This is a genomic window from Vibrio sp. KUL80 (assembly GCF_059725495.1).
The window spans coordinates 749,729-807,399 of sequence record NZ_AP045842.1 but is presented as its reverse complement, the minus strand read 5'-3'; the positions used below and the strand labels follow the sequence as shown (position 1 = coordinate 807,399).

At 45.0% G+C, this 57,671-nt stretch carries 49 protein-coding genes and 1 pseudogene (1 of these 50 cut by a window edge); 29 read left to right on the top strand and 21 right to left on the bottom strand.

Annotated features, from left to right (window positions below; translation table 11 throughout):
- The 5 genes from AC6I8U_RS20270 to AC6I8U_RS20250 all read left to right on the top strand — a co-directional run.
- Nucleotides 1-731: the 3' portion of a LysR family transcriptional regulator gene (locus tag AC6I8U_RS20270; protein WP_498019486.1), read on the top strand. Its footprint begins 187 nt before the window's first position; the window shows 731 of its 918 coding nt (coding positions 188-918); the start codon falls outside the window, past its left edge; it ends in the stop codon at nt 729-731.
- 97 nt (nt 732-828) lie between these two features.
- Nucleotides 829-1,767, top strand: coding sequence for a LysR family transcriptional regulator (locus AC6I8U_RS20265; protein WP_498019485.1), 939 nt, complete (start codon nt 829-831; stop codon nt 1,765-1,767).
- Between the two features lie 73 nt (nt 1,768-1,840).
- Nucleotides 1,841-2,872 carry an IS630 family transposase gene (locus AC6I8U_RS20260; protein WP_498016718.1) on the top strand — a complete coding sequence of 344 codons (1,032 nt, stop codon included), beginning with the start codon at nt 1,841-1,843 and terminating at the stop codon, nt 2,870-2,872.
- A 123-nt stretch (nt 2,873-2,995) separates the two neighbouring features.
- On the top strand, nt 2,996-4,906 hold the full coding sequence (locus tag AC6I8U_RS20255) for a TonB-dependent receptor domain-containing protein (protein ID WP_498019484.1): 1,911 nt from the start codon (nt 2,996-2,998) through the stop codon (nt 4,904-4,906).
- A gap of 64 nt (nt 4,907-4,970) precedes the next feature.
- Nucleotides 4,971-5,831, top strand: coding sequence for an alpha/beta hydrolase fold domain-containing protein (locus AC6I8U_RS20250; RefSeq protein ID WP_498019483.1), 861 nt, complete (start codon nt 4,971-4,973; stop codon nt 5,829-5,831).
- Between the two features lie 50 nt (nt 5,832-5,881).
- Here AC6I8U_RS20250 and AC6I8U_RS20245 read toward each other — a convergent pair whose 3' ends face one another.
- A complete protein-coding gene (locus tag AC6I8U_RS20245; RefSeq protein WP_498019482.1) occupies nt 5,882-6,787 on the bottom strand; it encodes an aspartate/glutamate racemase family protein in 906 nt (301 codons plus the stop codon).
- A 227-nt stretch (nt 6,788-7,014) separates the two neighbouring features.
- Here AC6I8U_RS20245 and AC6I8U_RS20240 point away from each other — a divergent pair, with 227 nt between their 5' ends.
- The 4 genes from AC6I8U_RS20240 (at nt 7,015) to AC6I8U_RS20225 (ending at nt 11,037) form a co-directional block, all read left to right on the top strand.
- Entirely contained in the window at nt 7,015-7,650 is a 636-nt protein-coding gene (locus tag AC6I8U_RS20240) for a LysE family translocator (RefSeq protein ID WP_498019481.1), read from the top strand.
- Nucleotides 7,651-7,819: 169 nt separating this feature from the next.
- Nucleotides 7,820-9,028 (top strand): IS4 family transposase, encoded by a 1,209-nt coding sequence (locus AC6I8U_RS20235; protein ID WP_498019480.1) that lies wholly within the window; start codon nt 7,820-7,822, stop codon nt 9,026-9,028.
- A gap of 324 nt (nt 9,029-9,352) precedes the next feature.
- Complete coding sequence (locus AC6I8U_RS20230; protein ID WP_498019479.1) at nt 9,353-10,015, top strand: hypothetical protein; 663 nt, start codon at nt 9,353-9,355, stop codon at nt 10,013-10,015.
- 140 nt (nt 10,016-10,155) lie between these two features.
- Nucleotides 10,156-11,037 (top strand): IS30 family transposase, encoded by an 882-nt coding sequence (locus tag AC6I8U_RS20225; RefSeq protein WP_498019478.1) that lies wholly within the window; start codon nt 10,156-10,158, stop codon nt 11,035-11,037.
- On the opposite strand, the gene AC6I8U_RS20220 is transcribed toward AC6I8U_RS20225, so the two are convergent.
- The gene (locus tag AC6I8U_RS20220) at nt 11,002-12,123 is read right to left on the bottom strand and encodes an ISAs1 family transposase (protein WP_498016714.1); all 1,122 of its coding nucleotides are present in this window, start codon (nt 12,121-12,123) and stop codon (nt 11,002-11,004) included. The two genes, AC6I8U_RS20225 and AC6I8U_RS20220, sit on opposite strands and share 36 nt — an antisense overlap.
- 96 nt (nt 12,124-12,219) lie before the next feature.
- Between AC6I8U_RS20220 and AC6I8U_RS20215 the strand changes: the two are divergent.
- Nucleotides 12,220-12,351, top strand: a pseudogene (locus tag AC6I8U_RS20215) (IS30 family transposase); the annotation flags it as partial.
- 104 nt (nt 12,352-12,455) lie between these two features.
- Here the strand turns inward: AC6I8U_RS20215 and AC6I8U_RS20210 are convergent.
- Genes AC6I8U_RS20210 through AC6I8U_RS20200 form a run of 3 tightly spaced genes read right to left on the bottom strand, consistent with a single transcriptional unit; the run spans nt 12,456 to nt 14,309 of the window.
- Entirely contained in the window at nt 12,456-12,776 is a 321-nt protein-coding gene (locus tag AC6I8U_RS20210; protein WP_042474678.1) for a cupin domain-containing protein, read from the bottom strand.
- 21 nt (nt 12,777-12,797) lie between these two features.
- Entirely contained in the window at nt 12,798-13,514 is a 717-nt protein-coding gene (locus tag AC6I8U_RS20205) for a FadR/GntR family transcriptional regulator (RefSeq protein WP_042474675.1), read from the bottom strand.
- An 18-nt stretch (nt 13,515-13,532) separates the two neighbouring features.
- The gene (locus tag AC6I8U_RS20200) at nt 13,533-14,309 is read right to left on the bottom strand and encodes an SDR family NAD(P)-dependent oxidoreductase (RefSeq protein WP_498019477.1); all 777 of its coding nucleotides are present in this window, start codon (nt 14,307-14,309) and stop codon (nt 13,533-13,535) included.
- Nucleotides 14,310-14,603: 294 nt separating this feature from the next.
- Between AC6I8U_RS20200 and AC6I8U_RS20195 the strand changes: the two genes are divergently transcribed.
- From AC6I8U_RS20195 to AC6I8U_RS20185, 3 genes are all read left to right on the top strand, one after another.
- A complete protein-coding gene (locus AC6I8U_RS20195; protein ID WP_042474672.1) occupies nt 14,604-15,323 on the top strand; it encodes a FadR/GntR family transcriptional regulator in 720 nt (239 codons plus the stop codon).
- 132 nt (nt 15,324-15,455) lie between these two features.
- On the top strand, nt 15,456-17,372 hold the full coding sequence (locus AC6I8U_RS20190; protein WP_498019476.1) for a DUF294 nucleotidyltransferase-like domain-containing protein: 1,917 nt from the start codon (nt 15,456-15,458) through the stop codon (nt 17,370-17,372).
- Between the two features lie 3 nt (nt 17,373-17,375).
- Entirely contained in the window at nt 17,376-18,104 is a 729-nt protein-coding gene (locus tag AC6I8U_RS20185) for a 3'-5' exonuclease (protein ID WP_498019475.1), read from the top strand.
- A gap of 60 nt (nt 18,105-18,164) precedes the next feature.
- On the opposite strand, the gene AC6I8U_RS20180 is transcribed toward AC6I8U_RS20185, so the two are convergent.
- The gene (locus AC6I8U_RS20180; protein WP_498019474.1) at nt 18,165-18,851 is read right to left on the bottom strand and encodes an oligogalacturonate-specific porin KdgM family protein; all 687 of its coding nucleotides are present in this window, start codon (nt 18,849-18,851) and stop codon (nt 18,165-18,167) included.
- 708 nt (nt 18,852-19,559) lie between these two features.
- Here AC6I8U_RS20180 and AC6I8U_RS20175 point away from each other — a divergent pair.
- Nucleotides 19,560-21,119 (top strand): chondroitinase-B domain-containing protein, encoded by a 1,560-nt coding sequence (locus AC6I8U_RS20175; protein ID WP_498019473.1) that lies wholly within the window; start codon nt 19,560-19,562, stop codon nt 21,117-21,119.
- Nucleotides 21,120-21,184: 65 nt separating this feature from the next.
- Nucleotides 21,185-22,906, top strand: coding sequence for a hypothetical protein (locus tag AC6I8U_RS20170; RefSeq protein WP_498019472.1), 1,722 nt, complete (start codon nt 21,185-21,187; stop codon nt 22,904-22,906).
- A gap of 32 nt (nt 22,907-22,938) precedes the next feature.
- Here AC6I8U_RS20170 and AC6I8U_RS20165 read toward each other — a convergent pair whose 3' ends face one another.
- A complete protein-coding gene (locus AC6I8U_RS20165; protein ID WP_498016649.1) occupies nt 22,939-23,970 on the bottom strand; it encodes an IS630 family transposase in 1,032 nt (343 codons plus the stop codon).
- Between the two features lie 69 nt (nt 23,971-24,039).
- Here AC6I8U_RS20165 and AC6I8U_RS20160 point away from each other — a divergent pair, with 69 nt between their 5' ends.
- Entirely contained in the window at nt 24,040-24,855 is an 816-nt protein-coding gene (locus tag AC6I8U_RS20160; protein ID WP_394149965.1) for a hypothetical protein, read from the top strand.
- A 74-nt stretch (nt 24,856-24,929) separates the two neighbouring features.
- Complete coding sequence (locus AC6I8U_RS20155) at nt 24,930-25,958, top strand: polysaccharide lyase family 7 protein (RefSeq protein ID WP_498019471.1); 1,029 nt, start codon at nt 24,930-24,932, stop codon at nt 25,956-25,958.
- A gap of 52 nt (nt 25,959-26,010) precedes the next feature.
- Here AC6I8U_RS20155 and AC6I8U_RS20150 read toward each other — a convergent pair whose 3' ends face one another.
- The 4 genes from AC6I8U_RS20150 to AC6I8U_RS20135 all read right to left on the bottom strand — a co-directional run bounded on the left by AC6I8U_RS20150 (nt 26,011) and on the right by AC6I8U_RS20135 (nt 29,652).
- Nucleotides 26,011-26,595 carry a TfoX/Sxy family DNA transformation protein gene (locus tag AC6I8U_RS20150; protein ID WP_498019470.1) on the bottom strand — a complete coding sequence of 195 codons (585 nt, stop codon included), beginning with the start codon at nt 26,593-26,595 and terminating at the stop codon, nt 26,011-26,013.
- 113 nt (nt 26,596-26,708) lie between these two features.
- Nucleotides 26,709-27,584, bottom strand: a complete 876-nt coding sequence (locus AC6I8U_RS20145) for a DMT family transporter (RefSeq protein WP_498019469.1) — start codon at nt 27,582-27,584, stop codon at nt 26,709-26,711.
- A gap of 151 nt (nt 27,585-27,735) precedes the next feature.
- Complete coding sequence (locus tag AC6I8U_RS20140; RefSeq protein ID WP_498019468.1) at nt 27,736-27,975, bottom strand: hypothetical protein; 240 nt, start codon at nt 27,973-27,975, stop codon at nt 27,736-27,738.
- Nucleotides 27,976-28,023: 48 nt separating this feature from the next.
- A complete protein-coding gene (locus AC6I8U_RS20135; protein ID WP_498019467.1) occupies nt 28,024-29,652 on the bottom strand; it encodes a methyl-accepting chemotaxis protein in 1,629 nt (542 codons plus the stop codon).
- 972 nt (nt 29,653-30,624) lie between these two features.
- Between AC6I8U_RS20135 and AC6I8U_RS20130 the strand changes: the two genes are divergently transcribed.
- Both AC6I8U_RS20130 and AC6I8U_RS20125 read left to right on the top strand, forming a co-directional pair.
- Nucleotides 30,625-32,409 carry a sodium:solute symporter family protein gene (locus tag AC6I8U_RS20130; RefSeq protein ID WP_234497425.1) on the top strand — a complete coding sequence of 595 codons (1,785 nt, stop codon included), beginning with the start codon at nt 30,625-30,627 and terminating at the stop codon, nt 32,407-32,409.
- 82 nt (nt 32,410-32,491) lie between these two features.
- Nucleotides 32,492-34,123 (top strand): polysaccharide lyase 6 family protein, encoded by a 1,632-nt coding sequence (locus AC6I8U_RS20125; protein WP_498019466.1) that lies wholly within the window; start codon nt 32,492-32,494, stop codon nt 34,121-34,123.
- A 68-nt stretch (nt 34,124-34,191) separates the two neighbouring features.
- Here AC6I8U_RS20125 and AC6I8U_RS20120 read toward each other — a convergent pair whose 3' ends face one another.
- The 3 genes from AC6I8U_RS20120 to AC6I8U_RS20110 all read right to left on the bottom strand — a co-directional run bounded on the left by AC6I8U_RS20120 (nt 34,192) and on the right by AC6I8U_RS20110 (nt 38,551).
- Nucleotides 34,192-36,978, bottom strand: a complete 2,787-nt coding sequence (locus AC6I8U_RS20120) for a hybrid sensor histidine kinase/response regulator (RefSeq protein WP_498019465.1) — start codon at nt 36,976-36,978, stop codon at nt 34,192-34,194.
- A gap of 97 nt (nt 36,979-37,075) precedes the next feature.
- A complete protein-coding gene (locus AC6I8U_RS20115; protein WP_498019464.1) occupies nt 37,076-37,981 on the bottom strand; it encodes a sensor domain-containing diguanylate cyclase in 906 nt (301 codons plus the stop codon).
- 174 nt (nt 37,982-38,155) lie between these two features.
- Nucleotides 38,156-38,551, bottom strand: a complete 396-nt coding sequence (locus tag AC6I8U_RS20110; RefSeq protein ID WP_498019463.1) for a MaoP family protein — start codon at nt 38,549-38,551, stop codon at nt 38,156-38,158.
- A gap of 245 nt (nt 38,552-38,796) precedes the next feature.
- On the opposite strand from AC6I8U_RS20110, the gene AC6I8U_RS20105 reads away from it, so the two are divergent.
- Complete coding sequence (locus tag AC6I8U_RS20105; RefSeq protein WP_498019609.1) at nt 38,797-40,176, top strand: DNA-3-methyladenine glycosylase 2 family protein; 1,380 nt, start codon at nt 38,797-38,799, stop codon at nt 40,174-40,176.
- Nucleotides 40,176-40,652 carry a methylated-DNA--[protein]-cysteine S-methyltransferase gene (locus AC6I8U_RS20100; protein WP_498019462.1) on the top strand — a complete coding sequence of 159 codons (477 nt, stop codon included), beginning with the start codon at nt 40,176-40,178 and terminating at the stop codon, nt 40,650-40,652. Before AC6I8U_RS20105 ends, AC6I8U_RS20100 begins: the two co-directional genes overlap by 1 nt.
- Before the next feature lie 441 nt (nt 40,653-41,093).
- Here the strand turns inward: AC6I8U_RS20100 and AC6I8U_RS20095 are convergent, their stop codons facing one another.
- The gene (locus AC6I8U_RS20095) at nt 41,094-42,641 is read right to left on the bottom strand and encodes a DUF3612 domain-containing protein (protein ID WP_234497415.1); all 1,548 of its coding nucleotides are present in this window, start codon (nt 42,639-42,641) and stop codon (nt 41,094-41,096) included.
- A gap of 156 nt (nt 42,642-42,797) precedes the next feature.
- On the opposite strand from AC6I8U_RS20095, the gene AC6I8U_RS20090 reads away from it, so the two are divergent.
- Both AC6I8U_RS20090 and AC6I8U_RS20085 read left to right on the top strand, forming a co-directional pair.
- Nucleotides 42,798-43,370 (top strand): aldolase/citrate lyase/malate synthase family protein, encoded by a 573-nt coding sequence (locus AC6I8U_RS20090; protein ID WP_042474638.1) that lies wholly within the window; start codon nt 42,798-42,800, stop codon nt 43,368-43,370.
- 154 nt (nt 43,371-43,524) lie between these two features.
- Nucleotides 43,525-46,407 (top strand): HD domain-containing phosphohydrolase, encoded by a 2,883-nt coding sequence (locus AC6I8U_RS20085; protein ID WP_498019461.1) that lies wholly within the window; start codon nt 43,525-43,527, stop codon nt 46,405-46,407.
- Between the two features lie 34 nt (nt 46,408-46,441).
- Here the strand turns inward: AC6I8U_RS20085 and AC6I8U_RS20080 are convergent, their stop codons facing one another.
- Both AC6I8U_RS20080 and AC6I8U_RS20075 read right to left on the bottom strand, forming a co-directional pair.
- Nucleotides 46,442-47,464 carry a GGDEF domain-containing protein gene (locus tag AC6I8U_RS20080; RefSeq protein WP_498019460.1) on the bottom strand — a complete coding sequence of 341 codons (1,023 nt, stop codon included), beginning with the start codon at nt 47,462-47,464 and terminating at the stop codon, nt 46,442-46,444.
- Between the two features lie 209 nt (nt 47,465-47,673).
- On the bottom strand, nt 47,674-48,924 hold the full coding sequence (locus tag AC6I8U_RS20075; RefSeq protein WP_498019459.1) for an NADH:ubiquinone reductase (Na(+)-transporting) subunit B: 1,251 nt from the start codon (nt 48,922-48,924) through the stop codon (nt 47,674-47,676).
- A 140-nt stretch (nt 48,925-49,064) separates the two neighbouring features.
- Between AC6I8U_RS20075 and AC6I8U_RS20070 the strand changes: the two genes are divergently transcribed.
- Genes AC6I8U_RS20070 through AC6I8U_RS20060 form a run of 3 tightly spaced genes read left to right on the top strand, consistent with a single transcriptional unit; the run spans nt 49,065 to nt 52,742 of the window.
- Nucleotides 49,065-50,411, top strand: a complete 1,347-nt coding sequence (locus AC6I8U_RS20070; protein WP_498019458.1) for a DASH family cryptochrome — start codon at nt 49,065-49,067, stop codon at nt 50,409-50,411.
- Between the two features lie 45 nt (nt 50,412-50,456).
- Nucleotides 50,457-52,007, top strand: coding sequence for a cryptochrome/photolyase family protein (locus AC6I8U_RS20065; protein ID WP_498019457.1), 1,551 nt, complete (start codon nt 50,457-50,459; stop codon nt 52,005-52,007).
- Between the two features lie 9 nt (nt 52,008-52,016).
- Nucleotides 52,017-52,742 carry an SDR family NAD(P)-dependent oxidoreductase gene (locus AC6I8U_RS20060; RefSeq protein ID WP_498019456.1) on the top strand — a complete coding sequence of 242 codons (726 nt, stop codon included), beginning with the start codon at nt 52,017-52,019 and terminating at the stop codon, nt 52,740-52,742.
- On the opposite strand, the gene AC6I8U_RS20055 is transcribed toward AC6I8U_RS20060, so the two are convergent.
- Nucleotides 52,725-52,877 (bottom strand): DUF2256 domain-containing protein, encoded by a 153-nt coding sequence (locus AC6I8U_RS20055; RefSeq protein ID WP_498019455.1) that lies wholly within the window; start codon nt 52,875-52,877, stop codon nt 52,725-52,727. The genes AC6I8U_RS20060 and AC6I8U_RS20055 overlap by 18 nt on opposite strands.
- 160 nt (nt 52,878-53,037) lie before the next feature.
- Between AC6I8U_RS20055 and AC6I8U_RS20050 the strand changes: the two genes are divergently transcribed.
- On the top strand, nt 53,038-53,838 hold the full coding sequence (locus AC6I8U_RS20050) for a PhzF family phenazine biosynthesis protein (protein ID WP_498019454.1): 801 nt from the start codon (nt 53,038-53,040) through the stop codon (nt 53,836-53,838).
- Between the two features lie 73 nt (nt 53,839-53,911).
- On the top strand, nt 53,912-54,148 hold the full coding sequence (locus AC6I8U_RS20045; protein WP_498019453.1) for a GNAT family N-acetyltransferase: 237 nt from the start codon (nt 53,912-53,914) through the stop codon (nt 54,146-54,148).
- A 391-nt stretch (nt 54,149-54,539) separates the two neighbouring features.
- Here AC6I8U_RS20045 and AC6I8U_RS20040 read toward each other — a convergent pair whose 3' ends face one another.
- A complete protein-coding gene (locus tag AC6I8U_RS20040) occupies nt 54,540-55,340 on the bottom strand; it encodes an SDR family NAD(P)-dependent oxidoreductase (RefSeq protein WP_498019452.1) in 801 nt (266 codons plus the stop codon).
- A 190-nt stretch (nt 55,341-55,530) separates the two neighbouring features.
- Complete coding sequence (locus AC6I8U_RS20035) at nt 55,531-55,671, bottom strand: hypothetical protein (protein ID WP_498019451.1); 141 nt, start codon at nt 55,669-55,671, stop codon at nt 55,531-55,533.
- Nucleotides 55,672-55,793: 122 nt separating this feature from the next.
- On the opposite strand from AC6I8U_RS20035, the gene AC6I8U_RS20030 reads away from it, so the two are divergent.
- The gene (locus AC6I8U_RS20030; RefSeq protein ID WP_498019450.1) at nt 55,794-56,567 is read left to right on the top strand and encodes an alpha/beta fold hydrolase; all 774 of its coding nucleotides are present in this window, start codon (nt 55,794-55,796) and stop codon (nt 56,565-56,567) included.
- A 4-nt stretch (nt 56,568-56,571) separates the two neighbouring features.
- Here the strand turns inward: AC6I8U_RS20030 and AC6I8U_RS20025 are convergent, their stop codons facing one another.
- Nucleotides 56,572-57,660 (bottom strand): DUF3541 domain-containing protein, encoded by a 1,089-nt coding sequence (locus AC6I8U_RS20025; protein WP_498019449.1) that lies wholly within the window; start codon nt 57,658-57,660, stop codon nt 56,572-56,574.
- Nucleotides 57,661-57,671 lie beyond the last annotated feature (11 nt).

The window sequence follows — 57,671 nt, the reverse complement described above, 5'->3', positions numbered from 1 at the left end:
GTGGGTTTGATTTAACAAGTGAAGGACACACTGTGTATGGTTATGCAAATGAACTGAGTAATGTGCTTAGTGATTTTGCCTTTAAATTGAAGGGAGTACAGTCAAAGCTGACGGGGCAAGTGCGTGTTGGTATTCTCGATAATACTATTACGCTTCCTAGTAATCCGGTTCCGGCCGCCATCGAAAATTTCTATAAGCTGAGCGACAGTGTGGAGCTCACGCTCGAAGTCGGCGATTACACCTTGCTTAATGAAAAGTTGGCGAAGGGGCAACTGGACATGATGATCGTCGTTCTCGCCGAACATCAACTTGATGCCTTTAGTCATGCTGAGTTTCTGTTCACTGAAAAGAGTTATCTCTTTGCCCGCGAAGACGTTGCAAAGGAAATTGAAACTCGCAATCACTCGCTTGAAGGACGACGCATTAATATTGGTGGCTACGCTTCTGAGATAATGCGTAAGCTTTTGAATGTTGAGCAGTACCAACAACTAAAGCTCATCGATGGCTGGAATGTTGAATCTGGCGCTTTGCTAGCGATGGCCGGGACGCATTTGAGCTTTCTCCCTAGTCACCTTATTGAAAGCAACCGCGCTCAACAGGCACTGGTGGCTGTTAATCCGAAGGAATGGTGGTTTACGAGTGATTTTTCGGTTGTATTGAAGGGAGCAAAGACCGCATTATCTCCTGCTGCAAATGCATTTTATGAGTGTTTAATTAGCCATAAACGTTAGCCAAGCAGAAATGACGGTTATACAAGCTATATATTTACGTTTGTTTGCGATTACTTGTACTATTTACGCAACAAGACATACAAAGATGCCAAAGCTCATGAACTTATCTCAATTTGATATTAACTCTCTGACGATTCTAAAAACCTTGTTGGATGAAAAGCATGTCTCGAATACCGCTTTGGCAATGAACATTAGTCAATCTTCGGTAAGTCGCGCGCTGCAGAAAATGAGACTTTTGTTTTCAGATGAGCTACTTGTTCGAACTCATGCCGGTTATGAGCTCACCCCAAAAGCGGTCAGTATCAAGGCGGACATCAACACCGTAATCAACAGCCTTGAGGTTTTGGTTCACAAACAGGCTTTTGAGCCAAAACAAGACTCCAGTGTTGTCAGGTTTTTTGGCCTTTTTCCCCAGGTCAATACTTTAATGCCGAGAATTGTCTCAGAGCTTCGTGAGCAAGCTCCTAATATGGTGGTGAGTATCGATACGACCGCACAACGCCACTTTGATGCGCTGGTGGCCGGAGATATACATTTTGTGTTGTCATCCCATCAACCCCCAACATCGGAACAAAACCTTTACCGAATGTTAGTGGCTAAGCGTGAATTTCAATTACTGATGAACCGAGACCATCCGTTGGCAGAAGAAACGCTTAGTGCCAAAAATTTGCTGCCTTGTCACTTTGGGCAAATATCTTTGCAGGGAGAACAAACTCTCTCTTTTGAGCATAAGTTTATAGAGTTGGGGTTGGTTGATCGCAAGAATCGCCTTTCGATACCGGTCAGACTTAGCCATTTCAGTTCTGCGGCAAGTATTGCTGCTGAGTCGGATGTTATCTTCCACCTTCCCACGCCCTTCGCACAAGAGGCCGCGAGAGACGATAGACTGATCGTTCGTGACGTACCTGAAGAGCTGAAATTGGACTTTCAATCGGTCTACCTCTACTGGCACAAGCGATTTCATGAGGATTCAATGTGTGAGTGGATTCGAGATATCTTTAAAAAACAATATGGTGATGGGCAAGCAATAGCATAAATGTGGCGGGTACTATACCCGTGATCATTGAAGACGCTTGATTTTTTCTGAATAGAGGATCATGCTAGCAACTATGAAAATTACTCTGACCAATGAACAAAAGCAGGAACTAAAAATCCAGCACAGCACAACGCGTGACGGACGAGTTCGTGACCGTATAAAAGCGGTTATTCATGCGAGTAATGGTTGGTGCCCCGAAGAAATTGCAGACGCACTTCTTATTCATGAATCCACTGTTCGACAACATATCAAAGATTACCTAGAGTCGAACAAGCTCAAGCCTGAAAATGGCGGTTCACAAAGCTATCTATCGGCTCGGCAAACCCAAGAGTTGGTTCAGCATCTAACTGAAAATACATACCACCATTCGTCCGAGATTATTGCGTACGTGTTTGAAAGGTTTCAGATTCACTATAGTGTTCCTGGCATGAACAAATGGCTTCATCACAATGGTTTCAGCTACAAGCAGCCGAAAGGCGTTCCACATAAGTTCGATGAGGAAAAACAGCAAGCGTTCATAGAGGCTTATGAAGCACTGAAAGCAAGCTGTGGCGAGGATGAATCGATAGTGTTTATCGATGCCGTTCACCCCACACTGTCAACCAAACTCTCCCATGGTTGGATACGTACAGGTCAAAGTAAAGTTCTGGACACAACAGGTAATCGTAGCCGATTGAACATTGTTGGTGCTCTGAACCTATCAGATATTGGAGCGACCATTGTTAGCGAATACGACAGCATTAACAGTGAAAACATGGTTCGATTTTTCTGCAAACTCAGAGAGAGCTACCCGCTAAATCACAAGCTCCATGTCATCTTAGATGGAGCTGGATATCACCGCAGTGATTTAGTCAGAGATGCGGCATTTGTCCTTAATATTGAACTGCATTATCTCCCACCTTACAGCCCGAATCTTAACCCAATAGAGCGGCTTTGGAAGGTTATGAACGAGAAGTCAAGGAATAACGTTTACTTCAAAAGTAAACGGGATTTCAAGGAAGCCATTACCCAATTCTTTACGGTGACTCTTCCAGAGATTGCAGGCTCGCTGACGTCTCGAATCAATGATAATTTTCAGGTGTTCAAGCCTGCATCTTCAAGTTGATTGGGTATATGCACAATGCGGATAGCCACATTCGATGTTCTAGATACTGTAATGGTTGTGGTGAAACTGTTTTGATTGTTTAATTGATAACGATTATCAATAGCAAAAAAAGTTTGCCAACCCATGCCGTCTATTCAACACCTTAAAGTTCCTACCTATGCTGGTGCCGCTTGTATCAGTTTGTGTGCCTTGTCTTTTCCTGTTATTTCTGATGAGAAGGCTTCAGAAGCTATGGAAACCATGGTTGTCACAGCTTCAGGTCATGAACAATTCGTCACACAGGCTCCGGCATCGATCAGCGTGATTGACCGAGAACAGATTGAAAACCGTTCATATCGTGACCTAACTGATGCGATTAGAGACCTCCCAGGGGTTGTTGTCACGGGTGGAGGCTCTCGACAGGAAATTTCTCTTCGAGGTATGCCTTCCGATTACACGGCTATTCTAGTGGATGGAAGAAAGCAATCTGGTCGTCAGACACAGGTAAGTAGTGGCGGCGGCTTTGAGCAAGATTGGCTTCCACCTCTCAGTGCAATTGAGCGTATTGAGGTTGTGAGAGGTCCCATGTCTACCCTTTACGGTTCAGATGCGATAGGCGGCGTTATCAATGTAATTACTAGAAAGGATTACCAGCAGTGGCATGGTAATCTTCGTGCTGAAGCGACCGTTCAGGAAAACCCTAAATCAGGCAATGAGTATCAGGGTGAAATTCATTTAGCAGGTCCGGTTATCAAAGACTTGCTTAGTGCTTCGCTAACGGGTCTCTATCAAGAGCGTGTAGAAGATGAGATTCTTTATGCCAATGGTGGAAAAGATCTAGAAAACTATCGAGCTGCTCTCTACCTTACCCCAAATGATGCAAATACGTTTACCCTTGACTACGCCTACCATGATCAAAAGCGTGTTAACACAGACGGCAAGACTCGAACATCGACATCTGAAACCAATAATAATCGTAACGCAATTGGGCTTGCTCATAGCGGGAACTATCTTTGGGGTAATGGGAATTCCTACCTAAGTCGTGAGCGTGTGGAAAATGTGGGTAGGGAACTAGAAGTAGAAAATACCAATGCTAATACTCAATGGTCGCTACCGTTCAGTGAGCATTTAGTTACGCTTGGTGCTGCATTTGAACAACAACAGTTGGATAATCAAGACTACGTGTTCAAAAACTCACAATGGTCTTTATTTGCTGAAGATGAATGGTATTTGTCGGATAGCTTTACGCTAACGGCAGGTCTACGTTATGACAATAACCAACAGTTCAGTTCTCAGTTCAGCCCACGTGTTTATGGTGTGTGGAATGTAGCGGATGCATGGACGTTAAAAGGCGGTGTATCAACGGGTTACAAAGCGCCAAGTTTAACAGAGATGGAGGGTGATTGGGTTCAAGAGAGCTGTAATGGTCGTTGCGATGTGTATGGAAACCCAGATTTAGAACCTGAAACTTCGATCAATACGGAAATGGGTGTGTACTTTGTGGGTGATAGCTCCCTTACTTCAAATGTGACGCTATTTTACAATGATTTCAATGACAAAATCGATAAGGTGAATCTAGACAGTAATTGCTCGGGCCGTGCATGTGACGCAACTTACGTGAACATTGAAGATGCGATCACCTATGGTACTGAAGCCGCAATTTCAAAGCAGATCACAGCAAGTATCAAGCTAGCTGCAACCTATACATTTACCCACAGTGAGAAAAAATCTGGAGACGACAAGGGTCAACCTCTAACTCAGATGCCTCGCCATTTAGCTAACCTGAATGCGGACTGGGAAATTCAGTCAGACATTCGATCTTGGTTGCGTGTTTCTTATCGAGATAAAGAAGCAGATACCATTGCAAGAGATTCGAGCAACTCGTTGGCTCCGGCTGTGACTTATGTCGATGTGGGTGGTAATTGGCAGGTAACAAACAATGTTCGTTTGATGGCGGGGATATACAACCTGCTGGATAAGCAGACGACCTATGAAGAGTACGGTTACGTCGAAGATGGGCGTCGCTACTGGCTTGCAATTAATACGAGTTTCTAAACCTGATTATCCGTAAGGCGCTTACTTGAGTGAGTAGTATGCGCCACTGAATTTGAGAATACGCATGAAAGCATTCTATTTACTTCTTCTAATTTTATTACCAATAGGCGTGGCTAATGCCAATTACACAGTAGAGAAAGACATTGTTTTCAAAACACTTGAAGACAGCAATTTGGCGCTGGATCTGTATAGGCCAACAACGGTAACTGACAAGCCAGTGCCTTTGTTAATTTGGGTTCATGGTGGTGCTTGGAAACGAGGATCAAAAGATGCCATCCCAACTAAAAACCCACTTTTGCTCAATTCGTTTTTGGAACAGGGGTATGCGTTGGCAGCGGTCAATTATCGTTTGAGTGGTGATGCGAGTTTCCCTGCCCCCGTTCAAGATATAAATGATGCGGTTAATTACCTCTATGACAATGCTGACAAGTATCAAATCAAAGCTGATAAAGTAGTGATGATGGGGCGCTCAGCTGGTGGGCATCTTGCTGGGCTAATAGGAGCAGTAAATGCACACGAAAATCTGGAGTTTATATCACGGCCCAAGTATCAAGTTGAGGCAGTCGTGAGTTTCTTTGGCCCTACTGACTTGTTGGCGCTTGGCAATAAAGGTAGCAGAAAAGCGTCACCAAAGTCTTCGGTTTCTCGTTTTTTAGGAGGAGTGCCTAGCGAGATACCAGAGATAGCGAAACAAGCCTCTACGACAACGTATATTACGAAAAACTCGCCGCCTTATATACTTCTTCATGGTGACGAAGATAAGCCAGTTCCTCACTCTCAGAGTGAGTTGCTAAAAGCAAAGTTGGATAGGTTTGGTGTGGCAAATGAACTATACATTGAGAAAGGGGTGGGACACAGCGCGAACATATTTGACTCTCCTAAGTACGTGCCATCCGTAGTGAAGTTTGTTGAGAACTATCTTTAACGTAAAGCTCATGAATCTGATTCATGAGCTTTGTTTTTCCTGAACTGTACTCAAGAAGCTTTAAGTAGTGCCTCTCTTCTTGCCTGACGAGCTTTTCCCACAACATAAGTCACCATGTCATCTTCATTGACGATATCGGCAATGTTGATTGGTGTGGTGTCTGTGATGGGTGTGCTATTAAGGATCTTATCTGCGCGTCGATAGATGTGAACAACACGCTCTGCAACCGCTTCCATTGGATCGATGAAGTAGATCTCTGGGAAGTTTTTCTCAAGCGCTGGGCGTACTAATGGCAGTTCAGTGCAGCCAAGGATCACAGTATTCACACCTTGAGTTTTTAGAGACTCAATGGCTTTGCTAAGAAGTTCAGCGTTTTTGCCCAGTTCGCCCGCTTTGATACCGCATTTTTCGCGAATGTCTTGGCCACTTGGGGTTTTCTCACCGGTTTTGTGTCCGTAGATTGCGCTGTGAACGTAGTTCTCTTGCTCTTCAGTGTTAGGCTTGAAGTAGGTGATCTTGTCTTCAGTCAAATAGCGATCGTAGATCCCAGAGTTGTAGGTGCCAGTAGTGCAAAGCACACCAACCACGGCTTGCGGGTTTTGCGCTTGGATCTTTTCAGTAGTTGCTTTAAGCATGTCCACTAAATAGACGCTGGTCTGTTTTTGAACGTCTGGGCGGAAGTGGTGCGCCGTATTGCAAGGCATTACTGCAAACTCAACGTGGTTCAACTCCATGATCTGTGCTGAGCGAACCATTTCAGGGACAGGATCGGGTCCACCTTCGTTGATGGCTTCAGAGCGATCTGGAATATCTGAGTTGTTGATCACAACCAAGCTCATGTGCTCTTGGTCGCTTTGCGCACCTTGTTTGTTTTCTTCACGTGCGATGATGTCTTGAAATAGCGCATCGGCTTGCGGTCCCATGTTTCCCATGATGCCAAAAATTACATCTTTCATAGCTAGTCCTCGAAAGTAGATTCAATAAGCGGTGAGGAAAAACTACGGGAGAATGGTTTCGGAGACGAATCGCTTTTGATGGGTGGAATCCTCCTCTGTAGATTAGCTTATTCAATAGTATGTATATTTTTTGTTCGACTTAGAGTGGCGACAGCGGTAAGGTTGGGGGATATGTGTGCTTCAGAGCATACGTTTGAACAACAGGTTACACGCAAGGAGGACAAAAAATGGAATGGAGCTTATGGTTGGCGTATGTGGGCGTGATTACGGTGTTAATCTCATCACCGGGTCCTTCAGCGATGCTGTGCATTGCACACGGTGTTAAATATGGGAAATCCAGTGCCCTTGCGACTGTGTTTGGCGGGACGTTCGCGTCGCTAACCTTGATGTTCCTATCTGCTGTTGGTTTGGGCGCTATTTTGGCGGCATCGTCAGAAGTCTTTTTGTTATTGAAAATCTTTGGCGCGCTCTATCTTGTTTATCTTGGATACCAGACTTGGAGAGACACAGGGACTGAGTCCGTGTTGAGTGCAGATACCGGACAAGAGAAAGTCGCGTTTACCCAGCGTGGAATTCTCAAGAAAGCCTATATGGTGGGTATCAGCAATCCTAAAGACCTGCTGTTTTTTACCGCACTGTTTCCCAACTTTATTAACGTGAATGCGCCTCAGCTTAGCCAGTTTGTTGTGCTCGCTCTGACATGGGTTGTGATCGATACCTTGATCATGTTGGTGTATGCAAGGCTTGGCGCTAAGGTGAACCCTTGGCTATCGAGTAAGAAAAACATCAAGCGCTTTAACAAGGTGATGGGGGGCTTCTTTATGTCTGCTGGTGGTGCGTTGTTTGCTTCGAGCACAAAATAGTTATAGCAAGTTTGCATTTATACTTGGTGCAAATTTCGTTGATGTTTAGCGCTGAGGAATCCCCTGATGATTTAGATAAAAATCATCAAGTTAAGGTAGATGCGCATCTTGTCATGTGATCAAATGGTTTCGCCAAAAAACAACAATCAAACAACAATCAAACAACAAGATGCGCGAACTCAATATCTTACATGACTCTCTCTACCAATGCTGCCCTGAACTGCACTTAAAGCGACTTAATAGCCTGATGCTCGCTTGCCAAGCATTGCTTGATAGCAAAACTCTTACGCTCACCGAGCTCGGTCGCAACTTACCTTGCCAAGCGAGAACTAAGCACAACATAAAGCGGATGGATCGTCTTTTAGGTAACCATCACCTGCACCAAGAGAGACTCGCCGTTTACCGTTGGCACGCTAGCTTTATCTGTGCAGGCAATCCCATGCCAGTGGTTCTCGTCGATTGGTCTGATATCCGTGAGCACAAGAGACTTATGGTGCTTCGAGCATCGGTGGCGCTGCAAGGACGTTCGATCACTTTATATGAAAAGGCCTTTCCACTTTCACAACAGTGTTCTAAGTCTGCTCATGACCAGTTTTTATCTGACCTAGCAAGTATTTTACCTTCCTCAGTGAGCCCTCTCATTATCAGTGATGCTGGATTTAAAGTGCCATGGTACAAATCTGTTGAAGAACAAGGGTGGTATTGGCTGAGTCGAGTAAGAGGTAAAGTACAATTTGCTGAACTCGGTGCCGAAGATTGGCAGCCAATTAGTAGCTTGCATAGCAAAGCCTCCAGCCGAGCCAAAAGTCTTGGCTATCAAAGACTGACCAAAACTAATGCCATCAACTGCCAAATAACGCTGTATAGAGCCTTGCATAAAGGCCGCAAGAATCAACGTTCTACCCGAACAAACTGTCACCATCCATCGCCTAAGGTGTACTCTAAATCAGCAAAGGAGCCATGGGTCTTGGCTACTAACTTACCGCCGACGACTCGTACTCCCAAGCAGCTAGTGAGGCTTTACGCAAAGCGCATGCAGATAGAAGAAACCTTCCGAGACTTAAAGAGTCCCGCTTACGGATTAGGCCTACGTCAAAGTCGCACTAGTTGCCCCAGAAGGTTCGATATTATTTTGTTGATAGCTTTAATGCTGCAACTCATGTTTTGGCTGGCAGGAATCCATGCACAGCAACAAGGATGGGACAGGCACTTCCAGGCGAATACTGTCAGAAATCGAAACGTGCTGTCTACCATTCGATTAGGAACGGAAGTCCTCAGGCGACCAGACTACGAGATCACGACTCAACAGCTCCTAGCTGCTGCGGTGGATTTAGCTAAGCAACTCTTACAAGATGGCTATGCACTGGCGGATTTATGAGGGGATCCCTCAGTGTTTAGCGAGCGTATGGAAAATACGCTCGTACTGACATATTTGTTTTTTAAAAGAGGGTAAATTAGTCGACATATATTTTCTCTTATTCCCATATCAAATAAAAAACACCTGGCATTATATTAGTATGTTATTAAACATCCGAGTTATTTCTTTTAAGTTTGCACATTATGTGACGAATATTCCCATCAATCCCCTACCAAACGTGAGGGTAACTAAAAAACGTTAATTTCAATAAGCAACTGATTTTAATATTTGGAATAATTACCACGAATTTATAAAAATATATCAGTGATTTACATGGAATTAACAATGAAAAAGATAATTGTACTATTTGGTGTTTTGGGTGTGCTTTATGGCTGTGGTTCTGGTGACGGGGATGGTGTTGATGGTAACGGCACGAGCAGTGTATGTGCCAATAACTCGAAAGTTGTTCGTGTTGTAGATGAAAATGAGAAAAGGGATAGTTACCACTTTTTCAGTAATACTTGTAATAACCTCATGTATACAGGAAGTATTGATACGACATCGATTTGGGGCTACGGTAAAGGTCTTCCAGACACTGGATACTGGAATCATAATTCAGAGACCTTTACCCTGACCCGTGATTCAGATCAGTTTTATATGTTTGCGGGTGTACCTCGACTACCATCTACTGATGAAAAAAATCAGGGAGCGCTGGTGTGTAAGTTAGAAGCTTTCGTTGATGGTGAATATAGTAATGATACGATAACGGTCTTTAACTATACGTTAAACGAGTACTGTTTTGAGAATGGTACACAAGATCCTATTATCAGCAACTATGGTCTTGACTATAGTGTGCTAAGCCAAGCTCAGATTAATCAGTTTGAAGATGTTGTTATTAACGGCAATCCTACGGCCAAAGACTTAAATCAAGCTCTAAATAACGGTACTGCAAAAGTATGTACCGTTTCCAGTGATGCAGAAATTAATAATAGCGAGTGTGCAAAGTAAGCTAATAAACGTCAATCTTGCTTAAAGTAATAACCCCCGATTTCAGATAATAAGTGCGACATTCATGGGAAAGCGTAGAAGAGGAAGCCAACTGCTGAAAGTGGTACGCTCTTCTCGCCAAAGAAACAAGCAGTACTACCATGAATTATCAGCAGTTGACCGAGGGCAGAAGATACCAGATTTCTGCTCTTTTGGAACGGGGAATTTCGATTTCTGAAATAGCTAGAACAGTTCAGTGCCATCGCTCTACGGTATATCGGGAGCTTAAACGCGGCAGTAAGGGCAGCCATTATTGCCCACGAGAAGCCCAGAGGTTAGTAATCAAAAAACGCACATCAGCGCGTAAATACCGTATCCCTCAGGAGCGTGTTGATTTTATCTGCCTCCTTTTAGAAGCAGATTGGAGTCCAGAGCAGATTTCCAGTGTATTAACGAAAGCCGGGGCCGCTGTCAGCCATGAGTGGATTTACCGATTTGTCGCGCAGGATAAACGCTTGGGCGGTAAGTTATATCGTCACTTGAGACAAGGACACAAGCGATATCGTCGCGGTAAAAAAGAGAAAGCGCCAGCGATCAAGAATGCCGTTTCGATCGATGATAGACCAAGCATCGTTGACCGTAAGGAGCGATTTGGTGATTGGGAAATCGACACCGTATTAGGCAAGCACGGCACTGGAGCTATGGTGACTATTTTAGAGCGTAAAACACGATTTTACGTGGTAAAGAAAGTGCCATCCAAGTCAGCGGATGATGTCACCAAAGCAACAATAGAGCTGCTCATGCCTTATAAAGAGCATGTGCATACCATAACAGCTGATAACGGAAGAGAGTTTGCAGGTCATGAAACCATCGCAAAGGAGCTGGAAGCTGAGGTTTACTTTGCTCACCCTTATAGCTCTTGGGAGCGTGGAGCTAATGAGAATGCCAACGGTCTTTTGAGACAATATGTGAAGAAAGGAGCCGACCCAGGGCGACCGCATGAGTGTCTAGTTTTTCGCCATTTGACTAAAACCAGCACTTAATACTGCCTCTAGCATGGACGTATTCATCATACATCGCTTTTGTTTCCCTACTATGCTTAGCTTGGTTGGCTCTTCTCGGAGCATGTTCAAGCTCATATGACGTAGACATGATAGGTTCTCTGCACCGTGCTCTTTGTATATCTGGCACGCATCTTCATTCATGGTGACATCAAGTACCCAGTGCATTGATTCTATGCCCCAATGTTCTCTGACTGCCATAGCTGCTTGCTCTGCACTAAGCTCTTTAGAGCTGATGTAATAACGGTACTCTAGGTCGACAGATTTACCTTTCTCTAGGCGAAAATTTTCAACCATTACAATGCTCTTCAAGCCTTTCCAGCGAGAGAAGTTACCTTCAAGTTCGGTACTGTCAAAAACATAGCATTGGCGAGACTCTATGCGGCCGTGTCCTTGCTCAAGAGAGATGTCATCAGCCATATTAACTCGCTGCGAAGAGAATGCCTTTTCGATTGCTTGTCGGAGTTTTCCTTGGTTGCTTTTTACAGCAAGCAAGTAGTCTCCACCTTGATTTACAATGGCTTTAGCAATCTTGGTTTGACAGGCCATAGCATCAATAGTTACTAGGGCTCCCTTGATATCGAGCATCTTTATCAGTTCAGGGATCGCTGTAATTTCATTGCTTTTTTGTTCAGTCTTTAGCTGTCCTAGTACGAGCTTGTTTGACGACGCATAGGCGCTGATCATATGAATGGTGCTGGTCCTGTCTTCACGATTATATGAGCCGCGAAGTGTTTTGCCGTCAATCGCAATCACTTGACCTTCGGTAAGAGTATGTATTGATGACATCCAGTTAACGAAGCACTCATGAAATTGCTCTGGCTCAACGGTAGAGATGATACGAGCAATAGTGTCATCCGCAGGAATGCCATTCAAAAACAAGTCATTACGCTTAAACCAATCATGATGACCCAGAATGTATTCACGAATATCAAACCAGCCTTTCGCGCCTGCAATTACCGCACATAGTGAGCCAAAAAGGACTTCAAACAGGCAATAAGTGACCTTTGCACCTTGGCGATGGTCGATAATCGTTTGAAAATGTTCTTTGAAGTGGTCAATGTGCATGATGCTCTCCCTTAAAAGGGAGTATATGATCACAGCTAAATGTGATCGTCAAATCGATCGTAATTTTGATTAAAAAACGTTCACGATCTCACCCTGGGAGCCGACCTAACAACGGTAACAGACAGTGATATTGAATTCGCTCTATCGCGGATAAATTATCGACCAAGAAAGTGTTTAGACTTCAAGCAGCCAGCGATTGTATTTCAAGAAATGACATTGGCTGCTTGATATAGGCGAGTGTCGCACTTCGCAGTTGAATTCGGGTGTAAATAAAAAAAGGAACGGTTATATGAAACCATTCCTTTATAATATTTGTATTAATAGCTCAACTATTATACGAAGTCTTTACGCATAGGAGTAAAGTTATCGATTAGGATGCCTTCTTTAAGGCACTTACAACCGTGCATGATGTTTGGCACTTTATAGACAGTGTCACCAGCTTTAACGATCTTAGTCTCGTCACCTACAGTGAACTCGAACTCACCAGAAACCACGTAAGTGATTTGCTCGTGTGGGTGGTTGTGCATTGGTGCAACTGTACCTGTTTCGAAGTGAACTTCTACAGTCATCATGTTTTCGCAGTATGCTAGAACCTTACGACGTAGACCGCCACCCTGATCTTCAAGTACTGAGTCTTTGTTGTATACAAACATTGTCTTTCCTCTAGGTATTCGTTAGACCGCTTCCAGTAGGGCAAGCCTCTGGTTGTGATCATTAAGTAATAGTTGAGATGCCGCTTTTGCTCGCTCAGCGTCACCCATCATAATCGCGTCGTAGATAGCCCCGTGTTCATCAAGACAGAATCGTCCGCCGACCGCGGCTTCATCAATAAAGGTCTTGAACAGCGACTCCAAAATATTGGAGAACGGGATATAAAACGGATTTGCGGTCGCTAAAAAAATGGTTTTGTGAAACTCGTGGTCGTTCAACGTCCACGAAGAATAGTTGTGAGTAAACGCCGCATGTTTCATGTTCTGGAAACATACCGACAGTGCTTTACGATGTTCGATTGAAGCATTTCTTGCTGCTAGTGAGCACGCCTCTGGCTCGATCGCTTTTCTTAAACCAAGGAACTGGGTTAAGAATCGCTGAACGTTGTCTGTGTCTTTTACCCAATCTAAAAACTGAGGGTCTAAGAAGTGCCAATGCTGACGAGACATTACATTGGTACCGACTTTAGGCTTTGATGTAATAAGTCCCTTTGCCGATAAAAGCTTGGTTGACTCGCGAAGCGCTGTACGGCTGATACCGAACTTTTCGCAGAGTTCTAACTCGCTCGGGAGTTTTTCACCTGGTTTCAGCTCACCAGTTAGGATCTTAATGGCGATCTCTTTAGCAACCTGAACATGAATTCGACGACTTGAATCTGCTACTGTATGGAACGTGGCCATGTATACACCTTGGGTTGATTAGGGCGCGATTTGTCCGCCGTTAACATCAAGAATCTGACCTGTGATGTAACCAGAGCAGGCATGAGAGGCAAAAAAGGCAAACGTTGGTGCCACTTCTTCAATGGTGCCAAAGCGGCCCATTGGAATACTGTTCGCAATATTGCCTTTTAGGTCGTCGCTTTTATCATCGTGGAAGGCTGTATCAATGGTACCAGGAGAAACGATGTTGAAGCGGATGCCATCTTTAGTGAACTCTTTCACCCAGTTGCGGTGAATATCGTGCAACCAAGCCTTTGATGCAGCGTACATACCTGCGCCGATGCCACCACCTTCTCGACCCGCGATTGAGCCAGTACTGATCACACTTGCAGTTTGACCAGATTCCTTTGCTGATTGGCGTAGGTGAGGGATGGCATACTTAGTGACCATAAGAGCGCTGCGCGCATTTAGGTTCATTACGTGGTCAAATAATGCGTCGTCGATGCTTTCTAGCCCCTTACGACCACCAAGACCACCTGCGTTGTTAACGAGAACATCCAATCCACCAAAGTGAGAGGTATAGGCGTCGATTAAACGTTCGCATTCATCGCTCTTGGTTAAGTCAGCCTGAAAAAAAGCGGCTTCACCACCAAGCTTGTTAAGCTCATCAACTGCTGCCTGTGATTCTGGGGTAACTCGTCGTCCATTGAGACCAACTTTTGCTCCATGTTGTGCAAAAAGTCGAGCTGCCGCTAATCCCATCCCTGCGGTGGAACCGGTGATTAGAACGCGTTTTCCTCTGAGATCTTCAAACATCAGTTTAAGCCTTATCATTGGTTTGATTTATTAATCATACAATAGCACTTTAATGCGTCAATAGGGAATTGGTAGAAATGACAATTCCCATCAATAATTCTAGGAAGATATTGAGAAAAATGTGACATAGAACCCACTAATTAGGTGGTTTTACTCGTAGAAGTGATAGGAAATCACGAAGCAAAAGGCGACTTATATCGAATAAATGCGCTTTGTCACATCTATTCAAACGTGAATGGTGGTAGAATCACTGCTAAAATAATACATAAACACCTTTTTGTAAGCGATAATACTATGTCAGGTAAGTTCAGTTCTATTACGGGCTCAAAACGAAGCATCCATGTTCAGGTTGCTCGTGAGATTGCACGTGGCATCCTCTCTGGTGAGTTACCAGAAGGATCTATCATCCCAGGCGAGATGGCGCTATGTGAACAGTTTGGCATTAGCCGAACTGCACTTCGCGAAGCCGTTAAGCTACTAACATCGAAAGGTCTACTAGAGTCTCGACCGAAGATCGGTACGCGTGTCGTTGATCGTGCATACTGGAACTTCCTCGACCCACAGCTTATTGAGTGGATGGACGGCCTTAACGATGTTGAGCAGTTCTGCGGTCAATTTCTTGGCCTTCGCCGAGCGATTGAGCCAGAAGCGTGTGCACTAGCCGCTAAGTTTGCCACAGCAGAGCAACGTATTGAACTGTCGTCAACCTTCCAAGAAATGGTAGAAGTATCGAAAGAAGAAAACTTCGACCAAGCGAAATGGTTGGACGTTGATACTCGCTTCCATAGCCTTGTTTTCAATGCGACGGGTAACGACTTTTACCTTCCGTTCGGTAACATCTTGACTACGATGTTCTTTAACTTTATTCAGTACTCTTCAGACGGCGGTTCTACCTGTATCAATGAACACCGTGCGATTTATGAAGCGATTATGGCTGGTGACGCAGACAAAGCTCGTGAGGCATCAGCAAGCCACCTACGTGAAGAAAATCACCGTCTTCCGGTAGCAAGTTAACCAGTAACTTTATGTTCTAGATAACATTTTGAGTAAAAAGGCAGCGGCGAAGCTGCCTTTTTTTGTTTTCACTAGGTCAAACACCAAAATGTGTTGATATAATAATACAAAATAAATCCATTGGAGCCCGTTATGCCGAACGCCTTGCTACCCAATATTACCCAGTTTCTCTGTAATATTGATCCCTTTGATAAGCTTCCGAAAGAGTTAGTTCGGGAAGTCGCCTCAGAGATCAAAATTACCTATTTGGGTAAAGGTGATACGATCGATCCCTGCGGTGAACAGGTAGGCCCGGTGGATGACTCACAGCCTCACATTGAGGGTGAAGGCAAAAAGCATAAATACCTCTATGTAATTCGTACTGGATCCATGGAGCAGAGACAAGCTGACGGTGTTCTGCGTGCACGCCTAGGTTCAGAAGACCTATTTGGCTTCACCTTTCTTGACGATAACGTAACGTCTGAGAGTGGCTATCATGCCGTGGCGATGGAAAACACTCTTCTGTACCTTATTCCACACGCAACGCTTGAGAGAATTTTCAAAACCAATCCTGAGTATGCAGAATATTTTGCTTCTCAGGCTCAGATCCGCTTAAAGTCGGCACTGGATGTTGTATGGTCGAACAAAGAGAAAGGGTTGTTCATCAAAAAGGTGTCGGATGTTGCCAGTGGTGTGATTGCCATTGTTGATGCGTCGACATCCATTAAGGCTGTCGCCCATGAGATGCGGATTGTAAAACGTTCATCGACAGCGGTGATCTGTGATGACGGCAAACTGGTGGGGATCATTACCGATCGAGACATGACTAAACGAGTGATCGCTGAAGGGTATGATCCAAGCGCGCCGATCAAAGAGGTAATGACGACGGCGCCTCTAACCGTCAGCCCAGATGATCTGGTGTTACACGCGGCTTCGCTTATGATGCAGCACAATGTCCGTGGTCTGCCTGTTGTATCAGATGGCAAGGTAGTGGGGCTGCTTACCACCTCTCATTTGGTTCAAAATCACCGAATGCAGGCTATTTTCCTGATTGAGAAGATAAAGTACGCAAATAGTGTTCGCTTATTGGCGAGCTTCACCACCGAACGCCAAGCAATCTTTGAGGCGTTAGTTGAAGGTAATGTTGCGCCTGACATCATCGGGCGAGTGATGTCGATGATTATGGACGCGTATAATCGTCGCCTTATTCAGATTGCTATTGATAAGTTAGGTGAGCTGCCATGTAAATTCTCTTGGATTGTCGCGGGATCGCATGCGCGAAATGAAGTTCACATGCTATCAGACCAAGATAATGCTTTGGTACTAAGTGATGATGCAACGGAAAGCGATAAAGTCTATTTCCGTCACCTGTCGCAGTATGTTGCTAATGGTCTCGCTGCTTGCGGCTACCCTCTCTGTCCGGGTAAGTTTATGGCTGCCACGCCAAAGTGGTGCCAACCGCTATCGACTTGGAAACACTACTACAAAAAATGGGTAGCCAACCCAGAATATGAGCGCCTTCTTAACATCAGTGTATTCTTAGAAATCCGTTGTGTTTACGGAGAAGCGAGCTACGCTGAAATCTTGCGCGATGAGTTGCACGCTAATATTAGAGAGAATCGTGAATTCCTAGGTATTTTGACTCGTGATGCGATTAATACGCAGCCTCCTTTGGGGGTTTTCAATAACTTGGTACTTGAGAAGACTGGTGAGAATACAAAAACTCTTGATATCAAAAAGTATGCAATTAACTTGATTATAGATTTAGCCCGAATCTACGGACTAGCCGTTGAGTGTGACTCATCGAACACTGAAGAACGTTTTACCCGCTCCAATGAACGCGGCATGTTAAGTGACGACTCATACAAAAACATCCTCAATACTTATCAGTACATTTTGATGTTTAGACAACATCATCAGCTTGAAGCGCTTAAGCGAGGTGAAGAGCCTGACAACCGCATTAACCCAGACTCATTTGGTAGTTTTGAACGAGGTAATCTAAAAGATGCATTTAGAATTATCTCGTCATTGCAAGAGGCTGCAAAAGTTCGATTTGCTGGGAGAATGTAATCGATGGTAGGCATACTTAAACAGGTGATGAACCAGTTTCATGTATATAACCATTACCTGAAAGAGCGGGAAAAGTATCTCAGTGATAACTCGATATCGAGTGAGGTGTTATCCATTCTCAGTGATTCAGCACCAGATATGGATACTGAGGCGAGTCAGCTTCGATATCTGGTTGTAGACTTTGAAACTACGGGGATAGATGCCGTTGGTAACAGCATTTTGAGTATGGGGTGGGTTGAGGTAAGCAACCTTACTATCAACGTACACACCGCTCGACAGCTATTTATTGAAACGCCAGACAAGGTAAAAGCTGAGACAGCTATTATCAACCATATCGTCCCCGAGATGCTGCAAAACGGTGTCTCACTTGATAGTGCAATGTGGCAGTTGTTCGAAGCGGCGAAAGACAAGGTGTTGATTGCTCATGGAGCTATGATTGAGTCCGAGTTTGTTAATCAGTATTTGGTTGATAAATATGGCATTGATGGGTTACCAGTAATGTGGCTGGATACTCTAGCCATGGAGAAGGCGATGGCGGTCGCGGTGAACAAAGAAGCGGATATCGATGTTCGATTGTCGGAAACTCGTGAGCGATATGGACTTCCTGAATACAACGGTCACGAGGCATTAATAGATGCTATCGCCACAGCTGAACTTTTCTTGGCGCAATCCAACCGACTGTACAACAAAGGGCACCCTAGCATCGGTAAGCTCTATCGCTTGAGTCAGTAATGAAACAAAAAAAGAGGCGCTGATGTCAGCGCCTCTTTCGATCTGTTCCCAAAGTGCTTCTTAGAAGCTGTACGTTACACCTACACGGCTACGTAGTTCACGACGATCTGTCGTTGAATCGACATTCACGTCACCAAACTCAACGTAAGGCGCCCACTGACCAAAGTGACGGCGCGCTGTAGCGTTTAGCTCATAATTAGTGTCTTTGTTGTTGTAAAGGATGTAGCCGTCAGTATCTGCTTTGTAGTAGTTACCTTCAAGACCGAAGCGCCACTCGTTAAGAGAGTAGTTAAGGTTTGCCGTGATACGGTGGCGACGTTCGTTCTGTGCTTCTTCGCCGTTGTTTTGGCGAATGTCATAGCGGTAACGACCACTTAGGCTTAAGCCTTCTACGCTGTCTAGTGCGTACGTTACACGTAGTTGCGGTTTATAAGTCATACCTTTAGAACGAGCTTCAATAGGCATGCCTGGTTGGATAGTCCAATTGTCGTTAAGCTTGAAGCGGTAACCAAGGTCTAGTTCCCACCCGTTATTTTGAAGGTCTTTAAGAAAAGCGCCTTCCTCGCCTTTGAACTTTAGCTCACCGCTGTAGTAGAAGTTACCGATGCTATCGCCCATCTTTACACGCGTTGCGTGCTCTTTAGATGTGTGCTTGTACTCAGTACGTACATCAAATGAAGCTGCGCTCACCGCTGCAGTTGCGAACACAGAAACTAATGCCACTGTTACTTTGTTTAGAGTGCTCATCTATAGCCCTTAAGGTTTATTGTTTGTGATAATGTATGATAAATATATTACTGTTATAAACGCCGATTTTATGTGACTTAGATCGCCCGGAATGGTGGGTTTTAGGTCTATTTAGAATGAAAACGAAAACGGCCTTTACGTAACTTTATGACTTAAAACAGTATTATTGTTAGGTAGTGATGAGCTGGCTGATTGTCTATTATGAATAGAAATGTGATGTACCTAATGAAGGTTTTAGGACTATTTATACTACAAAACCAAATTCGTGTGCCAGTGGCTGTCTCCTAACTTCCGAGGCAATCGAATAGAGACTTGGCACATAAGTGATAATAGTTTTCAATCAAGCTCAATTAGGCCAATTATCATTAACGTCACACGTACAGTAAATGCTAATGCCTGATAGCATCAATTTAACAATTTCATAAATATGTAGGACAAAAAATTCTAAGTAGCACGAACTTATCATTCTAGTCCCACTGCACTTCATGTGATCTAATTCAACGTTCCCAAAAAAATTATAAAATGTGATCTATTTTCCATTTTTCCTTGTTTGATGCAATTAAATCAATAGCTTAGAATTTCTAGCGCATCACTCTAAATGATGCACATGGATGTAAATATATATTTCATAAATGGAATTATGTCTGATGTCACAGTCGTAGCTAAAAAAATAATAAAAAATAAAATAATACAAATAAGGAATTTTAGATGAAAAAGAATCTTGTGGCATTGATGATAGCAGCGGCAACTATGGCTGGATGTAGCTCGACTGGGTCAAGTGAAGTGACTTCAGCTGCAGAGCGTGGCTTAGATACCGAAACGCTGCTTGCAACCAATACTAAACCTTTTATTGCAGCCAGCGAGATCCCACAAGGCGATGCAGAAGGCTTAAAGAGTCAGCTACTCAATCTGAAAGATGGCGATGAACTGATCATCCCTGTTGGACAATATGAGGACCTTGGCCAGTTCGACATCACTGCCAGCAACGTGACGATTAAAGCCGAAGAAGCGGGTAAAGCCTGGCTAACAGGTCTGGTTCAGATCAATCTACGTGGCAACAATATCAAGTTGGAAGGCGTAGTCTTTACCGATGGTGGCCCGGCAGAGCGTATGGGTGGCATTATCTTCCGTGGTAATGACAACCAATTGGTGAACTCAACGTTCTACTACTTCAATGACCGCTATGCGTATGAGCCAGACGATAGACGTTCTGAGTATCCAAAAACACTTTGGATTGCTATGTATGGTAAGAACAACCAGCTTGTGAACAATACCTTTGAAGGTAAACAAAAGCGCGGCACCTTGATTGGTGTGCAGAAAGCTAAAGGCGATGAAACCGCCGATCACCACTTAATCAAAGGCAATTTGTTCTACAACCAGAAACATAACCAATATAACGAGTTCGATATAGCAGAAGCGAAACGCTATAACTCAAATAGCTGGGAAGCAATTCGTCTGGGTGACTCAAAGAGTTCAATTTACCCATCAGAGACGACCATCGAAGGCAATCTATTCTTGCAAAGTGATGGTGAGACGGAACTGATTTCACTTAAGTCAGCGGGCAACGTGGTACGTAACAATACACTTATTGATAACGCATCCATGATCTCTTTGCGTCACGGTGTAAATAACACGGTTGAGAACAACGTTATCCTTGGTAACGGCAAGCGCTTCAGCGGTGGTATTCGTCTCTACGACGCTGGTCACGTGATTCGTAACAACTACATCGAGCGCGTAATGGGTACCGGTGATGTACGTGGTGGCATTGCGATTAACACAGGTATCACAGATGTTGTTAACGGTGAGACACTATCGCAAGACGTCAAAGGCAAAGAGCTTAATAAACAAGCTACTCCATACAATGTGACGATTGAGAATAACTCAATCATCGATTCGCGTCAGAACTTCCTTTACTCAGATAAGCGTCACCGCGTGAGCCTTTACGATAACTCAAAAGTGACTACGGTTTTTGCCGGCACAGACGTGACCTTTAGAAACAACATCTCTTACGCAGGCGTATCAAATAGCCTTGCGCTGAAAGGTAACGACTCTATTGCCGCGCTTGTGAATCCAACTTACGACAATGACATCTACTTTGGTCCAGTGACAGGTACTGAACTTCCATGGGAAGGTGTGTTGTATCGCGACCCTAAGTTTGCCCCAGCAGAGAATGGCTTGCTAGAAGCAACCAACTTTGAAGGCGGCGCTCGTAACCTGACTGTACTCACCATGAATGACACTGGTGCTAGCTACCGTATCACCAAATAACTCTCAGTAATCCCTACTATTTTAGAGGCTCGCCTTGGGCCTCTTAACCCAAGAGAATTTACAATATGAAGCTTAAGACTTTATCTACGCTAATTGCAGTGGCGTTAACTGCAGGGACCCTTTCTGGCTGTAACTTTTATGATGAGCCTCCTGGTGGTGAAACTCCAGAAGAGCCAGGTGGTGGCAATCCACCGATTGAAGGTGTTGATGTTATTGTTGAAAACGCTGCTGAGCTTGTTACTGCAATTGCTGCAGCGAAAGAGGGCGAAATCATCGGCCTTAAAGAAGGCGGTGACTATGCCTCAATGGGGACAGTGGTTCTTGAAAAGCCTCTCACGCTAACATCGGTCAATGTTGATGGTGATCTCAGCGAAGATGGTGAGAATCAAGCGGTGATCAGCGGTGCAACTTGTATCGATGTTCCGTCAAGCGCTGACCAAATTCTAAAAGGTACCGCGGGTATTACACTGCATAACATTAAGTTCCAGGGTGTAGAGCTTTCCACTTGTGGTACGGAAGATACATCTCGCTCTATCATTAATATTGGTAAAGTCGGCGATGGCAACACGCCGGTTTACTTGAAAAACCTAACGTTCGATGGAGCAAGCTTTGCAGAGTCGACAAGCGCACCGACAGCATGGATCTACTCTCGCGGTTTGGTCAACGTATCGGAAAGCGAGTTTAGCAATAAGACCGTAGCCAATACCGCAACAGGTATCCTCTATCTGAACTGTGGTAGTAACAAAATCAATGGTGGCAGTGCGAGACTTGGAAACCCGACCTTTGAAAACAATACGGTCGCTCTGGTTGATGATTCGGCAAACATCCCAGGGGTAGTCGCAGGACAATTTGACGGTAAGCAGTGTGCCGCGAAGATCACTAACAACAGCTTCGCTGGCTTTGCTATTGAAGAAACAGTGCTGGAAGATACTATCGCTGCCGTTATCGATGGTGATACAACAGGTGCCAACATCATTTCAGATAACACCTATACCGATGTAGGTTCGCCTCCTCCAACGGATCCAGATAACGACGTTGAGGCGCTCAATGAGGCGATTGAGGCGGCGAGTGTGGGTGATGTGATTACTCTTAAAGCGGATGGCGATTACTCAAGCGGCATTATTGCCTTAAACAAAGCAGTGACGTTGGATGGTGGCGATGCTGCGACGATAAGCGGTAGTACTTGTATTACAGTCACGGCGCCAGGTGCTTCTGTCATTGGCCTTAACTTTAATAACAGCGCGATTGGTGCGGAGTGTAGTACTGAAGACAGCGATGGTCGCCGTGGAGCTATCACTATCGAGGAAGCATCATCTGACGAAAATGCGCCAGTTATCCTAGATAGCCTGTACTTTGATTCAAGTGCGATTACCGAAGATGGTCTTTACAAAAAATCTAGCTGGGTATATTCAGCTGGTCATGTCCATCTTTCGAATAGTGATTTTGTAAACCTTAAATCTAATATTCAGAATAACGCCTTTTATTCACCGTGTAATAAAGCTGCAAATAGACGTGGAATCCGTTTAGAGAATAATAACTTCACTATTGATGATAGCGGCGATAAAGAAACTGCAGCAATTAAAATAGGTAATTCCTCAGGCGGGAATCAAACAGCAGATAACTGCAATGTATATATTCAAGGTAACCATTTCGAAGGCTATTATCAGGACTTGTCTGCAGCAGCAGGGTCAGGTAAACAGCGCGTCGTTTCTATTTTTGCTACCGATGATGCGGTAACCAGTGAGAATGGCGATGTAAGAACGGATAATACGTTCAACTTAAGATAATTCGAAAATAACAAGAATCTATATATACCCAATCAACTTGAAGATGCAGGCTTGAACACCTGAAAATTATCATTAATTCGAGACGTCAGCGAGCCTGCAATCTCTGGAAGAGTCACAGTAAAGAATTGGGTAATGGCTTCCTTGAAATCCCGTTTACTTTTGAAGTAAACGTTATTCCTTGACTTCTCATTCATAACCTTCCAAAGCCGCTCTATTGGGTTAAGATTCGGGCTGTAAGGTGGGAGATAATGCAGTTCAATATTAAGGACAAATGCCGCATCTCTGACTAAATCACTGCGGTGATATCCAGCTCCATCTAAGATGACATGGAGCTTGTGATTTAACGGGTAGCTCTCTCTGAGTTTACAGAAAAATCGAACCATGTTTTCACTGTTAATGCTGTCGTATTCGCTAACAATGGTCGCTCCAATATCTGATAGGTTCAAAGCACCAACAATGTTCAATCGGCTACGATTACCTGTTGTTTCCAGAACTTTACTTTGACCTGTACGTATCCAACCATGGGAGAGTTTGGTTGACAGTGTGGGGTGAACGGCATCGATAAACACTATCGATTCATCCTCGCCACAGCTTGCTTTCAGTGCTTCATAAGCCTCTATGAACGCTTGCTGTTTTTCCTCATCGAACTTATGTGGAACGCCTTTCGGCTGTTTGTAGCTGAAACCATTGTGATGAAGCCATTTGTTCATGCCAGGAACACTATAGTGAATCTGAAACCTTTCAAATACGTACGCAATAATCTCGGACGAATGGTGGTATGTATTTTCAGTTAGATGCTGAACCAACTCTTGGGTTTGCTGAGCCGATAGATAGCTTTGTGAACCGCCATTTTCAGGCTTGAGCTTGTTCGACTCTAGGTAATCTTTGATATGTTGACGAACAGTGGATTCATGAATAAGAAGTGCGTCTGCAATTTCTTCGGGGCACCAACCATTACTCGCATGAATAACCGCTTTTATACGGTCACGAACTCGTCCGTCACGCGTTGTGCTGTGCTGGATTTTTAGTTCCTGCTTCTGTTCATTGGTCAGAGTAATTTTCATAGTTGCTAGCATGATCCTCTATTCAGGAAAAATCAAGCGTCTTCAATGATCACTGGTATAGAGAATATTATGATGAAGAAATTAGCCCTAGCAGCTGGTGTATTTGCGATGTCTTCTGGCGCTGCATTCGCAGCCGACAGCACCATTACCGTTAAATGGGAACATAAATTACTAGATGGCCGTACCGACCGTCCTAAGTTTGAGTTTGGCCACCGTATGGATAACGGCTTTAAATTTGGCTTTGAGCAAGTTTGGCAGTATGACCGCAGTAAAGATAAGTACGAGACAGGCTACGCGCCAGAGCAGTATGAGCTCACCTTCAAAACCGACTATCGTCATCGTTGGGGGGATCGTAATGAGCACCAAGCTGGTCCGGTACTGGATTATCAGTTGAAAGATACAGCAAGAAACGTACGTGTCGGTGCTTTCTATGGCTACCGCTTTACACGTAACTTCGATGCGAAAGTACGTGCTCGTTACTCACAAAACATCGATCGCTTGCGTCTAGATAGCTATGACAGTAGTGGTAACCTTAAGCCAGGCAGCGACCGTGAAGACTTCAACAAGGAGATGCGTTACGACTTGTGGTTGACCTATCGTTGGAACAGCTGGACCTTCGTTTGGGATGCGATTTTCCTACAAAAAGTCTCTTCGTTCGAGAATAGCAGTGGTGTCGAGCAACACGTTTACGACAACAATGAACGCTTTGCGATGGAAAACGAGTTTAGCGCCGAGTACCGCCTACCAGAAGCGCGCGCCCATGCATTTTATGGCAAGTTTAAGCTAAAGCAAAAACTGCTTAAAGATAGCCATGCAAACAGCGCGTACGATTGGTATGGCAAACGCGATAACGCCATCGAGTTTGGCTACAAATATCGTTTCTAATAATTAGGTAAATAAGATGGGAGCGCAGCGAGGAACTAGACCTACTCGTTGCGCTCTTTTTTGTGAATAGAAGTATGGAAAATAGAACAAAATTATTAAGCTTAATGCTGGGCTCTTTGCTGATGTCTGGCTGTAATAGTGATTCCTCATCAGGCGGTACCATTCCACCAGAAGAGGGCTCTCCACCAAATGAAGGTGAATACGCCTGGGATATCGACCAATGGAAAATAACCATTCCTGCTAGTAAAGATGATTGGTACGGCAGTGGCGGTACGAGTGCGGCTGAACTAGAACCTCAACACTGTGTTTCGAGCAAAGACGTCCTGAGTAACGGTTCGGTGATCTACCACAAACCGCATGACGTCACTTTCTTTGAAGTTGAAGACGAGAGAATGGTGTTTCGGGCCAACATGGGATTTGGAACCACAACGGCTAATTCCAATTACATACGCTCTGAGTTAAGAGAGCTATTTAACGCCCAACGTATGGAAACGTGCAGTACCAGCTCAAGTAACACAAGCTGGTTTATCGATGATACGGCGACTAATACTCAACACCACACCTTAAAGTCTATGGTAAGCGTTGAAGAGTACCCAAATATCTCCGGACAAGAGCCTAAAGTCATCGTTGGGCAGGTTCACGGATGGAAGATTAAGCAGGCGTTAGTAAAGCTTCAATGGGATGGTCCATCAAAACCGGTTCGAGCGATACTCAACAAAGACTTCTATAAGAATAATCAAAGCTGCGAAGAGGGCACGTCGAAGTATCCGGAATGTAAGGATTGGTCGTTTAGTGTTAACCTTGGTACCTATCCTGCCAACATGGATTGGAACTACGAGATAACAGTGGATGGTAACGGCATTGTGATGAGAACTTCAGATACAGACGGTAGCAATGTTAAGCAACACGCACTTGCTTGGGGAGAGGAGTACCAAGACACCAATAATGGCACTGTCACTCTAGCTGAGGGCTGGGCAGACGCAGACGTGGCGTATTACTTTAAGGCGGGGATCTACCCTCAATTTAGACCAGATGAAAAGTATGCGGGTGAGCTGTTCGAAGTAAGCTTCTCTGAGGTGGAAATCAGCCACACATCTCACTAACACCGCAAATAAAGAAGGTCGATACATGTAATTACATCGACCTTCTTTTTAACTAGCGCCTCACTTTTGCGAGCAGCTCTTTCTTACGCTTATCTGGAATAACCATCCAATGCATGCCCGTCAGTGCCCCTTCAATCTGCCAAAGTAATTGCTCACTAACATTTTTATGGCACTTGGCTAGTGCACGGTATGCGCCCACTGCGCCTCGAACGCGCAGCAGACCAATGGTCTTGATACCAGCTTTGGCAAGCATCCGTTCTGTGGTGTATTTCATGTTCGGCAGGTCTTTTATGCGAACGACATCATTGTTTTGCTGCTGCTCTTTTTCTTGCATTGCCTGATCTAAAGCTGTGCGGCAATCTGTTACAAGCTGCTCGTCACTATCAGGTTCAAAGCTCTGATAGCGTGTAGTGACGATTTGCCCTTGTTTCTCATAGCTGAATCTCTGCTCTATTAGAGTCTCAGCAACGTTAGTTTCTGGAATACGTAGAAATACTTTGCCTTTACTAATTAAAGCAAAGATATTCCCATCAGAGAAAATACCAAAACCACCAAACATAGATTTTGATGTAAGTTCTCCAAATAAATTGGAATGTTTTAATTTTGGTAGGATAGAAGAGATTGTATATTGTGACATCTATCATTCTTCCATGAGTTATTACTTTCGGTGATGATTATATCAATAATAACCCATGGAGAGATGATAAATATTGAGAGTGGCGAAGTTATATCACCACTCTGTGATCTGAATTAATTCGAAATGTTAATGGCTTCTTTCGAGGTGCTGAAGCGCTTTTTCCAGTTGATTGGCATCATAGGCAATACGATTAATAGAATCCCAATAAATGTTAGAACGTCAGGTATTTCATCAAACCACATCACGCCAAATAGAGTGACAAACACAAGACCTGAATATTCAGCAAGTGCGATCTGATTGGCTGGTGCCTTTTTATAGGCGACAACGATCAACGCATGATAACCCAATACAAACAGGTTGATCGCCATTATCCATCCGAGCTGGACGAGGTTGAGTGGTTGCCACTGTTGCACTGCTAAAATGAGGGCAACTGGAAGGGTCATCACCCCGGTCCAAAACAGCGTCGAGACGATATGCTGCTCAGCGGGCAGTCTTTTCACCAGTATGTTGCTTACACCCATCGCTAGTGCGCTTCCCAGACCGGCGATGGCTGCCCAATGGAAATGCTCAGGTCTAAGTACCACCACGACGCCGCTAAAGCCGATCAACGTCGCGATGACCTTATCCTTGGTTGGTCTCTCTTTTAGCAGCGTCATGGCAAGTGGAATCATAAGAATAGGGCCCACGTAAAACATCGCATTTGCTGTCGCAAGCGTTAGGTGAGTGATGGCTACCATCGCACACGCACTACCACCAAGGATAAACTGAGCGCGTAAAAAAGCGATAGAACCGCAACCATCCATACGAGTTTGACGAGGCAAACGTATCCAAACGGGAAATAGCAAAAGCACGCTAAGTACTTGCCTAATAAACACATATTGAAACGTAGGTACCTCACCGTTGAGCACTTTTAGCGATACGTCTGAAAAGGAGGCAAGTAGGTTGGCAAGCACCAAAAGTAGAATAGCTTGGTTCGCGTGTTTGGACATTGATAATATTTGTAATACAAAACTGGGGCGCGGATAATAACCTAGGTTTTGTCGAAAAGCTTGCTTTTTTTATAGGCAAAAAAGTGCCCTCTATTGTTGTCAAAAAACAGAGGGCAGATAGGTTGTTCTAGGGGCAATGTAGAGAGCGCTATTAGACTTTGAAGCGTCCTACTAGCTCTACGACATTGCTGTTAAGTGCAATCACCTCTTGAGACTCTCCAACTTGCTTGTCGCTGAGCTGATTGAGCTCGTTGACGATGTCGTTGATTCGGTGAATGTTACGATTCACGCTTTGAATCACTGTGTTTTGCTCACTGGAGGAGGTGGAGATTTCGTCGTTAAAGCGGCTGATGGTCTCGATTTGCTGATCGAGAGTTTCTAGCATTTCCATCGACTGGTCGACTTGCTGACGTGTTCCTTCACAGTTGTGTTTGGTTTGCTAGATCGACTGAACCAAGCTGTCTGATTGCTCTTGAAGTTTAGTCAGTGCCGCTTCTATCTCTGAAGTGCTGACTTGAGTTCGGTTAGCGAGTGCGCGAACCTCATCTGCAACGACAGCAAATCCTCGACCATGTTCTCCGGCACGTGCCGCTTCGATAGAAGCATTGAGTGCCAACAGGTTGGTTTGTTCAGCGATCCCACCAATCACATTGACGATAGATTGGATACTCTGTGTTTCAAGGGCCATCTGAGAAATATCACTAGAGGTTGCCGTGATTTGCTGTTCCAAATCGGCAATGTGCTGCTGAGTGGAGGTGTTGATGACTTTGGTCTCGTTGCTCAGGCCAGACGCTGTTTGTGCGGCATCTGCTGCACTTCGCGAGTGTTTTTCTACTTCAACCGATGAGTGAGATAGCTCATCAATGGCAGTGACTATCTGAGTTGTCTCATTAGTATGAGTATCGAGTGTTGTGTGGGTATCTTGGCAGCTAGACTCGATGAGTTGCGTTTTTGTGCCCAAATCTCGGGTCGAGGTTTGCACTTCTTTAAGCATGGACTGCAATCCGTCGATAAATCGGTTGATGCCCTCAGCAATTTTGCCCAGGTCATCGCTTGAACGGACTTCAAGCCTTTGTGTTAGATCGCCGTTCCCTTTGGCGAGATCTTCAATGATCGCCTTGAGTGATACGATAGGTTGATAGAGTTTATTCAGTACCAGTACGACGATTGCCAGATCTGCCAGTAGCGCCACAATAATAATCATCATCGATTTTTGGCTAGCGCTATCAAGTTCGGAAAGCGCCAAGGACTTGTCTAGAGCGACCACCATCTGCCATGTGGTCTGTTTGCCAAGCTCAATTGGCTTCGAAATTGCCAGTAAATCTTGACCTGCCAGTTTGAGTTCAGAAAACTGCTCTGGCTGGCGGATGATACTCGTAACGTCGGCCGCAATAACTGAATCTTGAACGCGGCGCTGAGGTTCTACACCCTCTAACGTCGAGGCGATAACCATACCTTTATCATCAATAACAAAAGCCGTCGCATTACTGATAGTTTCGAGCTCTGTGAGCTTTTGCTGAACATCGTTGAATCGGATATCTGCCATGATGACACCATTACCCAATGAGTACATGACCCCGATCATTGGGGTCTGGTCGCTCTTGGTAAAGAACACGTCACTTAAAGACAAGCCACTCTGTCTCTTCGCATCTTGATACCAGGGGCGCTCAGTTGGATTGTACTTGCTCTTGATACCGACACCATCAGGAAATGACTCTGAGGGACGTGACGTAAAAGAGGAGCCGTCGTCAAACCCAATCACCATTTTGTCGATACCACCAAAACGATAGGCCATATGCATCAACTTTTCGCTAGGAATGCCTTGGTTATTGTTGGTTTGATACTCTTTAGCGACGGCGTTGACAGTATCAATGGTTCTTTGCACCGTGTTTTCAAGTTCGTTTACTTCTATGGTGAGCGAGTGGTCGATGTCCGACAATATCCGCTGATTGACCTGCTCGCTGAGCATAGAGTGGGAGAAGTAGCTGGTGGCTAAAAGCGAGATAGCTGTTGTGGTGGTCAGGGCTAATATGAGTTTGGACTTAAAGCCCATGTTGAATCTGTCCATCGCAGAATAATACTCCGTGTTCCATTTATTCTGATCGCAGCAGACCGGGCTCGCTCAAAGCTTCTGTTCGCTCAAGGCTTTGGTTTGCTCAGAGCTTAGGTCTGCTGAAAGGGTTGTTACTATGAGACGTCCCGCCTGACATTCCATCGAGAAGGGTCATGCAGAACGAACATTTAGCGACTGTTATGTAATACAATAAAGGTACGATAAATGTACTGTTTGGTTCTGTGACCCAACTCATAACTAAAATAATTCTCAGAGTTATAACGATGTTTTGAACAGTAATTTGAGCTTAATTGCTCTACAAAACAGTGATTTATGAAGGTTTTTTGGTATGTCATGTCATTTTTTCAGCTATCTGAATAATATGAATGTTCCCAAAACTTGATCTATGTCTCATTAATCTTATTTGTAATACATTAAGATTAATAGTGTTCGAGAGCACAGTGTGTCTCAAGAATCTGTTGAGTCGCAAAAAGCGGCTTAACGCCCCCATTATCTCGTTCGACCCCAAGCGAAAGAGGTAATTACCAAACCTACTTGATAAGAACTAGAGCATTGTCGATTGAGCAATGTTCACTTACCCCCGGAGTTGAAGTGGGCGTCACCCCCTTTAACTATGGATCTCCTAATGTCGTTTTAACCCTCGCATTATTACAGGTGGTGCGAGGGTCTTTTTTTTATGTAAGACAATATACTCCCTCAATTCTTCCTCTATATCTGTTAGCACTTTGATTTCGTCTTGCCAATAACCTACTTAAAATCCTATATAATGAGAAAAATTAGCAAGTTAAGATAATGTTGTGTGATATAGATCTCATTAAGGTTAAAAATATGAAGCGGATCATAAGTAATACAAAATGGCTGTAACAATTAACGATCCAGCTCACGCAATAATTATATTGTACTACAAAATGAAGTTGGCGAGGGTATAGTGCAGATAACCCCAATAACTCATCAAAAGGTTTCAAGATGGATCTCAATACTACCATTGTTGGCATCTACTTCCTGTTTCTAATCGCAATAGGATGGATGTTTAGAACATTTACAAGCACAACCAGTGACTACTTCCGCGGGGGCGGCAGTATGCTTTGGTGGATGGTTGGTGCTACGGCGTTTATGACGCAGTTTAGTGCGTGGACATTTACCGGTGCTGCAGGTAAAGCTTATGCTGACGGTTTCGCCGTTGCAGTCATCTTCCTAGCGAACGCATTCGGCTACCTTATGAACTACCTTTACTTCGCGCCGAAGTTCCGTCAGCTACGTGTGGTAACTGTTATCGAAGCAATTCGTATGCGCTTTGGTAAGTTCAACGAGCAAGTGTTTACTTGGTCTGGCATGCCAAACAGCGTGATTTCTGCGGGTATCTGGCTAAATGGTCTAGCGATCATTGCATCCGGTATCTTTGGCTTCGACATGACAACGACGATTGTTTTGACAGGTCTTGTTGTACTTGTGATGTCAGTAACAGGCGGCTCTTGGGCGGTAATCGCATCTGACTTCATGCAGATGGTTATCATCATGGCGGTAACCGTAACTTGTGCTGTCGTTGCTATCGTTCAAGGTGGTGGTGTTGGTGAAATCATCAATAACTTCCCAACTCAAGAAGGCGCGTCTTTTGTATCCGGTAACAACCTGAACTACCTAAGCATCTTCGGTATCTGGGCATTCTTTATCTTCTTCAAGCAGTTCTCTATTACCAACAACATGCTGAACTCTTACCGTTACCTTGCAGCGAAAGACTCAAAGAACGCGAAGAAAGCAGCACTTCTAGCTTGTATCCTGATGACTATGGGCCCACTAATTTGGTTCATGCCTTCTTGGTTCATCGCTGGTCAAGGTGTTGATCTTGCTGCTCACTACCCAGACGCAGGTTCTAAGGCGGGCGATTTTGCTTACCTATACTTCGTACAAGAATTTATGCCAGCGGGTATGGTTGGTCTACTAATCGCAGCGATGTTCGCGGCAACGATGTCTTCTATGGACTCTGGTCTAAACCGTAACTCGGGCATCTTCGTTAAGAACTTCTACGAGCCAATCGTACGTCCTAACGCGACAGAGAAAGAACTCGTTATTGTTTCTAAGCTAACGTCTACCTTCTTTGGTATTGCGATTATCCTAGTTGCACTATTTATCAACTCGCTTAAAGGTCTAAGCCTATTCGACACCATGATGTATGTAGGCGCGCTAATTGGCTTCCCAATGACCATTCCAGCATTCTGTGGCTTCTTCATCAAGAAGACTCCAGACTGGGCAGGTTGGGGCACACTAGTGGTTGGTGCGGTTGTTTCTTACTACGTAGGTTTTGTTATCAACGCAGAAATGGTTGCTAACTGGTTCAACCTAGAGCCGCTAACAGGTCGTGAATGGTCTGACTTGAAAGTTGCTATCGGTCTGATTGGCCACCTAGTGTTCACAGCAGGTTTCTTCTGCCTAACAACACTGTTCTACAAGCCACTATCTGAAGAGCGTCAGCAAGATGTAGACAAGTTCTTCAATAACCTAGCAACACCTCTAGTAGCTGAGTCTACAGAGCAGAAGAAGCTAGATAACAAACAGCGTCGCATGCTTGGTTCTCTAATTGCTTGTGCGGGTGTTGGTGTGATGGCGATGTTCCTTCTACCTAATCCACTATGGGGACGCATGATCTTCGTACTGTGTGGTGTGATTGTACTTGCTGTTGGTCTTCTACTTGTAAAAGCAGTCGATGAGTCTGTTGAGCAAGAAGATGCAGAAGCAGTAACGAACAACGCGTAATCATATTTACTTTAAATTAAGCGGCCACTTTGGCCGCTTTTTCGCCCTCTATTCCTGTTCCATTGAGATAGATATATTCGTTATGAAAAAGAAAGCTATTGCGCTGTCCCTAACAGCAATTTTCTCGTCTGCAGTCCTGGTTGGCTGTGGTGCAAACTCAAATACCGACGCTCAATCGCAAGAAGCTTCTGTTGCAGCTGAAACCGTTGCATTTAATGAAGTGACGCGCGATTACCTACTTTCAAGTGACCGTTTGGTCAAAGTAGATGGTGCAGAGCTTAGCGAAGTGTCTGCTGAGCAAGTTGAAGCACTTAAAGCTCAGATTGAAAATGCCAAAGATGGTGAAATCATCACCATCGCTGACGGTAAGTACCGCAACCTTGGTCACATGCTAGTAAAAGCAAACGGTGTGACAATCAAGCCAGAGACAGAAGGCAAGGTGTGGCTGACCGGTTTAGTTCAGTTTGAACTGACGGGTAATGATATTACGCTTGATAGCCTTGTGTTTACTGAAGGTGGTCCTGCAGAGCGTTTTGGTGGCGTTCGCATGATGGGTAATGGCAATACACTGCAAAACTCGACCTTCTACTACTTTAACCACGATTATGCATACGAGCCTGATGAGCGTCGCTCTGAGTATCCGAAGTACCTGTGGGTTTCTCTATGGGGTAAAGATGGCAAGGTGATCAACAACCGTTTCGAAGGTAAGCAAAAGCGCGGCACACTAATCGGTGTTCAAAAAGATGAGACACCTGACAACCACCTGATTGCGAACAACATCTTTGTTGATCAGAAGCAAAACCAGTTTAATGAGCTAGCGATCAAAGAAGCGGTTCGTTACAACGGTAACAGCTGGGAAGCGATTCGAATTGGTGATTCAAAGGCATCTCAATGGGATTCAAGCTCTAAGTTTATCAACAACCTACTTGTAGATATGGATGGTGAGCGTGAGCTTATCTCGATCAAATCTGGTGATAACGAGATTTCAGGCAATACTATCTTTGAAAGTGCTGCACTAATCTCTTTGCGTCACGGCAAAGGCAATAAGGTTGAGAGCAATATCATCCTAGGTAACGAGAAGCTACTAACGGGTGGTATTCGTATCTATGATGAAGACCATGTGATTCGCAACAACTACATCGCTAACACTCGTGGTCGTGATGGCTTGATCGAAGGTAATGCTGACCTACGCGGTGCTGTTGTGATTAATACGGGTATCATCGATGTTAAAAATGGTGAACAGCTAGACCAGTCTGTGAAGGGCAAAGAGCTTAACAAGCAATGGACGCCTAAAAACATCGATATTGAAAACAATACGTTTGTCGATACAGAGTGGGGCATGGTTTACGGTAACCAAACTCACCGCGTCAGTCTGTTTAACAACGACGAAGTTGAAAATATCTTTGCTGGTTTGGATATCAACTTCAAAAACAATGTTGTTGATAACTCAAAGAATCCTGAGTTCGTAAGCGTACGTGCTACAGAAGACTTCCCACTTGTGAATGCGACCTACGAGAATGAGTTCTACACTCAAACGTTAGTGGGTGAAGACCAGCTAAGCAGCTATTCACTCGAACTACCAGAAATGACGGTAACTAACGGCTTTAACCAGTATCAAGGCGCGGGTGCAGATACAGAGAAGCTGGAGCTTGTGACGGCAGATACCGCTGGACCTAGCTATGAGTTAGTAAACAGCAAAAAGCTAATCGACTAGTGGACAAAAAGCTTAGTTGTTGAGCTTACCCCCAATAGTTGGACACCAATTATTGGGGGATTTTTATGTCATGCCGACTGACGTGGTTCTGTTAACCACTTTTCCAACGTCGTTAGTAGTACTTTGGAGTTGATAGGCTTGGCCACATAGTCATTCATTCCTGAATCCAAGCATCGTTCGCGATCTCCCTGCATTGCATTGGCTGTCATCGCAATAATGGTTATGTTGGGGTCGATAACCTTGGAACTAGGTTGACGAATTCGTTGCGTTGCCTCAAATCCGTCCATAACAGGCATTTGACAATCCATGAATACCAAGTCGTATGTGCGCTCTCGTAGATGCTCAATTGCTTGTTGCCCGTTTTCCGCCACATCAACCTTAACCTTAAACTTAGATAGCAGCGACTTCACAACGACCTGATTCGTTTTCATATCATCGACGACTAAAACATGAGCCTGAAATTTTGGGGCTTTTGTAGGCGAGTGCTTTGTGATGAAAAGCATACTCTGGTCAGTATCATCTCTTAATGCTGCGACTTGTGATAGAACATCAAACAATTCTGCTTGTTGTGTTGGTTTGGTTAGGTAGGCACTAAAGCCGTTGTCTTTGACTAGTTTGATGTCGCCACGCTGAACGACTGATGAAAGCATGACAAGGCGAGTACCTTTGAGTTTCTGGGCAGCTTTAATACGTCGAGCCAACTCGACTCCGTTCATTCGAGGCATCTCGTAATCGAGGATTGCAATCGAGAAAGGGCAGGCAGATTCTGTTGCTTCTATCAGTTTATCTAATGCTTCAGTTGCAGAATGAGCGGTGTTGAACTCTATCGACCAGTTGCTGAGAAGTTGACTGAGTAGCTCTAGGTTTACTGGGTTGTCATCGACGATAAGCACCTTCTGTTTTTGTAGTTCGCTTTTTGGTGCAAAGTGCACATCTTTTTCTTCGAGGTGAGGAAGAAGTAGCTCAAACCAAAAGGTCGATCCTTTTCCCTCTTCGCTCTTAACACCGATGCTTCCGTTCATCAACTCAACGAGTTTTTTACTGATAGATAAACCAAGTCCCGTGCCACCGTACTTTCGCGTTGTCGAGCTGTCTGCCTGGGTAAATTTATCAAACAGCTTATCCTGGTGTGCTTTAGCAATGCCGATCCCTGAATCGACAACGGAAAACTTTATAGAGTCTGTACTATCATCTAGTGGAGTGACCTCGACATAAACGGCGATCTGGCCTTGCTCAGTAAACTTGATGGCATTGCCGATAAGATTGACGAGTATTTGCCTAATTCTTCCTGGGTCACCGATGTGCCACTGAGATAAGATGGGGTTAGCTGGACAAATAAGCTCGAGATCCTTTTGTGAAGCAGTGAGGTAGAGATTGGTACCAACATCCTCGACCATATCGACTAGATTAAATTCCAGCTCCTCAAGGTCGATTCTTCCAGCTTCAAACTTTGAGAAATCTAAGATATCGTTGATGATTCCGAGGAGGGATTCTGCACTGTCTTTGGCTGTTCTTGTAAGTTTGAATTGTTGGTCGGTGAGCTCGGTATCGAGTAATAAATCAGTCATACCTATCACGCCGTTCATTGGGGTACGGATCTCGTGGCTCATGGTAGACAGAAACTCACTTTTAGCTCGTGCAGCCGACTTCGCTTCTTCTGTCGCTAATCGTAATTTCTCATTGTGTTCGAGCATCTGCTGTTCTTTTATCGCCAACGAATTTGCCATCGTGACGAAGCCATCGCTTAGCCGGCTGATTTCGTCAGTTTGATTGGCGGCTTTTTTAGGTAATGAGATAGCGTAGTTTCCGCGCTCAACATGTTTAGTGGCATCAAGTAGTGCACCCAATCGCTTTACCAATTGCCGAGACATGACAAGTAGCATTACCAAGAACATAACCGCAATTGTGATTCCGATGCTGCCAACGAGTAGATTTCGATTTGTCTCTCTTACGGTTTGTGTCGCCTTATCGAATAACCGCTTATTTTGTCGTTCAAGGAGTGACTTGATGCGCTCGATACGTTGTGTAGCAAGGGAAAACCAGTATTCGGATGAAATGCTTAGCAACTCGTCAGTCAATTGCCCTTCTGCGACAAGTTCGGACTCAATTTGAGATATTTCATCATTGATTGGCCAATTCGTGATGGGAAGGTAAAGGGATTCGGGGGCTCGTTGTTTGAGAAGTCGAAGATTCCATTCAAAGCTACGAATAAAGAAACCAATATCAATCAGCTTGTCATTGGAAATGGTCGTTTGCTTTGCGGCGAATACGCCATTTAGTGCGCCGCGAGACTGTCCGGCTCGCTCTTTAAGCCAGAGCAAATGCATATGATGGGCTAGATCATCGACAAGATCAGGAGACTCTATGGTTCGAATGATACCGTCGTAGAGTGTGAGAGCTTGTTCAATTAAACCAGAATAGTGCTTAAACGAATATTCTCCAATATCATGATCTATCAGCTCTCTGACCATTGTGGAGTGTTCGATAGCCATTGCGAGGAGCTGCTTTTGTTCACTGAAAGCCACTTCAATCTCTGGATATTGAACGGCAAGTTTTCGCCAATGCTGACTAGCTTTGTCTGCTTCTATGCGTGCAATGTTCAGTCTTTGCTTAGCTGTTTCGACATGGCTAGACTTAAAGCCTTCGGAAAGACCTTGCTCTACGGCAAAACGGTGTGCGATGTTATCGAGTGACTGTGCGATACGAAGTAGCTCGATGGTTCTTACAGCCTGCGAGTTTCTTGCTGCGAGGTCTGTGAGCACTAGCCCCCCCAGAGTTAGCACGACAATGAGCAATCCTGCAACAATAAGTGATGTCTTGGCTTGGAGTGTTAAACTGCGCAGTGCGGTTAGCATGAAGCAATAATCCTCGAATTGGTCTCCATTCGAGAATTATAGGAAAATACTTGAATACTTCTGCTTAGATTGACGTTTTTCGTTGTGAAGAGCGCTTTTATTCGTCTAACTCTAAGTTTACTACTTGGTTACGACCTTTGACTTTGGCTTGATATAACGCGGTATCCACCCGAGAGAACACGCTGGTATCCTCATCGCTTTCCACTGTGTTAGTGAGACCAAAACTCGCTGTGACATGAATCTGTTGGCCCTCAAAAAGAAATGGTTCACTGTCAATCGCCTCTCGCAGTCGCTCTGCAATCGCCATTACGGCCTCACGATCTAATCTAGGAAGCAGTACGGCAAATTCCTCTCCACCGACTCGAGCAAATGTATCTTCTGGGCGGATGATAGCATTGACTCGTTTAGCTATTTGTTTCAACACTAAGTCACCAGCTAGGTGGCCGTGGGTATCGTTGACGTTTTTAAAGTAATCAATGTCGAAAAGAATCAACGAGCTTGGCGATTTACTGGCTAAGTTTGACTTCAAGGTGTCAAAAAAGAAACGCCGATTGGCGATATGAGTCAGTGAGTCTGTCTCGCTTTGCCGTCGCAGCCTTTTTTCGAGATGGTATCGAGTGGATATATTTCGGGTTAACCAGCACACTACCCTTCGTCCATTTCTCGTAAAAGAGAGGGGAGAGATCTTACCTTCGAACCTAAGCGTTCTTGATGGACCTGACGCCTCATCCAGCCCGTCAACATCGGAGGCACCTAAATCGTACTCGACAGTGATAACTTCATTATGATCGAGCGCGAAAACGATCTGACTGATAAACCAGTCAGCTTTGTCCTTAGGAAGTACCTCATGCAATGACCGTCCGACTAACACAGAGCCATCGTGATATGACTGAGAGTCGGTGCCCCCTAGAATATCGACGTAGTCGCCATCTTCACTGAGAATGAAAACGGGGTCGGGAAGGCAAGAGAGAACTTGGTATACCTCTTCCAGTGTTGTGGGCATGGCTTTCCTTGTATTGTTAATCCTGTTAGTTAAAAGATTAGACTGATACAACGGCGAGTGATACGGCAACTATGAAAACGAGAGGCTTGAACTGGCAAAAATGAGCTCTTACTCTAATTTTTGCAGTAACTTTATAAGTTTAGGAAGGCAGTACGTATCCATACTGCCCTGATATTAATCATCTGACGTTGAGTCGTCATCAACAATATCGTCTCCAATATCGTCATTGTCGTCATAGTCAATGTTAGCGTCAGCGGGTTCTACCGCTGCTTTTTTACCATTCAGCGTATGAAACTTTTTCCTGTCTCTTGCGAGGTGGATATACTTGACCCACGTCTTTTCTAGCTTATTTTCCGCTTGTTTTTCATCGGATAGAACCTGTAAAAAGTGACGTTCTTCGTCAGTTTCTGGAGAGAGTTCTCCCAGTTCTAACAAGTTCATTGTGTCCCCGAAGCGAATCAGGATCTCCTCTTCAGCAATGGTAAAGTCTCCGGATTTTGCAAATCCACGTCGAAATCGTTTGTTGTCGTAGAACGGTTTCTTCCCAAGACGAAAATCTACATTTTGCATAGTCACCCTCATAAAATGACGTTTATCATCGAACTCTGCCACAGTATAGACAGAGCTTTGTCTATTGGTTAAATTTTAATCGATGAAAAATTTAAGTGTCTGTTAGGACGTTACTTTTACTTGTTAATTTGAAGGTTAAATGACCAATCCGTGAAGGTTTTCTTGCATCATTTGGTTCCGAAAATGGCTAGTTTATAGAGTTACTTGGTTTACACTGTTGGCACCAATAGAAAATAAGGATATGTATTTTGGTGTTGAATCGAGCCTCGATGACCAATGAGCAGTATCAAAGTGCAAGACTCTCTAGAGATTCACGATTTGATGGTGTCTTCTTTGTTGCGGTCAAAACCACAGGCATTTTCTGTCGCCCAATCTGCCCGGCAAATCCACCAAAAGAGCAAAATGTGGAATACTTCACGAACGCTCATATGGCACTCGAAGCCGGTTATAGGCCTTGTTTGAGGTGTCGCCCTGAGAGCGCGCCAAACTCTTGGGCCTGGCTAGGCGCTGAGACAAGTTTTCGACGCGCATTAACCTTGATAGAGCAAGGTGCATTGAACCAATCAAGCTGCGAGGAACTTAGCGATAGGCTTGGTATTAGTAGCCGCTATCTCCGCCAGCTCTTTAAAACACATCTGGGTGTTTCTCCGAAAAAATATGCACAATATCATCATCTTATGTTCGCCAAGCAATTATTGCATCATAGTATGTTATCGATCTCTGACATCGGTTTTGCCTGTGGCTTCAATAGTACTAGGCGGTTTAATGATGCCTTTAAGAAGACGCTGAATCTCACACCCTCTCAGCTTCGTCGTCATGGCTTGGACAAAGAAGCGCGAAACGTTGTTTATTTGGCGTATAGAGGCGCTTATGACTGGCAATCACTGCTCAGCTTTTATCAGAAAAGAGCCATTAATGGCATAGAGATAGTGACTGATACAAGTTATGAGCGATATGTGGAGATCAGCGGCAGTTTGGCGTGGTTCAAGATTTTCGCGGATCATGAGGGCAAGCAAACCGTCAAGATTGAATTTGAAATGGAGGATGTCACTAAACTGTCAACTCTCCTTACGACAATCAGACGGGTGTTTGACCTCGATACCGACATCACCGCGGTTGAGTCACATCTGAATGGCATCAATCACGAGTTAATCGTTCACTCTGGATTGAGACTACCTGGAGTATGGTCAACATGGGAAGCGGGTGTTCGTGCGGTACTCGGGCAGCAAGTTTCGGTAAAAGCGGCAATTGGTCAGTTAAACCTGCTTAGTGAGTCGCTTGATTATCGTGTGTCTGGTCAATTGGTTTTTCCAACACCCGGCGTAGTGTCGAACGCAGATTTGACCTTTTTACGTATGCCGCAAAGCCGTAAAGATACACTGGCACGCTTAGCAAGCCACCTTCGAGAACACTGTGATGATTCACCGAATAACTGGTTAGCGCTCAAGGGAATTGGTCCATGGACCGTTAACTACGCACTGATGCGAGGGCAATCAGAGCCGGACTTATTCTTGAGCTCTGATCTGATTGTTAAAAAATACCTAAAAACTAATGAATTGATGAGTGAGGAAGGCGTTTCCCCTTGGGGAAGTTATGCCACCCTACATTGTTGGAGCCACTATTAATGAACTACTACACCATACTAGAAAGCGACTTGGGCCCTATTACCATTCAGGCAAGCGACGAAGGGCTATTAGGTATCTGGTTTGAACAACATACGACTTTGCCAAATGAACTGGGTCACTATCTGCCTGAGCATCCAGTTTTATCTGATGCGGCAACGCAATTGACGGAGTATCTCTCGGGGACACGCCAGCAGTTTTCATTGCCATTAGCAGCGAAAGGGACAGAATTTCAAAGCAAGGTGTGGGAAGTGCTGTGTAGTATCCCGTACGGGGAGTCGATCAGCTATCAAGAGCTTGCCAATCGAGTGGGGAACCCAAAGGCGGTAAGAGCTGTCGGAACGGCAAATGGGAGAAATCCAATTTCTATTGTCGTACCTTGCCATCGAGTGATTGGCAAGGATGGCAAATTAACGGGCTATGCTGGTGGCGTAGAACGAAAACTAAAGTTACTAGAATTGGAGTCATCTAGCTCTTGACAGCAATGTGCCTATCATTTGGTTGTCTTATGGTGAAGCCGAATTAGATATATCTATATAGTTAACATATGAAACAAGTACAACTTTGAAAGTGCGTAATTTGTCATTAATTTCAGTATGGGAATGGCTGCAATTGCAATTTGCATCTAATTTTGCAAATTGCAAAATTAATAAGAACGCTATTTCCCTGAAAGTGGTCTATATTTGACCGAATTCAATGAAATTGTACGTTTTAAAAGTTGGCACGCATACTGCATTAATTGAAGCGACCCTTTTTAAGCCGAGGGTCACCTAGCCAACTGACGTTGTTAGTGAACCTCTATTGTTCACACTTGTATATAGCCAGTCACACAATTTGTGGCTGGCTTTTTTTCTTTTTGAACATCAAAAAGCCAGGTCGACTGTCTATCAACCTAGCTTTTTGTGAAAAGAATGACACCGTTAGAAAATATCCCCTAGTGGGCTTTCCGATTCCTCTTGGCATCCTTCATAACAACTAGGTTTACGTGGGCATACCGCTCCGCGAGAACAAATCAAACGAGCATCTCCTTCGATTCCTCTCTCAACCCAATTGATGTTGAGTATCTTGGCAACGGTTTGTAGATCTTTTTTGATACCGCGAGGAATAGCAACACTTCCTCCTCCTTCCACGCATGAGCGCTTAAGCTCGCTAGCAATTTCTAATGCATTGCCACCTTGGGCGTCGATTGCTGGGTTAAGGTCAATCCCGGCGCACAAGACTCGATTATTCCCAGCAGGATCCGTCATATTAATCGACTCGCAGCAGTAGATCCTTGGTTCATCGCCGACATTCAAGATCGAGATCTGTGCCGATGATCCATTTTGTGGCTCAGATAAGCGGCGGAACACAGCCCAGTGTTGACATGGGTCGTTAACCATCCGCATATTTCCCCACGGAAGCGGAATACCATTTCCGCGATAGACGGCTTTAAGCTTTCCTGGCCCGTAGGCATCGAAGTAGTGCCAATGCGGATAAGGTGATACAACGGTCATTCGACGCATTGCGACCGATGGTGACACACCAACACGTTTGTGCACATCGATTTCATAGCCGCTGCGGTCTAGTAACTGCCTGAAAGGTACTTTTGGGCACAGCAGTGCGCCTGCAAAGAAACTCGATTCGAAATCGCGCCATGCTTGAAGAATGTCCTGTGAGTTGAGCGCCGAAGATGACTGATTCTGGGTACTGTCATCCCAACTGTTTTGATGCCCCACACTAAGAACGCTTTTGAGTCCCTCTTCACTGTGTAAGATACGATGGCCGATATATACCGCCAGATCGTATTTAAGACGCGTTGGGTAGGCTTTCAGTATCTCGTTAAGGTAGATAGTGCCCGGTGGCTCAAAGAAAGAAGTCACAAGCTGTTTGGCATTAACACCAAGCTCATCTACTACGTCTTTGGGTGTTCGATTGACCCAGCGAACACTCAGACCCAGATCATTGGCAATATCTATCAGGTCTTCGACAGATAAGTTAAGCCTTTTCAATCCGACTTCTTCAGCCGCACGCTCCAAATCCGGAAAGTGGTTCTGCAAACTCTCTTGATGGGCTCGAATCAACAGATGTGCAAACTGTCGTCCGGTGATACCGGTTTGCGACAGCATCTCAGGGATGGCTATTTGCAGGATGTCATTCGAGAATAAAAAGCTTGGCTCCAGCGCCATACCACTAATCCCTCCACGATTTCCCTTTACGGGAGTGATCTCGTCGGGCTCGGGTTCATTATCTAAGAACCAAGCAGGATCTTTTTGGAATACCTCGGCAATGACCTCTAGCATATCGATACTTGGGACCCTTTTTCCGCGCTCGATCATGGAGAGGTATGAGACAGAAGGGGCGTACTCTGGGTTAACTCGAATACAGCGCGCGGAGAGATCTTCCATCGTTAAATGGTTACGTTTCCGTAAGTTACGGACCTTGGTTCCCAAAAAGTGGGATTGGCGGATTAGACTTTTTGACAGGGGCATTTTGTAAAATTCACATTGTAAAATTTTTGTTGTGAAATTGTAGTCAAAAACACGCTAGTCTACAAAGTATACAAATCACAAAACGCATATAAGTTTAAACAACCGTTTGGGTTTTTTACTCTAATTTGGACTTAGCAGCTGTAAGAGGGAAACACTATGAACATGCTGACATTCGATAAAACAGAACTACATAAGAACCACTCAACCTTTATCGCTGAAGCCGTGTTTGCCGTCGAAATGGTGAAAGCTGATGAACAAATGGAAAAGCAAAAAATGGCCAAGCAGCTTCTGGATACGCTGTTTCCATTAGAAAACGGTTCGCATGAAGATGTGGTGAGCTATGAGATTGATTACCGCCACGTTCAGGCTTATTTCAAGAATGGAGAGCACACAGGCCTAAAGCGTGCTAAGCATTTTGTGGCGTTTGTTGGCGACAAATGCTCACCAGAAGCGATTTTGCTTCGAGATGAAAGTGGTACGCATCTAGAGGTAACCATTGGTCGTCGAAAAGGTACCGGTAATCTTGAACTGGTTGAGATAGAAGATATCCAGCTTGAGACTTGCACTACGTTTGGTCAGTCTGAAAACTGCCACGCATCAGGTATTCGCCACTGGGTGAGCCTAGTTAAAGGTGATGGTCAAGGTCGTCCACGAGCTTGCAGTGAAGACAAAGAATACACCGCAAAAAATGGTGATGATTATAACCTCGGTTTCAGCTTCGCATTTTAATTCACGCTAGCACATTTGTTATTACCGAATTTTCCTTTGGTAGTTGCCCCGCTTAACAGTGGGGCTTTTTTTATGGAGATTGAGAATGTTTTGGTTCTCGTAATGCTTTTCCTCAGCTAGTCTTACATGGTGTTGTTTCAATGTGTTAGCTGCTATGCCGCCGAAAAAAATCAAAACGCTCCCCCTACATGTTCACATGTTCATCATGTTCGTTACCTTGGTATTACTCGTATGTGGGGTACAGATTTGGATTACTCAAACCAGTCTCAATAAAGTGCTTCTCGAGGCAAACGAGAATCTATTTGAAAGAATTGCTAGTGAGACGCGTAGCAATATGTCTTTTCACTTTGGGCCGACTTTCAGCATTGTTGATGCTTACTCTTCCGGAGAACTGACGAGAGAGACTGACCCTAATAAGCGATTTGCCTTCGCCCCAGAGTTAATGTCACTTCTTAGTGCACATAGGCATGTTCTATCATTTAAGGCTGCGTTCCCAGATGGAGAGTGGCTTGCTGTTGCTCGAGTACACAACGGGGAACTCAGAAAGCGCATGAAAGTCGACGATGTCGCTGAGTTTGCGGCGTTTAGTTATAACGTGCACACGAAAGAGCTTGTTCAAAAGAGTTATGACGCGCAACTGGTTATGTTAGACACTAAGGTGTTGAAAGACATAATCATTGATCCGCGCATAGCTAATTGGTTTAAAAGCTCATCTTACATTCAGGCACAGGTGTCTGAACCGTATTTTATGCCTATTGTTGGTCGATCTGGCATCACGATTCATCGTAAGTCGATAAATGGTGCTGCTTTTGGAGCCGACATTCTGTTAGAAGAAGTATCGCAAGTGCTGCAGGATAGTGATGAAAATCGCGATGCCTTACGTGTTATGTATGATGATGACTTTAATGTTTATGGATACAGCCGACCAGAATTGTTTAAAGTGCGCGATGCTCTGAGGTTACGAACAACACTCAAATTAAGTGATATTGATCATCCACTTATCGCGAGTACGGCTAATGTCGTGGAGTTTGGTCCTGTAGCTAAAGAGATTAACTATGATGGGGAAAGGTGGGTTGTAAAAATTGATAGAGTACGAGGTACCAGAGATCAAGTGTTTAATCTTGCGATGGCGGTAAAGTCTGAGCACCTCCTGAAGGAATCGAACCTTGTTGCTAGACGCTCCATCATAGGCTCGCTTATTGCTTTGCTTGCAGTGTTGCCTTGTATTTACCTTGCCTCGCAGTGGTTAGCGCGACCTATCCGTCAAGCGACCAAAAAAGCGAAATCTATTGAACATTTCAAGTTTAACGCGATATCACAACATCGCTCTAGAGTTACCGAGATCAAAGAGATGTCGGATTCCTTACGTTCTATGCAATCTACTATTAGACGGTTTTTATCGCTCACAAACTCCATGGCAAAAGAGGATGATTTAGAACGCTTGCTTGCTCTCGTTTGTCAAGAATCTGCAGAAGCGACGGACTCCAATAGTAGTTATTTATATCTATTGAGTACTGATGAGGCTCATCTAGAACCCAGGTTTTTGAGTATCCGTAGTCAAGGTGTGCTCGACCCTTCAAAGCAACCTGCTATCCCTCTGACAGACCCTCTTATCGAAGATGAAGTACATCAGTTCTTTCAATTGAAACAGCCGGTGTTCACTCGTTACAACGAAGTTCGTACCTACGTACCAAGAGAAAGTAAGTCGGACAATACTCTTTTTATCCCATTGGTAAATCGAAAGCAGCAAGTAATTGGCGCGCTTGGATTAGGGTTTGACGAAGCCCATGAGAATACGGTTTTACTTGAGAACAGAGAATATTTGGAAACGCTCGCAGCCTACGCTTCCGTTACGATTGAGACTCAAACAATGATTAACGACCAACGTGCATTGTTGGATTCGTTTATTCAAGTGATGGCCGGCGCTATTGATACCAAATCACCTTATACGGGGAATCACTGTCAGAAGGTGCCTGTACTGACGGAGATGCTAACTCTTGCTGCACAGCAACAAACACAAGGCAAGTATGCCGATTTTTCGCTGAGCGATGAGGAGTGGCAAGAGCTACACATGGCTGCTTGGATGCATGATTGTGGCAAGGTGACAATACCCGAGCACATTATCGATAAATCGACAAAATTGGAGACTATTTACAACCGAATCCACGAAATTCGAACACGTTTTGAAGTGCTCAAGCGGGATGAAGAACTGTCCATGTATCGTCAGCGTTTCGCTGAAGCTATCTCAGAGCAGGAGCGTCAACAGCTGCAAGACAAGCTTGAAAAACTGGATGACGAGTTTGACCTGATCGCTGAAATCAATTTAGGTTCAGAGTTTTTAGATGAGACCAAACTTAACCAACTTGAGCAAATAGCGGCGCGAACGTGGCAGACCACGATAGATAGACGCAAAGGTTTGTCTTGGGAAGAGTTAGCCCGTTTTGATAACCAAGATATTCAGGTACCAAGGACGGAACCTGTTCTTGCCGATCACCATGATCACCTCGTTCCATGGGAAAAAGAACCAAAACGAGAGTCGCGTTTTGTTCTTCAAGCTGGTGAGTACCAAAATAACCAGGGGGAGATGTATAACCTCTCAGTAAGAAAAGGGACTCTGAACAGTGAAGAGCGCTACATCATCAATAGTCATATGATCGAGACGATACGCATGCTAGAGAGCTTACCGTTCCCAAGACATATGAAGAATGTGCCGCTATTAGCCGGTAGTCATCACGAAAAAATGGATGGGACTGGGTATCCATTGGGTACAATAGCTTCTGATCTCCCGTTACCGGCCAGAGCAATGGCTATAGCGGATGTATTTGAAGCGCTGACAAGCTGCGATCGTCCTTATAAAAAGGCGAAGAAGCTGTCTGAAGCCCTGCGGATCATGAGCTTTATGGTAAGAGATAATCATCTAGATGGGGATTTGTTTGAGCTATTTCTAACATCAGGCGTGTATCTGGAATTCGCTCAACAGAACATAAACAGCTCGCAGATTGATGACATTCACATCGAAGATTATCTGGCACAGTAAGGATGTAAAAAAGACCGCTGCTAGCGGTCTTTCTTTAGAAAGGCATAACGCGGTTGCGACCGGAGCGCTTAGCGTCGTAAAGCTGTTTATCCGCACGTTCCACTAAAGAGGCATAGCTGTCACCAGCGACAAACTCGGCAACCCCAAATGAGGCAGTAATATTGCCCACCTTGTTGCCGTTTTTACGATCCTTAATAGTCATTTTTTCGATAGCTAGACGCAGGGCATCTGCCATCTGTCTAGCTACTCTAAGAGACTTATTTGGGACAATTAGCGCAAACTCTTCACCACCAAAACGATAAGCCGCAATACCACCTCGACAGGCTTGTTTTAGTCGTTGAGAAATTCCCTTAAGAATAGTATCACCAAACAAGTGACCCATTTCGTCGTTAAATTTTTTGAAGTGGTCAATGTCGAGAAGAATTAGGCTCATTGGTTGCTTAGCCTCACAAAACATCGTTAGGTCAGCATCAAATGCACCACGATTGTAAAGGGTGGTGAGACTATCAAACATGGCATTGCATTGGACTTTGGCCAATTGCGACTTTAAGCGGCTTATCTCGTCACTGGCATTCTTCAACTGCCCTTGAATAAAGTCGGTAGAGTGGCGTATTTCGCTTGCTTCATCAACAAGTTGCTTGATTAGTGGCATCACGTCATCAAGCGTTGGTGCACGTTCTGCATCTAGGCTCGACGATAAACCATCGAAGCTATTCTCGAGAGCTTTCGAAAAATCGGTGGTATCAGTCAGTGCATCGGACATGGAACTCGACATTTCCGTCACTATTGCCTCTAGATTAACCTTGAGATCTTGCAAATCGACTTCGGCTTTGTCAGCGATGTGGTTTCTGTATAGAGAAGCGGAATTGACGGGTGGCAGGACATCGTAGTCTTTTAAGATGGCGTCCATGTCTGCATTTAACTCAGGGATCGTTTGATCAACATAGGTGTACCAGAGTGCGTAATTAGCTGGCGTAGCGGGCACGTGATGTTTCACCATCAATGGTACTGCCTTTTTGAGGTTGGCAGCCGATTTTTGAAAATCGTTTTTCTTCATAGTCCGTATTTGTCCTTAACTCATTCCGATATGTGCCGCGATCTTTTTTTTGTTATTTTTTATTTGTTTATATAAGCAATTATCTAACGAGATAGGCAAATTGTCACTTTTGGAACCTCAGTTTTTGTAAATGTCCCCAGTTTTGGGTGTGATATTGCTTCAGTAACGATACATTTTAAATATATCGTTACTGAGTTCTTTGACAATGATCACCGATTGGCTTGCTTTAACCGGCGCTCTCGTCGTTTTACTATCGCCTCTTTTGCCAGATGGTCGAACAGCGGAGCAAAGAGGTTGGCAAACAGGATTGCGAGCATGATGCCTTCGGGGTAGGCGGGATTGAGCACGCGTATAAAGATGGTCATCACACCGATCAGTATTCCGTAAGCAATCTTACCTGTATCGGTAAACGCCGCAGAAACAGGGTCTGTCGCCATAAAAAAGGTGCCAAATGCCACGCCGCCAATCACAAAATGCCACCATATCGGCATTGAGAACATAGGGTTGGTGTCTGAGCCTATGGTATTGAGTAGTGTCGCGGTGACAGTGAGTCCTATCAGTACACCTAGAACAATCCGCCATGAGGCAATGCCAATGGCAATCAGGAAAATACCCGCTATCAAAATGAATAAGGTGGAGACCTCGCCCATAGAGCCCGGTAAGTTTCCGATAAAGGCGTCAGTCCAGCTTAATGCCTCTCCCGTCATGTTGTTGACCAACGCACTTTGCCCGCCTTCATACCATTGGCTCAGTGGTGTGGCGCCTGAATAGCCATCGGCAGCAACCCAAACGGCTCCCCCTGACATCTGAGCAGGATAAGCAAAATAGAGGAATGCGCGCCCCGCGAGTGCTGGATTGAGAAAGTTACGTCCTGTTCCACCAAATACTTCTTTCGCCACAACGATACCGAAGGTGATACCAAGCGCCGCTTGCCAAAGAGGAATAGTGGGGGGCAGGATGAGTGCAAACAGAATGGAGCTGACGAAGAAGCCTTCATTAACTTCATGTTTGCGGACAATGGAGAACAACACTTCCCAGAAACCCCCAACGATGAACACCGTCGCATAGACAGGTAGGAAGTAACTGGCTCCGTAGAGCATTTCTCGTCCCCAACCTGCGGTCGCTAATGCCTCAGGGCTTCCAAAGGCGAAAGACAACCGCCAGCTCGCTTCAAATAGAGTGGAGAGTTCTGCAACGGTGTAGGTCGCTGTCAACGCAGCATTGGCTTGGTGACCAATGTTGCACATGCCCCAAAACATGGCGGGGAACACAGCAAGCCACACCATGATCATAATGCGTTTAAGGTCGATGCTGTCTCGTAAATGGGTACGCCCCTTGGTCACATGACCTGGCGTATAAAAAAGGGTGGCGACAGCCTCATAGAGTGGGTAGTAGGTTTGGTATTTTCCTCCGGGCTCAAAATGTGGAGCTAAGTTATCTAAAGTTTTTTTGAGTGCCATACCTCATGCCTCCTCAGCAATAACACAGTTATTACGTGTTGGCTTCGCGATATGTCCACTCTTTGACTAAGCTAACTAGCGCAATCACTCGTATGTGAATGAAGGCAAACGCTTTATGAGTGCGGGATAGTGAGGACAATATGACGACTCGACGAGGTATTTATTGGTTTTATAACGATTTTCGACTCCACGACAATCCGTTGCTTGCGAAAGCGGCGCGGGAAGTCGACTCCCTGCATTGCGTCTATTTTCCAGAGCTAAAAAGTCAGTTTGAGCGACGCTTCTTACCCATCGAAATAAACGACGATGCAAGGCAGCATTTCGCTATGCAGTCTATCGGCGAGCTCAACCAATCTTTGAGGCAAGTTGGGCAGGTGTTGCACAAGCTTGAGGCTGATGGTCTCAGTCAAGCTCTAGATGTGGTCAATGAACTTATCAGAACCTATAGCATTACCGATTTGTTTGTTTCGCACTCCGCAAGTTGGTATCTGGATACCATATTTGAGAAATTGGAGGGGCAACATCCTAAGCTGGCCATCCATCGAGACGACACACACAGCCTCTTTAAAGAGAGCGAGCTTCCCTTTGATCTTGGAGATCTTCCTCAGAGTTTTTCAAAGTTCAGAAAGTTGATAGAAAAACAGCCCATTCCCTTACCTAGTGGAACGGTCACCACACTTCCACCTCCGGTAAACAATCGACAAGGGCTTCCAGAGGCTTATGGAAGCTTCGAGGAGGCGCTCGATCTAGGTCAAAATGTACGAGGAGGTGAGTTGGCAGGACTGTCCCATGTGCGAAGCTACTTCGAAACCGATGCTGCGCTTAGCTACAAAAAGACGCGAAATGCGCTCGATGATTGGCAAAGCTCGACTAAGTTTTCGCTTTGGCTAGCCAATGGCAATATCTCTGCGAAAGCAATAGTAAGCCAACTTCATCGTTTTGAACGACACAACGGCGCCAACGATTCAACCTACTGGATCGTGTTTGAACTGTTGTGGCGAGAGTACTTCCATTGGTATGGCAGACGACATGGTGCTCGGTTGTTTGCTTTTTCGGGCATTCAAAACAAGGCTCCCTTGACCTCATTTTACGCTCAACGTTTTCGTCAATGGGTTAATGGCACTACCCCTTTCCCGATAGTTAACGCTTGTATGCGCCAACTTAAGCAGACGGGTTACATGTCGAATCGAGGTCGTCAGCTCGTTGCAAGTTGCTTGGTACACGAGCTGTCGATTGACTGGCGCTACGGGGCAAACTATTTCCAACACACGCTTATTGACTATGACGTGGGGTCTAATTGGGGCAACTGGCAATACCTAGCCGGGGTGGGAGCCGATCCTAGAGGGCATCGAAAGTTCGACCTACAGAAACAGACTCAAATGTATGATCCTGATGGGGTTTTCATTCGTAAGTGGCAAGGAGAGGGGCTGACTATGAGTGTCGATGCCGTCGATATGGTGGACTGGCCCCTAGACACGAATGAGTAGCAGCCAATATGTAGCAGCGAATAAGTAGCAACAAGGGAGAGAGCGATGACGTATCACACCATTAGGCTTGTGTTGGGTGACCAGTTGAATGAGCGACATTCTTGGTTTTCTTCCGTGGATGATGGCGTTCTGTATCTCATCGCCGAGCTCAAGCAAGAATCTGAATACGTGACTCATCACATACAGAAACAGGTCGCGTTCTTTCTCGCAATGGAGTCGTTTGCCCGCGCTCTTACTGAGTTGGGGCACAGCGTAGAACATCTCAACCTAGATCAAAGTAGTCAGTATAAAAGCCTGTCTGACCTTATCGTGACGAAATGCCATCAGACACAAGCTTCTCGATTCGAATACCAGCGCCCTGATGATTACCGATTGCTGCAACAACTCAGAGAGCTGAAGGCGGAGAACGCACAAGTAGAGGAGGTCGATACGGAACATTTCCTTCTACCGTTTTCTGAAATTGAGGAGATGTTTCCAACCGGCAAAGCGATAGTTATGGACCATTTCTACCGCAAAATGCGTCGCCGGCACGGTATGCTGATGGCTAACGAGGACAAGCCACTTGGCGGGAAATGGAGTTATGATGCAGATAATCGTAATAAGTTGAAGGTCAACGATATCAAAGAGCTGCCCAGCCCATTGATGTTCACAAACTCAACCCAATCTACTGTCGAAAGAATCCATCGTCATGGATTGAAGTCCATTGGTGAGATTGGAGAGCATTTACTGTGGCCGATTAATCGTGAGCAATCACTTAACCTTCTTGCGCACTTTTGCAATATTTGCCTGCCTAGCTTTGGACGCTTTCAAGATTCGATGACAGGAGAGCATGACTCTATGTGGAGTCTCTATCATTGTCGACTGTCATTTTCGCTCAACAGCAAAATGCTGTCACCGATAGAAGTGTTATATGCCGTCATCGATAGCTATTCACAGTCTGACGGTGAAATTACGCTTGCACAAGTCGAAGGATTTGTTAGACAAATTCTTGGTTGGCGAGAGTACATTCGCGGTATGTACTGGAGCAATATGCCGGATTATAAGCGCAAGAATGCGCTTGATGCTCACCGGCCGCTACCAGACTTTTACTGGACCGGACAAACCAAAATGCGCTGTATGCAACACGCCATCAATCAGTCATTGGAATACGCCTATGCGCATCACATCCAACGTCTGATGGTCACGGGCAACTTCGCATTGCTGACCGAGGTTGACCCTGACCTGGTCGAAGAGTGGTATTTAGGTATTTACATCGACGCGATTGAGTGGGTAGAAATGCCGAATACTCGAGGCATGGCGCTTTACGCCGATGGTGGTTTGATCGCGACGAAACCATACTGCTCGAGCGGTGGCTACATAAACAAGATGAGTGATTACTGTGGTGGCTGCTACTACAACGTCAAAGAGCGAAAGGGAGAGCAGGCTTGTCCGTTCAACGGCTTCTACTGGCGCTTTATGCACAAGCATCGAGAGCGTCTGGGAAACAACCCAAGGATTGCGATGATTTACCGCACATGGGATCGAATGGCTCCCGAAGTACAGGACGAACACTTAACGACAGCCGAAGCCAATCTGGCGCGCATTAACGAGTTGTAGGGAGTCGATGTGACAACAAATGTATTAATTGTGGGCGGTTCTGGTGGCATCGGCTGGGCAATGTGTCGACATCTTGCGCAATTACCTGAGACTCAAGTCTTTGCCACTTATCGCGGCACACTGCCCCAAGGCTCCGAGGACTACGAACGCATTTCTTGGTTCCAACTCGATGTTATGGAGCAGACGCATTATCCAATGCTGGTGGAGAGGCTTAGCGAGGTAGTGCACCTAGATTGGCTGATAAATTGTGTCGGCGCGCTTTCCATTAATGAACGTATGCCGGAAAAGAGCTTGAAATCGGTGGACTCAGAGCAGTTTATTGATGCAATAAGAATCAATACCTTACCTACCTTACTGCTAGCTCAGCACTTTCAACCTCTTTTGAGAAAAGCACACTCGCCACTCTTTGCAACCATTTCTGCTCGGGTTGGCAGCATCACCGACAACGGCCTAGGAGGCTGGTACAGCTACCGATGCTCAAAAGCAGCGCTTAATATGGCGCTCAAGAACATCAGTATTGAATGGGGGCGTTTGATGCCGCGTTCGTGTACGGTTGCGCTCCATCCGGGAACAACCGACACGTCGTTGTCCAAGCCTTTTCAAGCTCGAGTCCCAGAGCACAAACTGTTTTCAACAGAAAAGACGGCTAGCTTACTTATTAAGGTTCTCCAGTCCCTCGACCGCACTAATAACGGCCAGTTTCTCGCGTACGACGGGTCACTCATCGAGTGGTAGGCGACGCTTGTTGGATGAGCATCGCTTTGAACAGTATTTCACTTCGTCCCAGCACTTATCCCACTTCTTTCTCCAACTAAAGCTGCGTTGGCAAACTGGACATAGTTTTTGGGGAAGATGAGCCTTCTTGTGCATGCGTATTTTCGATCGTAGTTCGACACATTTTGATATACGCAACCAGACTATTGAAGGTGCAGTTTGCACTGAGTTTTCCCAGATGATATACGGGGATGTAGTTAATATTGTCGTTATTATCTATTCTATAGTTGAGCAGTGGTGAGAAAGGTAAAGATTCATGGAACTAGAAATCTATCAGGTGAACGCGTTTACTGCGGAGCCGTTTAAGGGTAACCCCGCTGGGGTTTGTATTACTCAAGAGCCATTGCCAGCATCACTAATGTTGAGTATTGCCAAAGAGATGGCGATATCTGAAACCGCATTTTTGTCGCTCAGCGATAAACGATTACGTTGGTTCACACCTCAAGTTGAGGTTGCGTTATGTGGGCATGGAACACTTGCAACAGTGAAGGTTCTTGATGACTTGAAGCTGTTAAATGATGACGGTTCTTATGAGTTTCATACGTTGTCTGGTGAGCTATCAGCGAAGAAATCTGGAGAGCGAATATCGATGGATTTTCCGCTCTATCACCCAGTGGAAAGTACATTAATCTCTCCTGATAAGTGTGCGGCGCTAGGCATTAAGGATGATGATATTGAGTTTTGTGCAGAGTTTGAGGGTGGTAAAGACTTCATCGTGCTTAAAAGTGAAGATAAGCTTCACCAGTTAGCGCCTAACTTCCACGCTTTACTGCAAACCGAAGGACGCTCTATCGTTGTGACTGCAAAATCATCGAGAAGCGATGTGGACTTTATCGCTAGATACTTTGCACCATGGGTAGGTGTGAATGAAGACCCTGTGACCGGCTCTGCGTATTGTGCATTGGCACCGTATTGGGCTGAGAAACTGGGTAAGTGTTCGTTAATTGGCTATCAAGATTCTGAGCGTGGTGGCTACGTCGGTATGATGATTAAGGGCGAACGTATAGAGCTCAGTGGCCAAGCCGTAACCCTTATTAAGGGCACGATCAACATTTAGCTGTTACCCTTTTTCTGTTTTCGGTTATCTTTGTCGAGTGACATTAAGATATCCAATAAAATCAGGAGTTTTTATGATCAAACACCAACCAGAACGCCATCGATTCGTCTTTGCAAAAGATGGTCACGAGAGTGTACTTGAATATAAGTTGGACGGAAGTAACGTGAACTTTACTCGCACGTTTGTACCGGATGTGTTTCGTGGTCAGGGGATTGCCAAGCAGTTAGTCGATAAAGGGTTAGCATGGGCGAAAGGCGAGCAATATCAGATTGAAGCTGACTGTTGGTATGTCGCTAAGTTTTTAGATTGAGTTTCATAAAAAACAGGCGATGCGACGATAGGAGCTAGCCTAAGGTTCTCCCCCTTACTAAGGGGGAGTTAGAGGGGGTAAAGCGGACTTACAACGTGTGTCCTGCACTCGATTCAGACTCCGTATTTACCCCTCCCAGCCTCCCGGCTACGCGCCCCGCTTGCAAGGGGAGGAGCAAAGACTTCGCTACACATAGCTTTATAATAATAAGCTATGCGACGATAGGAGCTAGCCTATGGTTCTCCCCCTTAGTAACGGGGCGCGTAGCTGGGGGAGTTAGAGGGGGTAAAGCGGACTTACAACGTGTGTGCTGCACTCGATTCTGACTCCGCATTGACCCCTCCCAGCTACGCGCCCCGCTTCTAAGGGTAGGAGCAAGTAATTCGCTACACTAAAACCCACTCACCAACTCATCAATCACCTGCATCACTTCCGCCACTTTCCCACTATTAGCTGCCTGCGGGTGCGGCGCTGCAAAACGACCGATATCGTTGTCAAAGTACTTACCAGAAGCATCGGCAAACTCTTCATCCAATGCCGCTCGGCGAAGAATGTCAGCACCGATGTTGATATCGCCGCCAGCAACGCCATACGCGTCTTTTACCATCTTACTACCCAGCATAGACGCCGGATTTACCGCAATAATCACTGGACCTTGGCTGCTAAGCTCTTTAGCCATCTCTTGTGACCAAATAGTAATGGTTAACTTACTTTGTGCGTATGCCATACCATCACCCAGAGCTGAATTACCACGCAGCGCTTCGGTCTCCACCGGTGCTTGAGCGGCAGAAGATAAGTTTACAACACGCCCAGACTGAAGCAGAGGCAACAGCGCTTTGGTTAACAGGTAAGGGGCCAGTGTGTTCACCGCAAAACGCACATCGAAACCATCTTTAGTACGCGCATTGTTTGTGGTGTAGACACCTGCGTTGTTGATCAGCGCATCTAGGCTGTCGTGTTCACTTTTCACCTTATCAGCAAACGGTTTAATTTCCGACAATACAGACAGGTCAGCAATGTAGGTCTCAACTTCAGCATCACTATTTACATCAAGAAGTGTTTGTTTGGCTGCTTCGAGCTTTTGAGGATTTCGGCCATGGATCAATACAACGTGACCTTCTGCGACGAGCATTTTTGCTGCAGCTAAGCCAATTCCGTCAGTAGCGCCTGTAATTAGTACGGTTTTTTTCATTTTTAAACACTCCAAAGGCATGATGTGGGGGACTTCTCGAGTCTGGGTCTAGCATAGATTATCAAGGTTACACATTCTATTGGTGCCAACATGGAAACAGTTTATAGATATTTTTGATAATCATGGATGTGTAAATCCCTCTGCTACCCGTGGGTAACAGAGGGGGGTGAACCATAAAATCGTTCATTCTTTATCGATTAGGATCGAGTGGATAGGGATCTAAACCATTACTCACACCGTCATCGTCACTATCATTATAGATACCATCGACAGGAGCGTGTCCCCATTCTTCGAGTGAACAGCAGAGTTGTCTGGCTTTAACTGACAACATTCAAGTTGAGCGCTCATGGTGATAGTTGTTGTAAATTGGAACAAAAATCTCGTGCATGTATGCTAGTGCAGGTAGTATCAGTTTGATATGCTATTGATGAATCGGTGGTTTGGAGATGTACGATGAAGCGGATGAAGTGGGCAGTTTTGGTTCCCGCATTAATACTCGTTGGATGCAGCAAACCCGAAATGGATGTCACGGACAAAGAGCTTAATGCTCACCACGCTGAGCAGGTGGTGATTGTGCACGGGCTCGCCCGTAGTGCTTGGTCGATGCAAAATATGTCAAAGGGCATCGCGGATCAGGGGTACCAGGTTTGTGTGGTTGACTATCCGACGATTCGCCAGCCGATAGAAAACACGTTAGAGAAAAGCGCGGAAGAGCTTTCTCGCTGTATTGCAGAATTTGATACCGCGACACACCATGCCACCAACCAACCTAAAGTCCACTTCGTCGGTCACTCACTAGGTGGTTTAGTGATTCGCTCCTATCTCGCGAAACATCCTGAGTTTGTTCAATCAGAACAAATGGGTAATGTTGTTTTCGTAGGTACACCAAATCATGGTAGTGATGTTGCCGATTTCTTCTCCGATACCTGGATGCTATCCCTTGTTGGTGGTACGGCGGAGTCGTTGACGACCAGTCCTAACAGCTTTCCAAATCAATTACCGCTCCCAAACTACGACTTTGGCGTGATAGCCGGAACGCAAAGTTATCCGGTGTTCAATGGCATGTTTGCAAAGACCAACGATGGCTTGGTGTCGGTAGAATCGACCAAGCTCAAAGGGATGAAGGATTTCGTCGAAGTCGATATCAAACACGACCGTCTGCGTCGAGATCCTTATGTGACGGAGTTAATTCTCAACTTCTTGCAAACTGAGCGATTCGAAAAGTAATCGTTTAGATACTGACACCGTAGGGTAACTGTTTAAACAGCTTAGGGTCGGTTTTAACATTTGGCCCTTCATAAGGTGGCTGCCAATCCAAAAGCATAATGGCGAGTACGTTTCTGTGTTCACCATAGGCAAAATCAAAGTCGCCGGATACCGATGGGATCATACCGTGTCGTTTATCAATAGACTTTGTGATGGCGGCACGAGTTTTTGCTACGACTGGATCGTCCTCCAAACCAGCTAACAAAAAGCTAATGCCGACTTCTGCGATAATGTCTTCTTTAGTGTGCTGAATAATATCGTCAATGTTGCGGCGGAAATAGTCGTAGATCCATTGGTGCTCTTGCTCGCTAACTTGACGTTGATAGTAACCAGAGTCTGCCAAAATAATATGGGTCATACCGTAAAGTTTGTTGCCAAATTGCTGTTTGCTTAGCCGGTAGTCTTCGCTGTTTGGATACGTTTTCTTAAATGCAGTGATAAATTCATCGACTAGATCCTGTTCGCCAATCTGTTTTAACCAGTAGGCTTGGTTGGCAAGTTGCGCCGCCCATGCCGTGATCATCTCTTTGTTGGTGAGTACAGATTCGAAGTCATAGCTACGCAGAAGTTTACGAAGCTTCTTATCATCTTTGTGGGTGACACCATACTCTTGCAGTCTAGCGAGATACCTTAGAACATCGAGCCCCATGAAGAAGTATTCTGGCTGGTCTTTGGTCGCCTTGTATCGACGGACACTTCTCTCGTCTTTGCCTTTTTTGTATTCGTTTAGGCGTTCTAAAGAATGCTGGTGGATAGCTTCCGGTGTGGTGACGTTTGCCGAGATGTGGTTAAGTCGGTCGGTGACGTTGGCAAGATCCACGAGTATCGTTGTTTTGTATTTGGTGTTTTGGGTCTGTCTATACATACGCAAACCAAAGTGACCTTGCTTATAAGGAGACAGAGAAAACAGTCGAGACTCGTAGGTGTTTTTAACCACGTTTGCGTGTGCCTGAAGTTGATGCGGTTTTGGCGTGCTACTGAAGTCTATAATACTAGCACCAGTAATCAGAAAGGCACTAACCGTTAATGCGATTATCCGTTTTTTCAATATCATAGCTTCTTCCT

Excerpts from the sequence above, each read along its gene's own strand:
- AC6I8U_RS20265 (WP_498019485.1), top strand. The coding sequence starts at position 829 with ATGAACTTATCTCAATTTGATATTAACTCTCTGACGATTCTAAAAACC.
- AC6I8U_RS20260 (WP_498016718.1), top strand. The coding sequence starts at position 1,841 with ATGAAAATTACTCTGACCAATGAACAAAAGCAGGAACTAAAAATCCAG.
- AC6I8U_RS20255 (WP_498019484.1), top strand. The coding sequence starts at position 2,996 with ATGCCGTCTATTCAACACCTTAAAGTTCCTACCTATGCTGGTGCCGCT.
- AC6I8U_RS20250 (WP_498019483.1), top strand. The coding sequence starts at position 4,971 with ATGAAAGCATTCTATTTACTTCTTCTAATTTTATTACCAATAGGCGTG.
- AC6I8U_RS20245 (WP_498019482.1), bottom strand. The coding sequence starts at position 6,787 with ATGAAAGATGTAATTTTTGGCATCATGGGAAACATGGGACCGCAAGCC.
- AC6I8U_RS20240 (WP_498019481.1), top strand. The coding sequence starts at position 7,015 with ATGGAATGGAGCTTATGGTTGGCGTATGTGGGCGTGATTACGGTGTTA.
- AC6I8U_RS20235 (WP_498019480.1), top strand. The coding sequence starts at position 7,820 with ATGCGCGAACTCAATATCTTACATGACTCTCTCTACCAATGCTGCCCT.
- AC6I8U_RS20230 (WP_498019479.1), top strand. The coding sequence starts at position 9,353 with ATGAAAAAGATAATTGTACTATTTGGTGTTTTGGGTGTGCTTTATGGC.
- AC6I8U_RS20225 (WP_498019478.1), top strand. The coding sequence starts at position 10,156 with ATGAATTATCAGCAGTTGACCGAGGGCAGAAGATACCAGATTTCTGCT.
- AC6I8U_RS20220 (WP_498016714.1), bottom strand. The coding sequence starts at position 12,123 with ATGCACATTGACCACTTCAAAGAACATTTTCAAACGATTATCGACCAT.
- AC6I8U_RS20210 (WP_042474678.1), bottom strand. The coding sequence starts at position 12,776 with ATGTTTGTATACAACAAAGACTCAGTACTTGAAGATCAGGGTGGCGGT.
- AC6I8U_RS20205 (WP_042474675.1), bottom strand. The coding sequence starts at position 13,514 with ATGGCCACGTTCCATACAGTAGCAGATTCAAGTCGTCGAATTCATGTT.
- AC6I8U_RS20200 (WP_498019477.1), bottom strand. The coding sequence starts at position 14,309 with ATGTTTGAAGATCTCAGAGGAAAACGCGTTCTAATCACCGGTTCCACC.
- AC6I8U_RS20195 (WP_042474672.1), top strand. The coding sequence starts at position 14,604 with ATGTCAGGTAAGTTCAGTTCTATTACGGGCTCAAAACGAAGCATCCAT.
- AC6I8U_RS20190 (WP_498019476.1), top strand. The coding sequence starts at position 15,456 with ATGCCGAACGCCTTGCTACCCAATATTACCCAGTTTCTCTGTAATATT.
- AC6I8U_RS20185 (WP_498019475.1), top strand. The coding sequence starts at position 17,376 with ATGGTAGGCATACTTAAACAGGTGATGAACCAGTTTCATGTATATAAC.
- AC6I8U_RS20180 (WP_498019474.1), bottom strand. The coding sequence starts at position 18,851 with ATGAGCACTCTAAACAAAGTAACAGTGGCATTAGTTTCTGTGTTCGCA.
- AC6I8U_RS20175 (WP_498019473.1), top strand. The coding sequence starts at position 19,560 with ATGAAAAAGAATCTTGTGGCATTGATGATAGCAGCGGCAACTATGGCT.
- AC6I8U_RS20170 (WP_498019472.1), top strand. The coding sequence starts at position 21,185 with ATGAAGCTTAAGACTTTATCTACGCTAATTGCAGTGGCGTTAACTGCA.
- AC6I8U_RS20165 (WP_498016649.1), bottom strand. The coding sequence starts at position 23,970 with ATGAAAATTACTCTGACCAATGAACAGAAGCAGGAACTAAAAATCCAG.
- AC6I8U_RS20160 (WP_394149965.1), top strand. The coding sequence starts at position 24,040 with ATGATGAAGAAATTAGCCCTAGCAGCTGGTGTATTTGCGATGTCTTCT.
- AC6I8U_RS20155 (WP_498019471.1), top strand. The coding sequence starts at position 24,930 with ATGGAAAATAGAACAAAATTATTAAGCTTAATGCTGGGCTCTTTGCTG.
- AC6I8U_RS20150 (WP_498019470.1), bottom strand. The coding sequence starts at position 26,595 with ATGTCACAATATACAATCTCTTCTATCCTACCAAAATTAAAACATTCC.
- AC6I8U_RS20145 (WP_498019469.1), bottom strand. The coding sequence starts at position 27,584 with ATGTCCAAACACGCGAACCAAGCTATTCTACTTTTGGTGCTTGCCAAC.
- AC6I8U_RS20140 (WP_498019468.1), bottom strand. The coding sequence starts at position 27,975 with ATGGAAATGCTAGAAACTCTCGATCAGCAAATCGAGACCATCAGCCGC.
- AC6I8U_RS20135 (WP_498019467.1), bottom strand. The coding sequence starts at position 29,652 with ATGGACAGATTCAACATGGGCTTTAAGTCCAAACTCATATTAGCCCTG.
- AC6I8U_RS20130 (WP_234497425.1), top strand. The coding sequence starts at position 30,625 with ATGGATCTCAATACTACCATTGTTGGCATCTACTTCCTGTTTCTAATC.
- AC6I8U_RS20125 (WP_498019466.1), top strand. The coding sequence starts at position 32,492 with ATGAAAAAGAAAGCTATTGCGCTGTCCCTAACAGCAATTTTCTCGTCT.
- AC6I8U_RS20120 (WP_498019465.1), bottom strand. The coding sequence starts at position 36,978 with ATGCTAACCGCACTGCGCAGTTTAACACTCCAAGCCAAGACATCACTT.
- AC6I8U_RS20115 (WP_498019464.1), bottom strand. The coding sequence starts at position 37,981 with ATGCCCACAACACTGGAAGAGGTATACCAAGTTCTCTCTTGCCTTCCC.
- AC6I8U_RS20110 (WP_498019463.1), bottom strand. The coding sequence starts at position 38,551 with ATGCAAAATGTAGATTTTCGTCTTGGGAAGAAACCGTTCTACGACAAC.
- AC6I8U_RS20100 (WP_498019462.1), top strand. The coding sequence starts at position 40,176 with ATGAACTACTACACCATACTAGAAAGCGACTTGGGCCCTATTACCATT.
- AC6I8U_RS20095 (WP_234497415.1), bottom strand. The coding sequence starts at position 42,641 with ATGCCCCTGTCAAAAAGTCTAATCCGCCAATCCCACTTTTTGGGAACC.
- AC6I8U_RS20090 (WP_042474638.1), top strand. The coding sequence starts at position 42,798 with ATGAACATGCTGACATTCGATAAAACAGAACTACATAAGAACCACTCA.
- AC6I8U_RS20085 (WP_498019461.1), top strand. The coding sequence starts at position 43,525 with ATGCCGCCGAAAAAAATCAAAACGCTCCCCCTACATGTTCACATGTTC.
- AC6I8U_RS20080 (WP_498019460.1), bottom strand. The coding sequence starts at position 47,464 with ATGAAGAAAAACGATTTTCAAAAATCGGCTGCCAACCTCAAAAAGGCA.
- AC6I8U_RS20075 (WP_498019459.1), bottom strand. The coding sequence starts at position 48,924 with ATGGCACTCAAAAAAACTTTAGATAACTTAGCTCCACATTTTGAGCCC.
- AC6I8U_RS20070 (WP_498019458.1), top strand. The coding sequence starts at position 49,065 with ATGACGACTCGACGAGGTATTTATTGGTTTTATAACGATTTTCGACTC.
- AC6I8U_RS20065 (WP_498019457.1), top strand. The coding sequence starts at position 50,457 with ATGACGTATCACACCATTAGGCTTGTGTTGGGTGACCAGTTGAATGAG.
- AC6I8U_RS20055 (WP_498019455.1), bottom strand. The coding sequence starts at position 52,877 with ATGCACAAGAAGGCTCATCTTCCCCAAAAACTATGTCCAGTTTGCCAA.
- AC6I8U_RS20050 (WP_498019454.1), top strand. The coding sequence starts at position 53,038 with ATGGAACTAGAAATCTATCAGGTGAACGCGTTTACTGCGGAGCCGTTT.
- AC6I8U_RS20045 (WP_498019453.1), top strand. The coding sequence starts at position 53,912 with ATGATCAAACACCAACCAGAACGCCATCGATTCGTCTTTGCAAAAGAT.
- AC6I8U_RS20040 (WP_498019452.1), bottom strand. The coding sequence starts at position 55,340 with ATGAAAAAAACCGTACTAATTACAGGCGCTACTGACGGAATTGGCTTA.
- AC6I8U_RS20035 (WP_498019451.1), bottom strand. The coding sequence starts at position 55,671 with ATGTTGTCAGTTAAAGCCAGACAACTCTGCTGTTCACTCGAAGAATGG.
- AC6I8U_RS20030 (WP_498019450.1), top strand. The coding sequence starts at position 55,794 with ATGAAGCGGATGAAGTGGGCAGTTTTGGTTCCCGCATTAATACTCGTT.
- AC6I8U_RS20025 (WP_498019449.1), bottom strand. The coding sequence starts at position 57,660 with ATGATATTGAAAAAACGGATAATCGCATTAACGGTTAGTGCCTTTCTG.